A 55,775-nucleotide genomic window follows, 5' to 3' on the forward strand; every position below is an offset into this window, starting at 1 on the left:
CGTGGTGATCGCCGCCGTCAGGGTCGTCTTGCCGTGGTCCACGTGACCGATGGTGCCCACGTTGACGTGCGGCTTGGTCCGCTCGAATTTGCCTTTTGCCATTTTTTCGACTCCGAAAAAAGTAACGATCTAACGATTGACTGGTGCCCTTGGCGGGAATCGGACCCGCGACCTCTCCCTTACCAAGGGAGTGCTCTGCCACTGAGCCACAAGGGCGAATTCATTTCGCCGGCAAGACGGTTGACTGGAGCGGGTGGCGGGAATCGAACCCGCGTCATTAGCTTGGAAGGCTAAGGTTCTACCATTGAACTACACCCGCCTAGTGCTTGCTCACGAGACCCTGCGCGGACTTCCCGGCGCCAACCACTCAACCGTTTCACCAACGCCCAGGATTTTTCGAACGAACAAACCTGGTGGAGGAGGCTGGATTCGAACCAGCGTAGGCGTAAGCCAACAGATTTACAGTCTGCCCCCTTTAGCCACTCGGGCACCCCTCCGGCGAGCCTCAGACTATAGCACGATCGATCCGCCAAAGACGCCACCCCGCGGCGTGCAAACCGACGCGCCTGAGAGGAGCCTGACGCTCGCAGGGGTATCGCGGAAGTGGCGCACGGATGTTGCTATGGTGACCCATGCGCATGCTTAACCTGGCCCTTCAGGGCGGTGGTTCCCACGGCGCCTTCACCTGGGGCGTGCTCGACGCCTTGCTGGAGGACGGCCGCATCGGTATCGAAGGCCTCAGCGGCACCAGCGCGGGGGCGGTCAACGCCGTCGCGCTGGCCAGCGGCTGGGCCAAGGCGGAGGCGGCGGGCCGCGACCCGCGCGAAGGGGCGCGCGAGAAACTCGCAGGCATCTGGGACCGCGTCAGCGCACTGGGCAGCCTCGGAGCCTTGCAGCAGCAGTTCATGCGCATGCTGTGGGGCGGCCTGCCCCCCGAGCTGTCGCCGGGCAACATGATCGGCAATGCCTGGAGCCGGCTGCTGTCCCCCTACCAGAGCAATCCACTGGACATCAATCCGCTGCGGAACATGCTCGACGAGGAGATCGACTTCAAGGCGATCGCGGCGCACCGCGAGCTGAAGGTCTTCGTGTCGGCCACGCATGTCACGACGGGCAAGGCGGTCGTCTTCACCGGCAAGCAGCTCGATGCCCAGGCGGTGCTGGCGTCGGCGTGCCTGCCGATGCTGTTCCAGGCAGTCGAGATCGACGGCGAGGCTTACTGGGACGGCGGCTACTCGGTCAACCCCGCGCTTTCGCCGCTGGTGAGCGAATGCCGCACGGCCGACCTCATGCTGGTGCAGATCAATCCCCTGGCGCGGCAGCAAACGCCCAAGAAGCCGGCCGAAATCGTGGACCGCGTCAACGAGCTCACCTTCAACGCCAGCCTGCTGACCCAGATGCGCATGATCGACTTCGTCAACCGGCTGGTCGAGGAAGGCAGCGTGTCCCACGCCCGCTGCAAGAGCGTTCGCGTGCACCGCGTCGACGGAGGCGCCGCGCTCGAGTCGTTCCCGACGTCCAGCCGCGCATCCGCCGACGGCGCGATGATCACCCGCCTGTTCGAAGCCGGGCGCGTCTCCGGTCGGGGCTGGATGCAGCAGCATTTCGAAGCTGTGGGTCGCCATTCGACCGTGGACATCCGCCGGGACTACCTGGACGACACCCGCATGGAGTTGCCGCATCCGCCGCACGGCGGCATGCGCTCCATCGGCCGTGGCTTCCGCCCTTGGCTGGCCAGGCTGCTGCGGCAGCGTGGCGCCTAGCCCTACCAGCGGATCGGAGGATCCAGCAGGACCTGCAGCTGCGCAAGCTGCGTGGCGGCTTGCCCGGCGAACTCCTGCTTGAAGTCGTTGGACGGATGGCGCGCCCGCAGGACGCGGTCGGCCGGAAGCGCCAGGCCTTCGGCCATCGTGTCGAAGAACACCTGGGCGGGCCGGCCCCAGAGCCACGCGACCGGAACCGGCCGACCGGATGCGAGCCGATCGCGGTACAGAGCGCGCAGCACGCCCGTCGTCCACGCTTGCCAGCCAACGCCCAAGTGGCTGCCGATCTCGCCCAGCCGCACGGTCAGCGCGGTGTTCAGCAGCAGTACGCCCTGCGCCGCCCAGTGTTCCAGGTTGGCAACTTTCGGACGGGTGAAGCCGGGCAGGTGCGCCTCGAAGGCCTTGTAGACGTTGCGCATCGACGGCGGAATGCGCTGCAGCGACGAAAAGGCCAGCCCGCAAGCGTCCCCCGGGGTCGGATACGGATCCTGGCCGAGGATCAGCAGCCGCACGTCCTGCGGCTTGACCAGTTCGAAGGCAAGGAAGGGCCGCGCAGGACCCACCGCGGCGGTCCTGGCATCTTCATCGACGCGTTGCGCCACCGCCTGGGCCTGTGCTTCCAGACCCTCGCACAGGGCCAGCCATTCGGCCGGCAGGTCAGTCCAGGCCTCGGCCAGCGAGCGCGTGAGGGCTCCGACTTTCCCCCCTCCTGCATCGCTGCCGAACCCGAGCTCCTGCTGGCCCGCCACTTCACGCCTCGAACAATGCGGCCAGCGCCTCGCCGGGTTCCTTGGCCCGCATGAACGCCTCTCCGACCAGGAAGACGTGGACTCCGGCGGCGCGCATGCGCTGCACGTCCTCGCGGGCCTGGATGCCCGACTCGGTCACCAGCAGGCGGTCGCCCGGCACGTCCTTCAGCATCGCCAGCGTGGTCTCCAGGCTCACCTCGAAGGTGCGCAGGTTGCGGTTGTTCACACCGATGAGACGCGTCTTCAGCTTCAAGGCGCGCTGCAGCTCCGCCGCGTCGTGCACTTCCACCAGCACGGCCATGTCCAGGCTGCGCGCAACGCCCTCGAGCTCGGCCATCTGGGCGTCCGACAGGCAGGCGGCGATCAGCAGGATGCAGTCCGCGCCCATCGACCGCGACTCGTACACCTGGTAGGCGTCCACGATGAAGTCCTTGCGCAGCACCGGCAGGTCGCAGGAGGCGCGCGCCTGCTTGAGGAAGTCGCTGCTGCCCTGGAAGAACTGGCGGTCCGTCAGCACGGACAGGCAGGCAGCGCCATGTTCCGCATAACTCTGCGCGATGTCGGCCGGGATGAAGTCCTCGCGCAGCACACCCTTGCTGGGGCTGGCCTTCTTCACTTCCGCGATCACGGCGGGCCGGCCCGCGGCCACCTTGGCGCGCAGGGCCGCCTCGAAGTCGCGCGTGAGCACGCGGCTGAAGGCGTCCTCGCGCACGATCGCCAGCGGCCTCTTCTTCTTCGCCGCCGCGATCTCCTCGTGCTTGACCGCGACGATCTGGTCCAGGATGTCCGCCATGGTCACGTCGCCAGGCGCTTGGACACGCTCACCAGTTGCTCCAGCCTGGCATGCGCGGCGCCCGAAACGATGGCGGCCGTGGCCTTGGCGATGCCTTGCGGAATGTCGGGCGCCACGTTGGCGGCATAGAGCGCCGCTCCGGCGTTGAGGATGACGATGTCGCGGGCGGCGCCCGGCTGGTTGTCCAGCACCTGCCGCATCATGGCCAGCGACTCCTGCGGCGTCTCGACCTTGAAGGCACGGTTGCTCGCCATGGGCAGGCCGAAGTCCTCCGGGTGGATCTCGTACTCGCGGATCTCGCCGTTGCGCAGCTCGCCCACCATGGTCGCGGCGCCCAGGCTCACTTCGTCCATGCCATCGCGGCCGTACACCACCAGCGCGTGCTCGGCGCCGAGGCGTTGCAGCGCGCGGACCTGGATGCCGACCAGGTCGGGGTGGAAGACGCCCATCAGGATGTTCGGGGCGCTGGCGGGATTGGTGAGGGGACCGAGGATGTTGAAGATGGTGCGCACGCCCAGCTCCTTGCGCACCGGCGCCACGTTCTTCATCGCCGGATGGTGGTTGGGCGCGAACATGAAGCCGATGCCCGTTTCCTGGATGCACCTGGCGATCGCCTCCGGCGACAGGTGGATGTTCACGCCCATCGCTTCCAGCACGTCGGCGCTGCCGCTCTTGCTGGAGACGCTGCGCCCGCCATGCTTGCTGACCTTGGCGCCGGCCGCCGCCGCGACGAACATCGAGCAGGTCGAAATGTTGAAGGTGTGCGAACCGTCGCCTCCGGTGCCCACGATGTCCAGCAGGTGCGTCTTGTCCGCCACGTTCACCTTGGTGGAGAACTCGCGCATCACCTGCGCGGCGGCGGTGATCTCGCCGATCGTTTCCTTCTTCACGCGCAGTCCGGTGATGAGCGACGCGGTCATGACCGGCGACAGCTCGCCGCTCATGATCAGCCGCATCACGTGCAGCATCTCGTCGTGGAAGATCTCGCGGTGCTCGATGGTGCGCTGCAACGCTTCCTGGGGGGTGATCGACATGTCTGCTCCTCGGAACTTATCGGTTGGGATTGTCGGCCACCGCCAGCCGCAAGCCAAATGCGATGAACATGGCGCCTGCCGTGCGGTCAAGCCAGTGCATGCCGCGCTGCACGGCGCCATGGCGGGCCATCCAGCCCGCGCCGGCCGCCCATGCGGAGTTGACCGCCACGCTGTTGATGTTGAACAGGGTGCCGAGCAGCACGAAGGCCAGCGCCTTGTGCTCGGTCTCCGGCGCGATGAACTGCGGCACGAACGCCAGGAAAAAGATCGCGACCTTGGGGTTCAGCACATTGGTCAGGAAGCCGCCACGGAAGACCGCCCACAGGTCCGCCGGCTCGTAGGCCGGGTTTCGCAACGCGAACCCCGGCACCTGCGCCGGCGCCTTCGCAAACAACAACTTCACCCCCACCCACACCAGGTACCCCGCCCCGGCCCACTTCAATACCGTGAACGCCGTCGCCGACGCCGCCAGCAAGGCACTCACCCCGACCGCCGCGGCGAACACGTGCACGAAGCATCCGGCCGTGACGCCCAGGCCGGCGACGACGCCGGCGCGCGTGCCGCTGCGCAACGCGTTGCTGACGATGTAGAGCACGTCCGGCCCCGGCGTCAGGTTCAGCAGCAACCCGGCGGCGATGAACAAGGCAAGGTGCTGCGCGTCCGGCATGGCCCTGCCCTCAGCCCTGGAAGCAGGAGCGGACGGCCGCGACGGCGCGGTCGACACCCGCTGCGTCGACGTCCAGGTGCGTGACGAAGCGCAGGCGGTACAGGCCGGTGGCCAGCACACCTTCGCGCGCGAGGGCGTCGACCAGCCCGGCGGATTTTTCCCGCGCCGGCCCCGTCAGGTCGACGAACAGGATGTTGGTGTGGGGCGGCTCGACCCGCAGGCCTTCGATACCGGCCAGGCCTTCCGCCAGTCGCCGCGCCAGGGCGTGGTCCTGCGCCAGCCGCTCGATATGGTGGTCCAGCGCAAACGTCGCCGCGGCCGCCAGCATGCCGGACTGGCGCATGCCCCCGCCCGCCATCTTGCGGATGCGGCGCGCGCGGCCGATCAACTCCCGGCTGCCGCACAGGGCGGAGCCGATCGGTGCACCCAGGCCCTTGCTGAAGCACACCGAGACACTGTCGAACAGCCCCGCGATGCGGCGCGCCTCGGCCCGCGCATCGCTGCCGTTGGCGGCGGCCTGCGCCACGGCGGCGTTGAACAAGCGGGCGCCGTCGAGGTGGGTGGACAGGCCCTTCGACCGCGCGAAGGTCGTCGCTTCCTGCAGGTAGGCCAGCGGCAGCACCTTGCCGCCGAGCGTGTTCTCCAGGGAAAGCAGGCGGCTGCGGGCGAAGTGCGGATCGTCCGGCTTGATCGCCGCGGCGATGTCCGCCACGGCGAGCGTGCCGTCCGGCTGGTGGTCCAGCGGCTGGGGCTGCACGCTGCCGAACACCGCGGCCCCACCACCCTCCCACCGGTAGGCGTGCTGCATCTGGCCGACGATGTATTCATCGCCGCGCTGGCAGTGCGACAGCACCGCGCACAGGTTGCTCTGCGTCCCGGTGGGAACGAACAGCGCGGCCTCGAAGCCGAGCATGGCCGCGATCTTTTCCTGCAATGCGTTGACGCTGGGGTCGTCGCCGAACACGTCGTCGCCCAGCGGGGACGCCATCATGGCGGCGCGCATGTCCGCGGTGGGCTGGGTGACGGTGTCGCTGCGCAGGTCGATGGCTTTCATGTCACTTCTGCTCCAGGAAGTTCTTCAGCATCGCGTGGCCATGCTCGGTGAGGATGGACTCGGGGTGGAACTGGACGCCTTCGATGGCCAGCGTCTGGTGGCGCACGCCCATGATCTCGCCGTCGGGCGTCCAGGCCGTCACCTTCAGCTCGGGCGGACAGCTTTTGCGTTCGATCGCGAGCGAGTGGTAGCGGTTGACGGTGAAGCGCTCCGGCAGGCCGGCGAACACGCCTTCCCGGGTGGTGGTGATCTCGCTGGTCTTGCCGTGCATCAGTTGCTGCGCGCGCACGATCTTTCCGCCGAGCGCAGCGCCAATGGCCTGGTGACCGAGGCAGACGCCGAGGATGGGGAGCTTGCCGGCGAAGTAGCGGATGGCTTCGACCGAGATCCCCGCTTCCGCAGGGGAGCAGGGTCCGGGCGAGATGACGAGGCGGTCGGGCTTGCGGGCGGCGATCTCATCGATCGTGATTTCGTCGTTGCGGAACACTTCTACGTCGGCGCCCAGTTCACCGAAATACTGGACGATGTTGTAGGTGAAGCTGTCGTAGTTGTCGACCATGAGAAGCTTCATTGCGCCGCTCCCTTGAAAGCCAGACAGCCGGACGCAGAAGGCGCAGAAGTTACGCAGAAGGCGCAGAAGAAATCCATGAAGATTTTCATAGTTTGTTCACTACGCGGTGGATGGCTTTCACGACCGGGAAAACGTTGAAATTCAGGAGCAGGCCAAGCTTCAGACCCGAGAGTCGAAGGTAAGAAAGCACCTGGGCGCGGTGAATGTCGGCCAGTGCATCGACCGCCTTCACTTCCACAATGACCGACTGCTCCACGATGAAGTCGGCCCGGTACGTGAGCCCTATGTCCCGCCCCTTGTACCGGCCCGTCAGCTGGACCTCGCGCTGAAATCCGATCTCACGTTCCCCAAGCTCGATCGCAAGCGCGGCGGAATACGCGCTTTCCAGCAAGCCGACGCCGAGCACGCGCTGCACCTCCACCGCAGCCCCGATGATGGCGTGAGAGCAATCATTTTCAATCGGGTGTTCCTTCTGCGACTTCTGCGTAACTTCTGCGCCTTCTGCGTCCGGATGTTGGCTTTTCATTCCAGCCCCTCCTCCACCAGCTCAGACGCGCGAAGAAGGGCCCGGGCCTTCGCCTCCGTCTCCTTCCACTCCAGCTCCGGCACCGAATCAGCCACCACTCCCGCCGCCGCCTGCACGTAAAGCGTCTGGTCCTTGATGATCCCAGTGCGGATGGCGATCGCCACGTCCATGTCGCCTGCGTACGAGAGATACCCGCAGGCGCCGCCATAGATGCCGCGCTTGACCGGTTCCAGCTGGTCGATCAGCTCCATCGCGTGCACCTTCGGCGCGCCGGTCAACGTGCCGGCCGGGAAGGTGGCGCGCAGGACGTCCATGTTCGTCATGCCGTCATTGAGGATGCCCTCGACGTTGCTGACGATGTGCATCACGTGGCTGTAGCGCTCGATCACGAACGCGTCCGACACTTTCACCGACCCGGTCTTCGCGATGCGGCCGATGTCGTTGCGCGCCAGGTCGATCAGCATCACATGCTCGGCGCGCTCCTTCGCATCGGCCAGCAGTTCCAGCTCCACCGCCTTGTCCACTTCCGGCGTGGCGCCACGCGGCCGCGTGCCGGCCAGCGGCCGGATGGTGATCTTCTGGCCCTCCGGCGTGTTCTCCTGCCGCACCAGGATCTCCGGCGAGGCCCCGACGACATGGAAGTCGCCGCCACCCGCCGACGCGCCGGTGAAGTTGTAGAAATACATGTACGGGCTGGGATTGAGCGACCGCAGCGCGCGGTACAGCGTCAACGGCGCCTCGGTATAGCGCTTCTTGATCCGCTGCCCCACCTGCACCTGCATGAAGTCGCCGGCCGCGATCAGCTCCTTGGCGCGCTCCACGGCCTTCACATAGTCGGCTTTCGCGAACTCGCGCTCCGCCGGGAAGGTCTCGGTCTGCCGCACCGTCGGCGCGCTCACCGAATACTTCAACTGATCCTTCAGTTCGCGCAGGCGCTTCTTGCCGTTCGTGTACGCCTCGGTCTTGCCCGGATCGACATAAACGATCAGGTACAGCTTGCCCGACAGGTTGTCGATGACCGCCAGTTCCTCGCATTGCAGCAACAGGATGTCCGGCGTGCCGATCGTGTCGGGCGGGCAGCTCTTTTCCAGCTTCTTCTCGATGTAGCGCACGGTGTCGTAGCCGAAGTAGCCGGCCAGCCCGCCGCAAAAGCGCGGCAGCCCGGGGCGCAGCGCCACCTTGAAGCGCTGCTGGTACGCCTCGATGAAGTCCAGCGGATTGCCGCCGGCGGTTTCGACCACCTGGCCATCCGTGACCACCTCGGTGGCGGCCTCTTCGCCGAAGCCGCTCGCGCGCAGGAACGTGCGCGCCGGCAGGCCGATGAAGCTGTAGCGGCCGAAGCGTTCGCCGCCGACCACGGACTCCAGCAGGAAGCTGAGCTTGCCGCCTCCCTTGGCATGGGCCAGCTTCAGGTACAGCGACAACGGCGTTTCGAGATCCGCGAAAGCCTCCGCGATGAGCGGAATGCGGTTGTAGCCCTGCAACGCAAGGCTCTTGAATTCGAGTTCGGTGATCAAGGGGTGAGCCTCCACAAGCTCGGCGGCGCGGGATGCCGCAAAAAAACCGGGTTTGCCTCGAGTGAGGCCGCGGGGCACGGGCTGCCCCGTGCGGTCAGGAACGCACTGGAACAGGCTTGCGCCAGGGCCAGGCTCCCCGGTCGCTGCAACCTGTGATCACCGTGCGGTGGATGAACATGCGAACAGTGTAGCAAAGGGATTTCGGCGCTCGCGTCAATTGCAAAAGCGCCACCCTTTACCGAGCAAACCCCTGTTGTGCCAACGCCGGGCGGCCTGCGACAATTTGTAAAAAGCACGAACGTTCAGTTTTTCCAGGGACTTCCCATGAACCTCCGCCACTCCTCGCACGCCACCATGCTCGCCGCATTGCTGGCTCTCCCATTGGCCGTCGCTGCGGACATCACCGTCTCCGGCGTCCGGTATGAAGACTCGGCGCACATCGCCGGCAGCCGCTTGCAGCTCAACGGCGCGGGCACCCGCTACAAGGGACCTTTCAAGGTCTACACGGCCGGCCTGTATCTGGGCAAGAAGTCCGCCACGACCGAGGAAGCACTGGCGCTGCCCGGCGCCAAGCGGATGCAGGTCGTCATGCTGCGCGACATCGATGCCAGCGAGCTCGGCAAGCTGTTCGTGCGCGGCGTGGAGGACAACATGGATCGCGCTTCGATGTCGCGCCTGATTCCCGGCCTCATGCGCATGAGCCAGATCTTCACCGACCACAAGAAGCTGCAGCAGGGCGAGAACTTCAGCATCGACTGGGTGCCGGGCACCGGCACCATCGTGTACGTGCGCGGGGTGCAGCAAGGCGAACCGTTCCGGGAGCCGGAGTTCTTCAACGCACTGCTGCGCATCTGGCTGGGCCCGGCGCCGGCGGACTGGCGCCTCAAGGAGAGCCTGCTGGGCAAGTCGGCCTGACGCTCGCCAGCCAGCCGCCAAGTTCCGCCAGCGAGTCAAGGTAGCCGTCGGCGTCCACCACGCCGCGCACCGGCTCGCCGTGGTTGTAGCCGTACGTCACCAGGACCACCGGGCAGCCCGCGGCGCGCGCCGCGGCGGCGTCGTTGCGCGAATCGCCGATCATCAACGTGCAAGCAGGCGCTGTGCCCAGGGCCTCGCAGGTCTTCAGCAAAGGCAGCGGATCGGGCTTCTTCCGTGCGAAGGCATCGCCGCCGAACACCCTGTCGAAGGATCCCGCCAGCCCCTTGGCCGCCAGCAGATCACGGGCGAACTCCCCGGGCTTGTTGGTCAGGCAGGCCAGCCGCAGGCCGGCAGCCTGCAGCGCCGCGATGCCTTGTTCCACGCCGGGATACACCGTGGCCCAACGACCATTGCATGCGCGGTAGGCGGCCTGGTAGGCATCCCAGGCCCGCGGATCACTGGCATCCGGGGCGCCCACATGCTGCAGCACACGTTGGATCAGGTGTTCGGAACCCTTGCCGATGTGGCGTTCGACCACGCCCGCGTCGACCTCCGGCAGGTGCAGCGATCGCAGCATCGCGTTCGCTGCATAGGTGAAATCGCCGAGGGTGTCGACCAGGGTGCCGTCCAGGTCGATGATCGCCGCGCGCAGCGGCGAGGAGGAAGAGCGCATGGCGCCAGCATAGCGGCGCCCAACAAAAAGCCAGGCCGGAGCCTGGCTCGTTGGGGGCCGGTGCGCTTAACGTGCGCGGCGAACGCTGCCACCCTCGTCGCCGGGGTCGCGCGGGGCGGAAAAACAGCCCGGAGGCACGTGCCGGCGGCTGCGTCCGGACGGAGACTCGTCGCGCATGGAGGAAAGCGTCCGGTACCCCGGCACGATTTCAGGCTGCCGCTCCGGATCCACCACGGCGAAACCGCGCCCACAGCCGAGGATGCGCGACTGGATGACCTGTTTCTCGTAGTTGCTGCTGGCTTTCACGCTCGATCTCCTGCACTCGCGGCCGGAAAACCGGCCAAGGCAGCCATTGAGCCGTCAGTCGCCGTCCGACACCGTCAGATCATCTGACATTGATGCGTAGGACGTTCCCTACACCATGACGCGCAACTCAGGCAGGGACCTGTTCGACGAGCGCCCGGCCCCAATGCCTGTGCCTGGCCATCGCCGCGATGAAATCCTGCGCCATCTGCAGGCGCGTGGTGGGTTCGTTGGTGCCGATCAAGACCCCGGCAGGGGCCGGAGCGTCCGGCGCTCCCAGCCCGGCGTTGCGCAGGATCTCCGCGGACTCGCCGATCAGGCACAGCGGCTTGCAATGCTTGTAGGCCTCCAGCACGAAGTGGACGGCATCGCCATCCTTCATCAGCGCCTGCGCGCTGGCGGCGCCACCGGGGACCAGCACCGCGTCGAACATCACCGAAGGCATGGTCTGGAAGGTGTGGTCGATGGGCACGTGCTGCCCGGATGACGAATTGATCACGCCAAGGTGGGCGGCCACCACCCGCGTGGTGGCGCCGACGTCGTGCAGCGCCTGCTGGATCACCTTGTACGCGCCCAGTTCCACCCCGGCCGCCATCACCACCGCCACCCGGCGGGTGTGGATGGGGCCGCCCTGTGACTCCATGCTGAGGGAGGGCGCGCTTTCCATCAGCGGCTTGGCGCGCTGCTCGCGAAAGCCAGCGCGTCCGGCAGCCGACTTGGCGTCCGGCGGACCGATCCCCAGGGGCTCGGCGACCTTGCGTGCGAGCCGGGCATCGACATGCGCGAGGTTGTCCACGATGCGCTGGCGGATGGCCGGCACCTCCACCCGCGACAGCTCGAACTGGAAGGCGGCGGTGATGTGTTCTTTCTCCCACGCGCTCTGGCTGTTCCAGAACAGCGTGGCCTGGCTGTAGTGGTCGTCGAAGCTGGGGCTGCGCCGCCGGATCTTCGGTGACTCGATCTCCTCGGCATGGCTCTGGAAGCCCTGCTCCCCGCCATCCGCCCGGAATTCCGACCCGTTGGCGAGCGTGTTCGGTTCATACGACACGCGGCCCTTCGGGATGGTCACCCGGTTCATGCCCCCGCGCTGGAAGTTGTGCATCGGGCAGACCGCGCGGTTGATGGGCAGCTCATGGGAATTGGGTCCGCCCAACCGCGTCAGCTGCGCATCGGTATACGAGAACAGGCGTCCCTGCAGCAGCGGGTCGTTGGTGAGGTCGATGCCGGGCACCACGTGGCCGGGGTTGAACGCCACCTGTTCCACCTCGTTGAAGTGGTTGTCGGGATTGCGGTTCAGCACCAGCTTGCCCACCGTGAGGATCGGCACCAGCTCTTCGGGGACCAGCTTGGTGGCGTCGAGCAGGTCGACGCCGAGTTTCGCCGCGCGTTCCTCGTCGATCAGCTGCAGGCCGAGCTCCCATTCGGGGAAATCGCCGCGGTCGATCGCATCCCACAGGTCGCGACGGTGGAAGTCCGGGTCCTTGCCCGCGATCTTCTGCGCCTCGTCCCATGCCAGGGCATGCTTGCCCAGCTTCGGCCGCCAGTGGAACTTGACGTAATGACAGACGCTGCGCGCGTTGACGAGGCGAAAGGTATGGACGCCGAAGCCCTCCATCATCCGGTAGCTGCGCGGGATCGCCCGGTCCGACATCAGCCACATCAGCATGTGCGAGCTCTCGGGCATCAGCGACACGAAGTCCCAGAAGGTGTCATGGGCGCTGGAGGCCTGGGGCATGTCGTGGTGCGGTTCCGGCTTGATCGCGTGCACCAGGTCCGGGAACTTCATCGCATCCTGGACGAAGAACACCGGGATGTTGTTGCCCACCAGGTCGTAGTTGCCTTCGCGCGTGTAGAACTTCACTGCGAAGCCGCGGACGTCGCGCACCGTGTCGGCCGAACCGCGCGAACCGATGACGCTGGAAAAGCGCACGAACACCGGCGTGCGGCTGCCCACCTCCTGCAGGAAGTCGGCCTTGGTGTACTCCACCAGGGGCCGCGTCAGCTCGAAGTAGCCGTGCGCCGCCGCGCCGCGCGCGTACACCACGCGTTCCGGAATGCGCTCGTGGGCGAAGTGGCTGAGCTTTTCCCGCAGGACGAAGTCTTCCAGCAGGCTCGGCCCGCGCACCCCGGCCTTGAGCGAATTGTGGTTGTCGGGAAGCACCACGCCCTGGTTCGTGGTGAGCAGGTTTTCAGGCCCCTGGGTAAAGGACTCCAGTTGCTTCTGGCGGCTGGCGACAGCGTCGCCGGGTTTGGATTTGCGTGAGCCCTCCGTGCGGGAAGAGGCCATGTATGACTCCTGGGGTGACCGGCTTGCAACGCCGCGCGGTGCGTCCCGCATTGGAACAAGCCTCAGCGGGACCGACCGTAGCCCTTCAGCGGGCGCGTTTGTACGGCAACGCCGCCATGCGCCGTAGGAGCGGTCCCACGGCCGCATGGGAAGCCGGCTGGCGTGCAAACACCCGGTTCGCGCGGTTGCGTCCTACCGGCGGGACGGCGCCGCCCGGCCACCATGTTCCCCAAGGAGATTCGCATGACCCGCATGAAGGAAGAACGTCATTCGCCGCCGCCGCCCTCGCGCGGCAACACCGAGTCGGCGCAGGGCGAGGACCAGGCGCCCAAGGCACGCACGCCGAACGAGCGCGACGAATCCGCGGACAGCCAGGCGGCCGACAACCAGAGTGCGCGCCGCATGGGCCAGATCGCGCACGACGACGTCGAAGCGGGAAAGACGGACACCACCAAGGGTGCCGAACTGGACGCCACTTACCAGCGCGTCCGCAAGGGCCGCTAGCCGCGCAGCTGCGCGCGCATGGCGTCGATGACGCCGCGATAGTCCGGCTTGCCGAAAATCGCGCTGCCGGCCACGAAGGTGTCCGCACCGGCGGCGGCAACCCGGGCGATGTTGTCCACCTTGATGCCGCCGTCCACCTCGAGCCGGATGTCGCGGCCGCTGGACTCGATGCGCTTGCGCGCATGTTCCACCTTGCGCAGCGCCGAGTCGATGAAGCCCTGGCCGCCGAATCCGGGGTTCACGCTCATCACCAGCACCAGGTCGATGTCGTCGATCACCCAGTCCAGCACGTCCAGGGACGCCGCCGGATTGAACACCAGCCCCGCCTTGCAGCCCGCCGCCTTGATCGCCTGCACGCTGCGGTGCACATGCGCCGATGCGTCCGGGTGGAAGCTGATGTAGTCGGCGCCGGCCTGCGCGAACGCCTGCGCCAGCGCATCGACCGGCTGCACCATCAGGTGGACGTCGATCGGGACCGGCGCGCCGGCGGCCGTCTTCGCATGCGGCTTGAGCGCGGAGCAGATCATCGGCCCGAAGGTGAGGTTGGGCACGTAATGGTTGTCCATCACGTCGAAATGGATCCAGTCGGCGCCGCCGGCGATGACGTTGCGGACCTCGTCTCCCAGGCGCGTGAAGTCCGCGGAGAGGATGGACGGTGCGATGCGGAAAGTGCGCGGGTTCATGCCCCCTATTGTCGCCCACGCTGCAGGGGCCCCGCCGGGGTTAGCATTCGCCTCCATGGCCCGTTATGCATTCGAGATCGAAGTCGATCCCCGTTACCTGCCGGAGCAGTCCGCCCCTGACCAGGGGGTGTGGAGCTTCGCGTACACCATCACCATCCGCAACTCCGGCGAGGTGCCGGCGCAGCTGATCTCGCGCCACTGGGTCATCACGGACGAAATGGCCCGGGTGGAGGAGGTGAAGGGCCTGGGCGTCATCGGGCAGCAGCCGCTGCTCAAGCCCGGCGAAGCGTTCGAGTACACCAGCGGCTGCCGCCTGCGCACCGCCAGCGGCACCATGCAGGGCACCTACTTCTGCGTGGCCGAGGACGGCGAGCGCTTCGAGGTGGAGATCCCCGCTTTCGCGCTCAACGACGGCAGCCGCCGTGTGCTGCATTGAGCGCGCCGGGGTCCGCACGTGGATGAGGTGATGGCGATCTGGGCCGAGTGGGTCAAGCCGTCGGCCGGATTGCCCACCGTGCAGTGGTCCTTGCTGCTGGCGCTGGCGGCGGCCGCCGGCCACCTGCTGCAACGGTACACGGGCCTGCCCAAGGTGGTCGGCTATTCCATCGTCGGCACGCTGGCCGGCCTGCTGGGTTTTGCCGGCGCGGCCTGGCCCCTGCAAGGCGTGACGCTGTTCCTGCTGGAACTCGGCGTGGCCGTCGTGCTGTTCGAAGCGGGAGGCCGCATCGCGCTGCGCTGGTTCCGGCACAACCCGATGGTGCTGTTGCAAAGCCTGCTGGAGTCCCTGCTGACCGCCATCGTCGTCTACTACGTGATGCGCTGGCTGAACGTGCGCGCGCCGGTGGCCGAGGGCGTGGCGCTGATCGCGATGGCCGCGTCGCCCGCGGTGCTCAGCCGCGTGATCGCCGACACGCGCGCAGCCGGCCCGGTGACCGAACGGGCCATGGTGCTGTCGACGCTCAGCACCTTCTATGCCCTGACGCTGGTCAGCGCCCGCGCCGGCACGCTGCACCGCGAGGAAACCAGCTTCTTCTCCGCGCTCTACCCGGTCCTGGTGGTGCTCGGCGTCTCGTTCATCGTCGGCGCGCTGCTGGCGCTGGCGCTGCGCACGGCCTTGCGCGTGATGAGCCCCACCAGCGAGAACACGTCCATCCTGCTGATTTCGCTGGTGGCGGCGGGCACGGCGCTGGCCGCGCACTTCGGCGGTTCGGCGCCGCTGGCGGCGCTGATCGGCGGACTGATGCTCAAGCAGCTGCATCCGCGCCCCTGGGCCTGGCCGCGCCAGTTGGGGACCGCCTCGTCGCTGCTGACGATGCTGATGTTCGTGCTGGTGTCGGTGGTGGCGGCAAAGGCGGAATGGAATCCGGCGGTGGCCGGCCTGGTGGCCGCATTCGTGGTCGCCCGCGGACTGGCCAAGATCGCCGGCGTGTCGCTGGCCAACCGTGGCAGCGGCACGAGCTGGCGGCAGGCGATCTGGACCGCCGCGGCCATGTCCCCGATGTCGTCCATCGCGCTGCTGCTGGTGTCGCAGTTCGTCGCCTCGTCGATGACGATCGGGCCGCGCATCGCCACCATCGCGCTGCCCGCGATCCTGATGATGGAAGTCCTCGGCGCCATCATCGCCACCTTCGCGATCTACCGCGCCGGGGAAAGCCTCAAGCCCTGGGAGGCGCCTGGCGGCCTGGCGTCTGGAGAAGTGCGTGGATAGCCAGGTCGCACCCGCACTGGAAAGCTTTGCCCATTCAGCCGCGCTGACGATCGGCGTCGAGCTGGAACTGCAGCTCGTGAACACCCACGACTACGACCTGGCGCCGTACTCGGACGAGATGCTGCGGCTGATGGCGAAGATCCCGTTGCCCGGATCCGTCGTCCCGGAGATGACCTCCAGCATGATCGAGATCTCCACCGGCATCTGCCGCTCCTGCTCGGAGGTGCTGGGCGAGCTTTCGCAGCTGCGCGACGCGCTGGTGCGCTGCGCCGACAAGCTGAACATCGCCTGCACCGGGGGCGGCACGCACCCGTTCCAGCAATGGCACGAGCAGCGCATCTACGACCGTCCGCGCTTCCGGCAGCTGTCGGAACTGTACGGCTACCTCACCAAGCAGTTCACCATCTTCGGCCAGCACGTGCACGTCGGCTGCCCGGATGCGGACAGCGCGCTGCTCATGCTGCACCGCATGTCGCGCTACATCCCGCACTTCATCGCGCTGTCGGCGAGCTCGCCCTTCGTGCAGGGACAGGACACGCAGTTCGATTCGGCCCGCCTGAACTCCGTGTTTGCGTTCCCCATGTCCGGCCGCGCTCCCTTCACCTTGAGCTGGGACGAGTTCGGCCACTGGTTCGCCAAGACCACGCGCACCGGCGTGGTCAAGAGCATGAAGGACTTCTACTGGGACATCCGGCCCAAGCCGGAATACGGCACGATCGAGATCCGGGTGTTCGACACGCCGCTCACCATCGAGCGGGCCGCTGCCCTCGCGGGTTTCGTGCAGTCGCTGGCGGCCTGGTTCATCGCCGAGCAGCCCTTCGCACCCCAGGAAGACGACTACATGGTCTACACCTACAACCGCTTCCAGGCCTGCCGCTTCGGGCTGGAGGCGGTGTACGTCGAGCCCGAAAGCGGCCAGCACCTGCCCTTGCGCGAGCACATCCTGCAAACGCTGGACAAGGTGGCGCCGCACGCCCGCACGCTCGGCGCCGATGCCGCGGTGGAGTCGCTGCGCGAGTCCGCGCGGAACAGCGTGAACGACGCGCGCTGGCTGCGCGAGACCCAGGGCCGCGAGCGCTTGCTGGCCGAGATGGTGCGGCAGGGTGCGGAGCGTTTTCGCGGCCGGGCCCGGGGGTGATGATGGGCGAGTTCGACCTGATCGCGCGTTACTTCACCCGCCCAGCGCGGCGCAGTCCGCTGGGCGTAGGCGACGACTGCGCGTTGCTGCAGCCGCGCGCCGGCATGCAACTCGCCGTCTCCACCGACCTGCTGATCGAAGGCCGGCATTTCCTGTCGACGGTGGATCCGGCGCGCCTGGGCCACAAGGCGCTGGCCGTCAACCTCAGCGACCTGGCCGCCTGCGGCGCCGAGCCGCTTGCCTTCACCCTGTCACTCGCCCTGCCGCGGGTGGACGAGCCCTGGCTCGCGGCGTTTTCCGCCGGCCTGCTGGCGCTGGCGGACGCGCACGCCTGCGAACTGGTGGGCGGCGACACCACGCGCGGGCCGCTGGCGATCAACATCACCGTGTTCGGCGAAGTGCCGGCGGGTCAGGCGCTGCTGCGCTCCGGTGCGCGCGCCGGCGACGACCTGTGGATCAGTGGCACGCTCGGTGATGCCCGGCTGGCGCTGGACGCTTTCCGCGGACTCGTGTCGTTGCCGCAAGACGTCTTCGACCCCGCGCGCCTGCGCCTGGAGACCCCGCAGCCGCGCGTCGCCCTCGGGCTGGCCTTGCGGGGCATTGCGACATCCGCCATCGACATCAGCGACGGATTGCTCGGCGACCTGCGGCACGTGCTGCAACAGTCCGGCGTCGGCGCAACGGTGGACAGCGCGCCCGCGTGCACCCTGCTCGCCGCCGCGCGCGGGGCCTGGGCCATCGAGCGCGAGCGCATCGAGGAGCTGGTGTTCGCCGGCGGCGACGACTATGAGCTCGCCTTCACCGCGCCCCCGGATCGGCAAGAAGCGGTGCAGGCCGCCTCGGCACGATCGGGCACACCGGTCACCCGCATCGGCGTGATCGAGTCGCAGCCCGGGCTGCGCGTGATCGGCGCCGACGGGCGCACGCTGGCCCGCCGCTTTGCCGGCTTCGACCACTTCGGCCCATGAGCCGCCGGGCCGCCCCAAGGCGAATCCCGCAGCGCGTGGCGCGGAAGGTGGTCCCATGAACCTGCGCACCTGGCTGCTCCTGCTTGCCTGCTGTGGCGCCGCGGCGGCCCACGCCGCCGTTTTTCGCGGCACCGTCACCCACGTCACCGACGGCGACACGCTGTGGGTGCGCCCCGCCGCGGGGGGCGCGCCGGTGGAGATCCGGCTGCTCGACCTCGACGCGCCGGAGGGTTGCCAGCGTTTCGGCGCGGAATCCAAGCAGGCCCTGGCCCGCCGCGTGCTCAACGAACCGGTGCGCGTGCGCACCCGCGGCACCGACGATTACGACCGCGTCCTCGCCCGCGTCGAACTGCGCCAGCAGGATGTCGGGGGCTGGATGGTCCGGCACGGCTATGCGTGGTCCGTGGGTTTTCGCGACAAGCCCGGCCCGTACGCCAAGCAAGAGCAGCAGGCCCGGGCGGAACGCGCCGGCCTGTGGTCGACCCCGGGCGCGCTGGAGCCGCGCAATTTCCGCAAGCGCTTCGGCCGCTGCCAGTGAGGGACGCCCCGCTACCATCGCGGGTGATGCCAGACGCCGCCCTCGCCGAGCCTGCCTTGTCGCCCCCACGGCGGCCCTCGGTGCGCTTCATGTTCTCGCATCCGGCGCACCTGGTCGCCCTGGGGTTCGGCTCGGGCCTGGCGCCGTTCGCACCGGGCACCAGCGGCACGCTCTGGGCCTGGGTGGCCTATGTCGCGATGCAGCACTGGTTGAGCCCCTGGCTGTTGGGCACCATCGTGGCGCTGTCGGTGCCGGTGGGCTGGTGGGCCTGCACCATCACGGCCCGCAACATGCGTATCGCCGATCCCGGGGCCATCGTCTGGGACGAAGTCGCCTGCTTCTGGATCGTGCTGTGGGTGCTGATGCCGGCCGCGTGGCCGGCGCAGGCGGCGGCCTTCGTGCTGTTCCGGGTGCTCGACATGGCCAAGCCGGGCCCGGTGGGCTGGGCCGACCGGCACTTCAAGGGCCACGGTTGGGCGGGCGGTTTCGGCATCATGATGGACGACCTGGTGGCTGCGTTCTGCACGCTGCTGGCGCTGGCGTTCTGGAGGCATTGGGGATGAGCGACGCGACGACTTCGCAGCTGTGCGCACAACTGGCGCAGGCCCTGCTGGCACGCGGCTGGAAGCTGGCCACCGCGGAAAGCTGCACCGGCGGCATGATCTCTGCCGCCTGCACCGACCTGGCCGGCTCCAGCAACTGGTTCGAGCGCGGCTTCGTGACCTATTCGAACGAGGCCAAGGTGGATTCGCTGGGGGTGGACGCCGCCTTGATCGCGCAGCACGGCGCGGTGAGCGAAGTGGTGGCGCGCGCCATGGCGTTCGGCGCCATCCGCCACTCGCTGGCGCAGGCCAGCGTCGCAGTCACCGGCGTCGCGGGCCCGTCGGGCGGCAGCCCGGACAAGCCGGTGGGCACGGTGTGGTTCGGGTTCCAGGTGGACGGCCGGCTGACCAGCGAAACGCGCCGGTTCGCCGGGGATCGGGCCGCGGTGCGGACGGCGACAGTGCAGCACGCCTTGCGGCGGCTGCTGGAGCTGCTCAACCCTGCGAGCTGACGCGGGGCCGGTGGCCGCTGCGGTTGCGGCGGTTCACCAACCGCGGCAACAGGAAGGTGCGCCGCAGGCCTTCGGCCGCGCAGGCCGCCGTGGACTTCATGTCGTGACCCAGGGTGCCCAGTTCCTGGTCGATCTCCTCGATGCGATCGCTCCAGCGCCCGGTCTGCATCTGGTCCATCGCCAACACCATGCGCAGGGCGAGCAGGTTGCGAACCAGTCGGGCCTTGCGATCTTCGAGGGTGTCGTCGTGGGTCACGTGGATGTTCCTTGGATGAATGGAGCATCTCCCGTGCCAGGGCGCGGCCCTGTCGGAGGCGGGCGGGACACGCGCTGCCTTCTTCCTACCTGCGCTGTAGTACGCCGGCTCGCCGCCGGGCATTTCCGGTGCCTACGAAGGCAGCAGGGCCGCCGCGGTCACATGCAACCCGGCCAGGCGCTTGCGCATCCGCAGCACTTCGTCGTCCTTGCTCAGCAGGAGACAGCGGTGCGCCACCGCGAGGTCGATGAATTTCTGGTCGTCGGGGTCGCCGCAGGTCACCCCGGCCTTGGGCGGCGCCTCGACCAGTTGCGCGTGGCGGTCGAAGTCCCGCAGCACGCTGTCGGCACTGCCGCGGTGAAAGGCGACCCGGGGAGCGAGCTTGGGATAGGCGAGGACGCGCGCCAGCTCCTCGCGCATGGCGGCGGTGGCCAGCCAGCGCAGGGCACCGGACTGCAGGCCTTGTTGCAGCTGACTCGCACCGGGATCGCCGAACACCAGCAGGTCCAGCACCACGTTGGTGTCAATCACCAACTGCATCTGGACCACCCCGGGCGGCGCGGGCGGAACCCGCCACCATGTCGAACCGGAACAGCCGGCACTCGATCGGCCCGTTCCACATCGGGATGCGACGCGATTCTTTCAGCCGCATGCGGCCGGGCAGCTTGGCGTCGGGCGACAGCACCCACGCGGTCCACCCGGCATAGTTCTTCTTCCAGTGCGAGGCCAGTTGCGTGAAGAAGTCGCCTGCATTTTCCATCTGCGCCTGCTCGCGGCCGCCGCGGCCGCGCCCGGCGACCCCCGCGGCCTCGATCCGCTCGCCGTAGGGCGGATTCAGCAGCATGACGCCCGGAGTTTCGCTCGGCGGCATCCGTTGCAGTGCATCGCCGCCGCGCAATTGCACGGCGTCGCCGACACCGGCGCGCTCGGCGTTGCGCTGCGCGAAGTCGACCATCCGGAACGCCACGTCGCTGCCGAACACCGGCGCCGTCGGCGCGCGGCGGGCCGCCTGGGCTTCGGCCTTCAACGCACCCCAACCTGTTGCCGAATAGGCCCGCAGGCGCTCGAACCCGAAGCGCCGCATCAGGCCGGGCGCGATGTTGCAGGCGATCTGCGCGGCCTCGATGGCGATGGTGCCGCTGCCGCAGCACGGGTCGTACAGCGGCGTGGCCGCGTCCCATCCGCTGGCGGCGATCACGGCCGCGGCCAGCGTTTCCTTCAGCGGCGCCTCGCCCTTGTCCTCGCGCCAGCCGCGCTTGAACAGGGGTTCGCCCGACGTGTCCATGTAGAGCGTCACCTCGTCGGCCGACAGGTGGGCGAACACGCGCGCGGCGGGCCACTGGGTGTCGACGTCGGGGCGCACCCCGCCGCGTTCGCGAAAGCGGTCCGCCACCGCATCCTTGATCTTCAGCGCCGCGAAGTTCAGGCTCTTGAGCGGGCTCTGGTGGGCGGTGAGCTCGATCTTGAAGGTCTCGCGAGGCGTGAACCACTCCTCCCAGGGCACGCCCGCAGCGGCCGCGTAGAGGTCGTCTTCCGCGCGGTAGGGCTGGTGGCCGACCTGCACGAGCACGCGCTGGGCCAGGCGGGAGTGCAGGTTCAGCCGCTGCATCGCCTCCCAGTCGGCGCGCACGCGCACGCCACCGCGCAGCGTCTCGGCGGCCGTGCCGGTGATGCGCTGCACCTCGTCGGCGAGCCACGCCTCGACGCCGGCGGCGCAGGGCAGGAAAAGGGGGAGAGTGTTCACAGTTCCTTGCGCAGGTTGGCGGGGGCGATGCGCAGGGCGTCGCGGTACTTGGCCACGGTGCGCCGCGCGCATTCGATGCCCTGCTCCTTGAGCATCTCGGAAATCTGGCTGTCCGACAACGGCTTCTTGTTGCTTTCGGCGGCGACGAACTGCTTGATCAGCGCGCGCACGGCCGTGCTCGACGCATTGCCGCCGGTCTCGGTGCCCAGGGCCGAGCCGAAGAAGTATTTCAGCTCGAAGGTGCCGAACGGCGTCGACATGTACTTGGCCGTCGTCACCCGGGAGATCGTCGACTCGTGCAGGCCCAGTTCGTCCGCGATCTCGCGCAGGACCAGGGGCCGCATCGCCAGCTCGCCGTGCACGAAGAAGTTGCGCTGGCGCTCGACGATGGCGGAGGACACGCGAAGGATGGTGTCGAACCGCTGCTGGATGTTCTTGATGAACCAGCGCGCCTCCTGCAGGCGCTGCTGCAGCGCCTGGTGGCCTTCGCCCTTGTGCGCCTTCAGCGCGCCGGCGTAGACGTCGTGCACGCGCAGGCGCGGCATGACGTCCGGATTGAGCATCACCCGGAAGTGGACCCGGGCGCCGCGGCCGACCTGCGTCACCAGCACGTCGGGCACGACGATGTTGCGCTCGACGTCGATGAAGCGGCGGCCCGGCTTGGGCTCCAGCCGCGTGATCAGGCCGATCGCCGCCTTCACGTTGGGCTCCACTTCGCCGGTCAGCGCTGCCAGCCGCTTGACGTCGCGCTTGGCCAGCAGGTCCATCGGGTGCTGGCACACCTTGATCGCCGCGCAGCACGCCGTGTCGTCCGGAGTTTCCTCCGCCATGGCCCGCAGCTGCAGCAGCAGGCACTCGGCCAGGCTGCGCGCGCCGACGCCGGGCGGGTCCATCCGCTGCAGCAGGCGCAGCGCCATCGTGAAGCGGTGCTGCAGCTCCTCCTGCTGCGCCAGGTCGCCGGGCGCCAGGCTCGCAGCGAGCGCATCCAGCGAGTCCTCCAGATAGCCGTCGTCGTTCAGCGACTCGATCAGGAAGCGCAGCGCGGCGCGGTCCACTTCGTCCAGGCGCAGTGACAGCGCCTGCCGGTGCAGCCAGGAAGGCAGGGACTCGTTGCCGCGCGCCAGCTCCGTCGCATCGACCTCGCCGTCGCCGTTGTCGTTGCGGCGCGCCGCCGGCGCTTCGCCGCCCCACTCGCCGTCGTCCGGCACGGTCTCGGTGTTGCCGTCGCTCTCCCAATTGGGCGCGGCGTCGTCGCCATAGTCAGCCGGGTCCGCGGACGGCTCGGCCTCGCTGGCGGATGCAGGCGCGGCGTCGTGCCCGTTGGCCAGCGGCTCGAAGCCGGGTTCCGCTTCCGACGCCGGCCCCGGCGCGTCCGATGCCGCCGGCCCGAACTCCTCCGCGTGGTCGTCGCCCAGCACGTCGAGGAACGGGTTTTCGTCCAGCATCTGCTGGATCTCCTGGCCCAGCTCGAGGGTGGACAACTGCAACAGCCGGATCGACTGCTGCAGTTGGGGAGTCAGCGCGAGGTGCTGGGAAACGCGAAGGGAGAGCCCCTGTTTCATACTGCCGGCGGACGTCCTACATGCGGAAGTGCTCGCCGAGATAGACCCGGCGCACGTCGGCGTTGTTCACGATGTCGGCAGGGGTGCCCTGCGCCAGCACCGAACCTTCGCTGATGATGTATGCGTGGTCACAGATGCCGAGCGTCTCGCGCACGTTGTGGTCGGTGATGAGCACGCCGATGCCGCGCGACTTGAGGAAGCTGATGATGCGCTGGATCTCGATGACGGCGATCGGGTCGATGCCGGCGAAGGGCTCGTCCAGCAGGATGAAGCGCGGCTGGGTCGCGAGGGCGCGCGCGATCTCGACCCGGCGGCGTTCACCTCCGGAAAGCGCCACCGCCGGCGAATCGCGCAGGTGCTCCACCCGCAGGTCCTGCAGCAGCGCGGTCAGGCGCCGCTCGATCTCGGGCCGCGCCAGCGACGAGCCATCCGCGTTGCGCTGCAGTTCCAGCACCGCGCGCACGTTGTCCTGCACGTTCAGCTTGCGGAAGATCGAAGCTTCCTGCGGCAGGTACGACAGGCCCAGGCGCGAGCGGCGATGGATCGGCATGTGCTCCACCGGCCGGCCGTCGATGGAGATCTCGCCGCCGTCCGCGCGCACCAGGCCCACGATCATGTAGAAGGACGTCGTCTTGCCTGCCCCGTTGGGCCCGAGCAGTCCGACCACCTCGCCATTGGCGACGGCCAGCGAGACGTCCTGCACCACCTTGCGGCCGCCGTACGACTTGCGCAGGTGGCGCACTTCCAGCCGGCTGGCCGACGCGGCCACCGGCGGTTGCGCGTGCAAGGTCTCGGCGTCACCCATCAACGGCTCTCCGGCGGCAGCGTGGTGGAGGACCGCAGGCGCGGTGTCGGGCCGGACGGCGCCGGTGCCGCCGGTGCGGAGGCCGAGCTGCGCGGCGCGATGGTGGCGCGCACGCGGCCACCCGCGTTGGCCGGCGAGCCGCCCGCGGCGGCGCTGCCGTCCACGCTGAACTGGTCGTTGCTGTTGTCATAGGTGATGACGGAGCCACTGGTCTCGTCATTCACCGTCTCGCCGCGCAGCCGGCGCATCTCGGCGCGCCCGACGAACTTCACGCGGTCGGCGCGGCCGTCGTATTCGATGGTTTCGGCCTCGCCCTCGATGAATTCATCCGCGCCGTCGCGCTTTTGCCGGAAGAAGGCGCGCTTGCCGGGCTCGGCCGTCACGGTGCCGAACTGGAACCCCTCGGGGTCCTGCCGCACCGCGACGCGGGCGCCGCGGATGATGATGGACCCCTTGGTGACCACCACCTTGCCGCTGAACACGCTGGTCTGGCGCAGGTCGTCATACTTCAGCGAGTCGGCTTCCACGTTCATCGGCTTGGTGCGGTCGGCCTTTTCGGCGCCGGCCGGCGTGCCGGCCAGGGCAAGGGCCAGCAGCAGCGAAATGGAAGGGAGGATGTGGTTCATAAAGGCACGAATCTTGCTGTGATTGTAGCGACCCCCAATCGAAAAGCCCGCTCGCGCGGGCTTTTTCCCTTCGATCCCCCGCGTCGGATGTCGGGGTTTCGCTCCAGCTACTTCGACTTGCGCGCTTCGGCGACGAGGTGGTCGACGACCTGCAGGGCACGGTCCATGTTGCCGGCCAGGTCGCCGTCGACGTAGTAACGGCCCGCCACGCCCATCGCGGGAACCCCGTCCACCATGTAGGCGTCCTGCAGCTGCTTGGCGCGGCGCGCCTTGGTGGACACGGCGAAGGAGTTGTACTGCTCCTGGAACTTCGCCTTGTCCACCCCGTTCTTTTCGACGAAGGCGAGGATCTGGTCCTCCTTGGCGGTCGGCTGGCGGTTCACGTGGATCTCGGCGAACACCTTGCCATGCAGTTCTTCGACCTTGCCCATGGCCTCCAGCGCGTAGTACAGGCGCTGCTGCGGCACGAATTCGTCGCGGAAGGCCACCGGCACGCGGCGGAACGCCACGTCCGCCGGCGCCTTCTTCACCCAGGCGTTGAGCTTGGGCTCGAAGGCATTGCAGTGCGGGCAGCTGTACCAGAAGAATTCGACCACCTCGATCTTGCCGGCCGGCGCCTCGACGAGCGCCCGCTTCTCGAGCGCCCGGAAGTCCTTGCCTTCCTGGGGCGTGCGGACCTGCGCCAGCATCAGTCCCGGAAAGCCCAGGGCCGTGGTGCCCAGGACGGCCGCCGTGGCCGCCGGAAAGTCGCGTCGCTTCATTGCTCTGGTTCTCCTAGATTCGTTTCTGAGCGCGGCGCCGGCGCAATGGTTCCGCCAGCGGGTCAGCCTGCCGTCAGCGTTGCACCCGCACCAGCGCGGTTTCGAAGCCGCCGGCGTCGAGCTTTTCCTTCTGCCGATCGGCGTCGTCCTTGCTGGTGAACGGGCCCACCCGCACCCGGTAGACCTGGCGGCCGGCCTGGTCGCGTTCGGTCACCCTGGCTTCGATGCCCATGAGCGACAGCTTGGCCCGCTGCGCCTCCGCATCCTCGGACGTGCGGAAGGCGCCCGCCTGCACGAAATACATGAAGGGGTCGCTGCCTCCGGCGGCGCGCGCCGCGGCCAGGTCGCCCAGCGGATCTGCCGGCGCCGGCCGGCCCGCGACGGCGGGCGGCTCCGCGCCCTTCGGCTTGGCGGCGTCCTGCCGGCCGGGAAGGACGCTCTCCGAGGCCCGGGCCGCCGGCGGCGCGGCGGGCGGTGTGGCCACGCCCGGCGCGGGGGGCAGCGGCTTGGCCGGATTCTTGCCGTACAGCGGCGCGTTCGGGTCCCAGTTCTGGTTCTTGCGGGTTTCCGCCGCGTCCTGTTCCGCGGAGCGGCTCGGCCCCTTGTTCAGGAAGGGGATCGGCACCTTGGTGACGTAGACCGCCACCGCAAGGGCGGCAGCCAGCCCCAGCACGATGCCGATGATGATGCCGATGATGACGTTGCCGCGTTGCTTGTATTCCATGCTCACATCTTGTGGGGGGCACTCACCCCCAGCACAGCCAGTCCATTGTGCAATACCTGCGCACAGGCGGCCACCAGCGCAAGGCGCGCGGCCTTCAATTTCTCGTCTTCCACCAGGATTCGCTCGCTGTCGTAGTAGCTGTGATACGCCGCCGCGAGGTCACGCAGGTAGAAAGTGATGTCGTGCGGCGCGAAATCGGCCGCAGCCGCCGACAGCACCTCGGGATAGCGCGCCACCTGCACCATCAGGTTCAACGCGGCCGGGTGCTCCAGCGAGGACAGGTCCGCATCCGCAAGCCTTGCCGCATCACCGCCCCACGCGGCCAGCACCGAGCAGATGCGCGCATGGGCGTACTGCACGTAGTACACCGGGTTGTCATTGTTCTTCGCGATCGCCAGGTCGATGTCGAACGTGTACTCGGTGTCCGCCTTGCGCGAGACCAGGAAAAAGCGCACCGCGTCCTTGCTGGTCCACTCCACCAGGTCGCGCAGCGTCACGTAGCTGCCCGCGCGCTTGGAGATCTTGACCTCTTCGCCACCGCGCATGACGCGCACCATGGTGTGCAGCAGGTAGTCGGGATAGCCTTGCGGGATGCCCACGCCCGCCGCCTGCAGGCCGGCGCGCACGCGGGCGATGGTGCCGTGGTGGTCGGTTCCCTGGATGTTGACCACCTTGGTGAAGCCGCGCTCCCACTTGGTGACGTGGTACGCGACGTCCGGCACGAAGTAGGTATAGCCGCCGTCGGACTTGCGCATCACGCGGTCCTTGTCGTCGCCGTAGTCGGTGGACTTCAGCCAGAGCGCGCCGTCCTGCTCGTAGGTCTTGCCGGCAGCTTTCAGGCGCTGCACCGTCTCGTCGACCTTGCCGCTGGTGTACAGGCTGGACTCGAGGAAGTAGTTGTCGAACCGCACGGCGAAGGAGCGCAGGTCCAGGTCCTGTTCGCGGCGCAGGTAGGCGACGGCGAACTGGCGGATGCCATCGAGGTCCTCGACGTTGCCGCTGGCGGTGAACTCGCGGTCGTCGGCCTTCACCGTCTTCTTCGCCAGGAAGTCGTCGGCGATGTCCTGGATGTAGTCGCCGTTGTACGCGGCCTCCGGCCAGCCCGCGTCGCCGGGTTTGACGCCTTTGGCGCGCAACTGGGTCGAGCGCGCCAGCGTCTCGATCTGCACGCCGGCGTCGTTGTAATAGAACTCGCGCCAGACCGTCCAGCCCTGCGTTTCGTACAGGTTGCACAGCGCGTCGCCCAGCGCCGCCTGGCGGCCGTGGCCGACGTGCAGCGGCCCGGTCGGATTGGCCGAAACGAATTCGACCAGGATGCGCTGGCCATTGGACGGTTGCGTGCCGAAAGCACCGGCGCTGGCGAGCACTTCGCGAACGACTTGCTGCTTGGCGGCGGGCTTCAGGCGGATGTTGAGGAAGCCGGGGCCGGCGATCTCGACGGCATCGACCCACCTGGCGAACGCGGGCGTGGCCAGCAGGCTGTCACGCAGGGCTTCGGCCACCTGCCGGGGATTGCGCTTGAGGGGTTTGGCCAGTTGCATGGCCGCGGTGGAAGCCAGGTCGCCGTGCGCGGCCGCCTTGGGCAGCTCGAAAACCGCTTTCTCGCCGGCGCCGGGGGAAAGCGCATCCAGCCCGGCCGCCAGCGCGGCGAGCAACTCTTGTTTTGCTTGAAGCATTCGGGGGATTGTAGAGGGGGGTATTCGCGACGGCGGGGTGCGCTGCGCGCAACCCGGCCTACACGGGACGCTCGCCCGTACCCCGTAGGTCGGGTTCGCGCAGCGACCCCGACAACCCTCTACGCCCCGTACCCCCGCGCCAGGAACACCGCCGCCAGCGGAATCAACGGGATGATGTGGGCCTGCAGCATCACCAGCTTGCGCACCTTGCGGACCTCCTCGTCCGGCGGCAACGCGCCCGAGGCGCGCAGTTCACGCCGCCACCGGGAAAATCGCAAGGTGGGCTGGATCGAAATCAGCCCCACCGCCACGAACGCGGCGAGCTTGACGTACAGCAGCCAGTTGCCCCCGTACCACTCCGCGCCCTTGGCGCCCAGAAAAACGCGCGCCAGCCCCGTGGCGAACAGCACGCCCGCTGTGATGCCGTAGATGCGGTCCACCGTCACCAGCCGTTCCACGACTTTGGCGTTCATCCATTCGGGCCGGCACAGCGCAGCCTCGCTCGAGATGAAGACCACCAGCGCGAGGATGGCCAGCAAGTGGGCATAGGCCAGCAGGGATTCGAGGATCATGGTTGGTGCGCGGCCATCCAGAACTGCGGCTGCGCGTAGTGATGTTTGAGGAAGTCGATCCACAGCCGCACCCGCAACGGCAGGTGCTTGCGCTGCGGGAAGACGGCGTAGATCCCATTCGGCGGCGCGGCGAACGAGGCCAGCACTTCGACCAGGCGGCCGTCGGCGATCTCCTGCTCCACCTCCCAGGTGCTGCGCCAGGCGATGCCCCAGCCCTGCACGCACCAGTCGTGCAGCACCTGGCCGTCGGAACAATCCAGCGGGCCGGCGGGCTTGAAGTGCGCGATCTCGCCGGCGCCGTCCTTGCCGGGCAGCAGGAACGCCCAGCCGCGCGTCTGCGATGCATCGCTGGACAAGGTCAGGCAGTCGAACTTGACCAGGTCATTCGGGTGCTGCGGCATGCCATGCCGCTGCAGGTACTTCGGCGTCGCCACGCACAAGCGGCGGTTGTCGCCCAGGCGCACGCTGACCAGGGACGAGTCGGGAAAGTCGCCGACCCGCACGGCGCAGTCGAAGCCTTCCCCCGCGACGTCGACGACGCGATCGCTCAGGTTCAGCGAGATGGTGACGTCGGAGTGCAGTTCGCGGAACCGGGGCACCAGCGGTGCGACGTGGCGACGGCCGAAGCCGGCGGGCGCGGTGATGCGCAAGTGGCCGCTGGCCTTGACGCCGCCGGCGCTGACGCTCGCCTCCGCATTGCCGATGTCCGCCAGCAGCCGCTGGCAGTCCTCGAGGAAGGCGCTGCCCTCGTGCGTGAGCGTGATGCGGCGCGTGGTGCGCACCAGCAGCTTGACGCCCAGCCGCTCCTCCAGCGCGTCGAGGCGCCGGCCCATGATGGCGGGGGCCACGCCCTCGGCGCGCGCGGCGGCCGTCAGGCTGCCCTTGGTGGCAACCGAAACAAAGGATTCCAGCTGCTTGAGCTTGTCCATGCGGCGCCGATTATGCGCGCCACGGTCACGAATGCATGCGGCAACGACCGCTATTGCGGCGCCGAAGGCGGCATCAAGCGCTCGATCGCCTGTTCGTCGTATCCAAGCTCGCGCAACAACGCCGGCCCATGTTCGTTGAACTTCGGCGGGTCGAGGCGCACGCCGGGGCGGTGTCCATCCAGCTTCAGCGGCAGCAACGGCACCTTGGTGAGGCGGCCGTCCGGCAACGTCATCGGCGCCAGTCCGCCCGTCGCATTGAGGTGCGGATCGTCGAACAGGTCCTGCGGCCTGGTGATCGGCGCGAACGGCAGGCCGTGCTTTTCGAAGAGGCCGCTCAGTTCCTCCACGTCGTGGCTCGCAAGCCGCTCGCGCAGCATCGGGATCAGCCAGTCGCGCGCATGGACGCGGTCGTTGTTGGTCTTCAGCCGCGGGTCCGCGAACAGGTCCGCGTAGCCGAGCGCCTCGCAGAACACCTTCCACTGCGAGTCGCTCACCGCCGCCAGGAACACCTGCTTCCCATCCCGGACGGTGAACACGTCGTAGACAGCCCAGGCCGAGATGCGGCCCGGCATCGGCGCGGCCGGCTGCCCGGTGACGGCGAACTGCATCATGTGCTGCGCCACCAGGAACACGTTGTTCTCGAACAGCGCGCTCTGCACCTCCTGCCCGCGGCCGGTGTGCTCGCGCTGCGCCAGCGCCGCCATCGCGCCGATCGCGCCGAACATGCCGCCCATGATGTCGTTGACGCTGGCGCCGGCGCGCAACGGGTCGCCGGGCCGGCCCGTCATGTACGCCAGGCCGCCCATCATCTGCACCACTTCGTCCAGCGCGGTGCGGTGGTCGTACGGCCCCGGGAGGAAGCCCTTGTGGCTGACGAAGATGACGCGCGGGTTCACCTTGGAGAGGGACGCGTAGTCCAGCCCCAGCTTCGCCATCGTGCCGGGCTTGAAGTTCTCGCTGACGATGTCGGCGGTGGCCGCAAGCTTCAATGCGGCCGCGCGGCCTTGCGGCGTCTGCAGATCCAGCGCGATGCTCTTCTTGTTGCGGTTGAACAGCGGGAAGAAGCCGGCGCCGGAGCCGAGCAGCCGCCGCGTGTTGTCGCCTTGCGGCGGCTCCACCTTGATCACCTCCGCGCCCAGGTCGGCCAGCACCATGCCGCAGGTGGGTCCCATCACCATATGGGTGAATTCGACGACGCGGATGCCGGCATAAGGCAGGTCGGGCTCAGCCACGTTGAAGCTCCTGCGCGAAGCCCTTGGGCAAGCCCGCTTCCGGCGTCATGCCGTACAGCGGCTCGCCCGGCAAACCCTGCTGCAGTGGCGCGCGTGCCGCCAGCAGACGCGCGAGGTCCACCCCCGTCGACACACCCATCGCCTCGAACATGAACACCAGGTCTTCGGTCACCACGTTGCCCGACGCGCCCGGCGCGTACGGACAACCCCCCAGGCCGCCGAGCGAGCTGTCGAAAGTGCGCACGCCGACATCGTAGGCGGCCAGGCAATTGGCCAGGCCGAGACCGCGCGTGTTGTGCATGTGGGCGGCGCCGGTGCGATCGCCGATCTGCGCGAACAGCCGCTGGAACAGACGCCGCACCTGGGCGGGGTTCGCCATCCCGGTGGTGTCGGACAGGCCGACATCATCGACGCCGGCTTCGGCCAGGGCAGCGGCCAGGCGCACCACGTCGTCCTCCGGCACCGCGCCTTGCAGCGTGCAGCCGAAGGCGGTGGACACGCCGGCTTCCACCTTCGCTTGCGGCGCGATCGCGTCGCGCAGCGACAGCACCGCGCGCACTTCGTCCAGCATTTCCAGCGGCGTCTTGCGCACGTTGGCCAGCGAATGGGCCTGGCTGGCGGAGACCGGCAGCGTGAGCTTCTGGACGCCGGCGCGCAAGGCGGCTTCAGCCCCTTTGCGGTTCGGCACCAGCGCCATCACCGTCCAACCGGGCAGCGAGAGCGCGTGGCGCACGACTTCCGCCGCATCGGCCATCTGCGGCAGCAGTTTCGCCGGAACGAAGGACGCCACCTCGATCTCGCGCAGGCCGGCCGCATGCAGTGCGTCGATCCAGCGCAACTTGGCCGCGGTCGGCATGGTCGCCTGCACGGATTGCAGGCCGTCGCGCGGGCCCACTTCGCTGATCAGGACTTCAGGTGGCATGGCCGGATTGTCCCGCATCGATGGCAGCACTTTCGACCTGCTATCTTGCGGCCATGGCCCAGCAATTCACCCTTTACTCGGGTCCCCTCAGCATGTTCGGCGCCAAGGCCGAGATCGCCGCGCGCGAGAAGGGGCTCGACTTCGAACTGGTGATGGTGCCGTTCGACTTCGACAAGCTCTACACGCCGAAGCACCCCGAGGTACTGCGCGTCAACCCCAAACGGCAGGTGCCCGTGCTCGTCGACGGCGACCTCGCGCTGTTCGACTCCACCCAGATCTTCGAGTACCTGGAGGACCTGCAGCCGCGGCCCGCGCTGTGGCCGCGCGACCTGCGCGAGCGGGCCCGCGCCAGGCAGCTGGAACTGAAGTCCGACGAGGTGTACTTCCCGCACGTGGTGCGGCTGATGGGACTGCAGTCCAGCCTGCAGGACGCGCCGGCGCTGGCAGCCATCGCAGCCGCGCGGGCGTACTGCCTGGAGATGGACGCCTTGCTGGCGCAGCGCGAATGGCTCGCGGGCAGCTACAGCTACGCGGACATCGCGTTCTACATGGCCGCGCTGTTCGGCGAACGGCAAGGCGCGCCGCTCACGGCCGACATGCCGCGGCTGCTGGCCTGGCGCGAGCGCATGGGCGGGCGCCCCGCCGTGCGCCAGGTGGCCGGCACCATGGGGCGCTGGCTGGCCTCGGTCGGCCGGCCTGTGCCCGCCTTCCTGCGCGCGCTCGGCTGATCACTCCGGCTTGAACCCCGACGCCTTGATCGGCGTTTCCCAGCGCTTGAGGTGCGACACCTGCGTGGCCGCCAGGTCGGCTGCGGGCGCATGGCTGGGCACCAGGCCGAAGCCGAAGATCTTCTCCTGCACCACCGGGTCACGCAGCGCGTCGGCGACAGCGCGGTCGATGCGGCCCACCACGTCCGCCGGCATGCCGGGCGGGCCGTACAGGCCGAAGAAAGCATCCGCGGCCATGTTGATGCCCTGCTCCTTGAGCGTCGGCACCTCGGGCAGCGCCTTGGAGCGCTGCTCGCCGGTGACCGCGAGGATGCGCACCTTGCCCGCCTTGTGGTGCTCGATGGTTTCCGAAGCGGTGTCCACCATCAGCGGGATCTGGCCGCCGATCAGGTCCTGCGCCGCGGGAGCGCCGCCGCGATAGGCCACATGGGTGATCGGGACGCCCGAGGCCTGGCCGAGCATCAGGCCGGCGAAGTGCGGCACGGTGCCCGCACCGGAGGTTGCGTAGTTGGCCTTGGCCGGGTTGGCCTTCATCCAGGCCAGCACGGCCTTCAGGTCGCCTTGCGGCGCGCCGGGCCCGGCGGTGACCGCGAAGTCGAAGGTGACGATGCGCGAGACGGGCGTGAAGTCCTTGACGGGGTCGTAGCCGATGTTGCTGTAAAGCCAGGGCGCGATCACCATCGCGCCGCTGGGCGACAGCACCAGCGTCTGGCCGTCCGGCGCCGCGCGCTTGAGCTCGCCCAGCACCAGCCGGCCGGCCGCGCCGGGCTTGTTCTCGACGATCACGTTCTGGTTGAGCGACACGGCCAGTTTCTGCGCCAGCAGGCGGGCGATGACGTCGGCCGAGCCGCCCGGCGGGAAGCCGACCCAGATCCTCAGGGTGCGGTCCTGCGCGAGGACGGCGGGGGCGGCAAGCGCGGCGCCGGCAAGTGCGGCGAAGTGGCGGCGTTTCATCATGGAGTCTCCTGCGGTCCGGTCGGTCGAAGGCCGGAAGGTTAGCAAGCTACCATTCCAGCCGCCATCCGGTCGCACCCTCAGACGACCCCACCAGCGAGAAAAGGAAGTACGCCATGACCGTCATCGACGTCCACACCCACATGTTCACCACCAGGTGGCTCGAACTGCTGAAGAACGAAAGCCGCATCTACAACATCAAGACCCGGCCGGACGGCCAGCAGGAGATCTTTCGCGGCGACACGCCGGTGGTGATCCCGCAGAAGGGCCACTTCGACTGGGAGCTGCGCATCCAGCACATGGACCAGGCGAAGATCGACATCAGCGTGGTGTCGCTGACCTGCCCCAACGTGTACTGGGGCGGCGAGGAGGTGAGCGTGCGCGCCGCGCGCGAGGCCAACGACAACGTTGCCGATGCGCAATCGCGCTATCCGGACCGCATCCGCTGGTTCGCTTCGCTGCCGTGGGAGTACCCGCAGCGCGCGGTGGAGGAGCTGGAGCGCAGCTGCGCCAAGGGCGCGGTCGGCGTGATGGTGCTGGCCAACGTCTCCGGCAAGAGCCTGACCGACCCGATGTTCGCCCCCGTCTGGGCCGAGATCAACCGGCGCAAGCTGCCGGTGCTGGTGCACCCCACCGACCCGCCGGGCGTGGACTTCATGGACATGACCAAGTTCGACCTGAGCTGGTCGGTCGGCTTCATGTTCGACACCACCCTGGCCATCACGCGGATGATCTTCGAGGGCTTCTTCGACCAGTACCCGGACCTGAAGATCATCGCCTCGCATGGCGGCGGCACCCTGCCTTACCTGGTGGGCCGCTTCGAGAAGGGCGACGAGGTCGAGCTGCCGTCGCGCCGCCAGATGAAGCGCAAGCCCACCGACTACCTGCGCCATATCTACTACGACAGCATCACCTACAACCTCGGCGCGTTGCAGTACCTGGTCTCGGTCGTGGGGCACGAGCACGTGATGTTCGGCACCGACTGGCCGCACTGGGTGCACGACACCAAGGGCGCCTTCGCCAACACGGCGGCGTTGCCGGAGCAGCAGATGAACGCGATCCGATCTCGCAATGCGGAACGCATTTTCAGCTTCTGAGGCCGATTAGGCTCATTGAAATCACGGATTCCAAGCCTTTGGTTGGATTAATGGCGGCCGAAGTGCGTAATACAGTACTGCCATGGATCAACCCAAGGCGGTGCTGTTCGATGCGTACGGCACCCTTTTCGACGTCTACAGCGTAGGGCTCCTCGCGGAGCAGCTGTTTCCGGGCCGCGGCGAAGCCCTGGCCGTGCTGTGGCGCGACAAGCAGATCGAGTACACCCGGCTGGTCACCACCAGCAACGACGGCGCGCACTACCAGCCGTTCTGGGACCTCACGCGGGCGGGCCTGCGCTATGCATGCAAGCGGCTCGGCCTGGACCTCACGGCCGAACGCGAGCTGCAGCTGATGAACCAGTACCGCCACCTCTCGGCCTTTCCGGAAAACCGGGAAGTGCTGGAGCGCCTGAAGGAGCGCGGCGTGGTCACCGGCATCCTGAGCAACGGCGACCCGCAGATGCTGGGCATCGCGCTGCGCAGCGCGGGGCTCGAAGGCCTGCTCGATCACGTGCTCAGCGTCGACAAGGTCCGCAAGTACAAGACGCACCCCGACGCCTACCGGCTGGGCACGCAGGCGACGAAGTTCGCCGCGCGCGACATCCTCTTCGTCAGCTGCAACGCCTGGGATGCGCTGGGCGCCACCTGGTTCGGCTACCGCACCCTGTGGGTCAATCGCTACCAGCTCCCGTTCGAGGAGCTGGGCACGCAGCCCACCCGCACCGGCGCCACGCTGCGCGACGTGCTGCCCTTTTTCGATTGAACCTCCGGAGAACACCATGACCAGCCGCACGACCGTCCTCGGTCTCGAAGTGGACACCGCGCTGAAGCGCTTCATCGACGAACAGGTGCTGCCCGCCGTCGGCGTCCCTGCCGACCGGTTCTGGCAAGGCTTCGACGCGATCGTCAAGGACCTCGGGCCGAAGAACGCGGCGCTGCTGGCGGAGCGGGATCGGCTGAAAGCGGAGATGGACGCGTGGCACCGCAAGAACCCGGGCCCGATCCGCGACATGGCGGCCTACCGCGCCTTCCTGGAGAAGATCGGCTATCTCGTGCCGGTGCCCAAAGGTGCCAAGGCGACGACGTCCAACGTGGACGCGGAGCTCGCGCTGCAGGCGGGCCCCCAGCTGGTCGTGCCGATCCTCAACGCGCGCTACGCACTGAATGCGGCGAACGCACGGTGGGGCTCCCTGTACGACGCGCTGTACGGCACCGACGTGATCCCCGAGGACGGCGGCGCGGACAAGGGTCCGGGCTACAACGAGGTGCGCGGCGCGCGCGTGATCGCCCGGGCGCGCCAGGTGCTGGACCAGGCAGTGCCGCTGGCCAGCGGCTCGCACGCCGACGCCACTGGCTACACGGTCGAAGGCGGGCAGCTGGTCGTGCAGCTCAAAGGCGGCAAGCGCTCCGGACTGAAGGACGCCGCCAGGTTCGTCGGCTACCAGGGCGACCCGAAGTCGCCGTCCTCGGTGCTGTTGAAGAACAACGGACTGCACCTGGACGTCATCATGGACCGCAAGACCCCGATCGGCGCCAGCGATGCGGCCGGCGTGAGCGACGTGGTGGTGGAAGCGGCGCTGTCCACCATCCTCGACCTGGAAGATTCCGTCGCGGCGGTGGATGCGCAGGACAAGCTGCTGGCCTACCGCAACTGGCTCGGCATCCTGCAAGGCACGCTGACCGAGCAGGTCAGCAAGGGCGGCAGGAGCTTCACGCGCGGGCTGAACAAGGACCGCATCTACACCAGCGCCAAGGGCGACGGCGAAGTGCGCCTGCACGGGCGCTCGCTGCTGTTCCTGCGCAATGTCGGCCACCTCATGACCAACCCGGCCATCCTGTGGGACGGCGGCAAGGAGATCCACGAAGGGATCATGGATGCGGTCATCACCACCGCGATCGCGATGGTGGACCTGCAGGGAAAGGGCAAGGACGGTATCCGCAACTCGCGCACCGGCTCCATCTACATCGTCAAGCCGAAGATGCACGGCCCGGCGGAAGCGGCCTTCGCCTCCGAGCTGTTCGGCCGGGTCGAACAATTGCTCGGGCTGCCGGAGAACACGGTGAAGCTGGGCATCATGGACGAGGAGCGCCGCACCAGCGTCAACCTGCAGGCCTGCATCGCCGCTGCGGCGGCGCGCGTGGCCTTCATCAACACCGGTTTCCTGGACCGCACCGGCGACGAGATGCACACCGCCATGTACGCGGGTCCGATGATCCGCAAGGGCGACATGAAGTCGAGCGCCTGGATCCAGGCCTACGAGAAGAGCAACGTGCTGGTCGGCCTGGCCTGCGGGCTGCGCGGGCGCGCGCAGATCGGCAAGGGCATGTGGGCCATGCCGGACCTGATGGCCGCGATGCTGGAGCAGAAGATCGTGCACCCGAAGGCGGGCGCCAACACGGCGTGGGTGCCCTCCCCCACCGCGGCCACGCTGCACGCGCTGCACTATCACCAGGTGGACGTGTCCGCCGTGCAGCAGGAACTGGAAAAGACCGACCTGGATGCCGAGCGCGACAAGTTGCTGGCAGGCCTGCTCACCGTGCCCGTCGCCGCGCAGGCGAACTGGAGCGCCGCCGAACGCCAGCAGGAGCTGGACAACAACGTGCAGGGCATCCTGGGCTACGTGGTGCGCTGGGTGGACCAGGGCGTGGGTTGCTCCAAGGTGCCCGACATCCACAACGTCGGCCTGATGGAAGACCGCGCCACCCTGCGCATCTCCAGCCAGCACATCGCGAACTGGCTCGAGCACGGCGTGGTCACGAAGGAGCAGGTGCTGGAGACCTTCCAGCGCATGGCCGCCGTCGTCGACAAGCAGAACGCCGGCGACCCGCAGTACCAGCCCATGGCCGGCAACTGGGACAGCTCGTACGCTTATCGCGCCGCGCTGGACCTGGTGCTCAAAGGCAAGGAGCAGCCGAGCGGCTACACCGAGCCGCTGTTGCATGCGTGGCGGCTGAAGGTCAAGGCGGCTGCGTGATCGTGGACGCCGGGGTTCGCTGACGCGAAACCCGGCCTGCGAGAGACGGCTTCGCAGGCCGAGTTCGGCAAGGCGACCCCCACCCCGCGAGAGACGGGCTTCGTAGGTCGGGTTCGGCGACGCCGACCCCGACATTGCGCAAGCGGTGTTACGTCTCGCAACGCGGAAGCACATCGCGTTGCCAACACTTGCCAGACCCCTTTCCGCTCGGCCCGGAGAACTCCACGCCGGTCTGGCGCCCTGTTCGCAACCCGGGGCATCGCCGCTCTAATCTCGCGACAACAAGGAGTCGTCCGGGATGTCCGCAGTCAGCCCCACGGTCGCGCGCAGCATCGGCGCGGCTTGCGCCGTCGCCGGCGCGCTCGTCGACCAGTGCGTGGACCATGCGGTGGCCGAACTGCAGGCGGCGGAGGCGCGCGCCATGTCCCCGCAGCGGCAGCAGCTGTCCGACGCCTGGCGCGAACTGCTGGCGCGCCGCAAGGGCTGGAAGGAACAGTTTCCCCGCTTGCTGGCAAGCGCCTGCGAACGGGACGCCAGGGACGACGGTTCCGGCGCGCACGCCGGATTCACTTCCAGCTTCGCCGACCTCAGCCTGGTCGATGACAACGTGATCGCCAGCAAGATCGAGTCCTCGCGGCTGGCGCAGCAGCTCACGTCCGCACTCGAGCGTCCGTTGTCCGAACTCGACGCTCTCATGAGCAGCGCGCTCGGCCTCGAAGTCATCCACCCGGAACGCAACCCCCTGCGGCCCGCCGTGTACGCGAGGGTGCTGCGCAGGATGATGGGCGAGGGCGTGACGGACACCGCTTGGACCGGGCTGTGGCTGCGGTCCATGGCCAAGCCGCTGGCCGAACAACTGGACCTGCTGTACGTCGACCAGGTGAAGATGCTGTCGCAAGCGCAAGTGCATGCAGCGCACTACCGGCTGGTCACCACGGCTTCGCCATCGGCGCCTTCCCGGACGGCCGGCATGCCAAGCGTCGACGACACCGGGCATGCCGGCGCCACGGGCGAAGCCCCGTCTGCCCCGCAGGCGCTCGCGTCCTCCTCCGGCTTCGCCGACCTCGCGCCACAACAGGCCATCGACGGCGCGCGTCTGCAGCGGTTCCTGCTGCGCGGGGAGACTCAGACGCATCGGCCGCTGGCCCCCAGCTTCCATGCGCAGGCGCGAGCCGAACTGCTGGAGCTCGAATCCGACCGGGGCGAACAACAAGCCTACGACGCGGGCGCCGCACGGCAGCACATGCACCTGCCGGCGGTGGACCGGCCGCCGCGCCGGGTGGCCACGGACAGTCCGCTGCCCCAGGACGTGTGGGGCGGCATGGCGGCGCCGCGCGAGCGCGCGCTGGTCCGCGGCCGCCTCAAGACCGAGGCCCGCGAGGCGGGGCAGGTGTTCGGGCTCGAAGTGGTGCGGCGGCTGGTGGACCGCGTCGCCGAGGACCCGCGGCTGCTGGCGCCCGTGCGGGAGGCCATCGTCGGCCTGGAGCCTTCGCTCGCGCGCCTGGCCATGGTGGCGCCGCGCTTCTTCAGCGACGAAGCGCATCCGGGCCGCCTGCTGGTGGAAAAGGTGGCGGAGCGCAGCTTCAAGTTCAACGACGAATTCAGCGTCGAATTCCAGGGCTTCTTCAACGCCGTGGCGCAGAGCTTCAGCCGCCTCAACCAGGTCGACCCGGTGGAGAGCCCGGAGCCCTTCCGCTTGGCCCTCGACACGCTGCAGGCCGGCTGGTCGGCGCAGGATGCGATGGACGACGAGGCGCAGCACAAGGTGCTGGAGGCGGTGCAGCTGGTGGAAAAGCGGCAGCACGAAGCCGAGCGCATCGCCTCCGAACTGTGGCAGCGCGCGGACCTGGCCGACGCGCCGCAGCCCGTGCAGGAGTTCCTCCTGGGACCCTGGGCGCTGGTGGTGGCGCATGCCCGCCTGGCGCAGCCGCAGGGCGGCATCGATCCCGGCGGCCATCTCGGCGTGGTGACCGAGCTGCTGTGGAGCGTCAACAGCGAGCTGATCCTGCGTGAGCCGGCGCGCGCCTTCGAGGTCATCCCGCGCGTGCTGCAAAAAGTTCGCGCCGGCCTGGAAAGCCTGGGCCAGCGGCCGGGCGAAGCCAACAGCTTCTTCCAGCACCTGGAGCAGCTGCACCGGCCGGTGATGAAGCTGCGCGCGCGGCACCGGCACCGCGACGTCGCCCCGGTCGAGCCGGTGCGGCTTCCGGGCGATGCCTCGGACATCGTCGAGCAGGGCGACCAGCTCTGGATGGCGCCGAGCGAATTGCGCGCGGCCGGCTTCGAAGACACCGTGCCGTCAGAGGTTGCCCAGTTGCGTCCCGCGCGTGCCTTGCACGCCCCGCTGCCGGTGCTGGACCAGGGCGAGGCCGACCACGTGGTCGCGGCGCTGGCGCTCGGCGCGTGGGTGGATCTCTTCTCGCGGCAGCAGTGGCGCCGTGCCAAGCTGGTGTGGGCTTCCGCCAAGGGCAGCCTGTTCATGTTCGTCAGCCACGGCGGCCAGCCGCACTCCATGACACGCCGCAGCCTGCAGCGCCTGGTGAAGAAAAGATTGTTGCGGCCCGTGGAGCGCGACGGCGTGGTGCCGCGCGCGCTGGAGAAACTCGGCGAGCCGAGCGCGCCCATGCCACTGGCAGCGTGACCCCGCCCGCGGCGTGGGCGCGCTACGATGGCATTCGTGCCGCCTGCCCTGCCTGATCCCGTGCTCTGTCCCCTGTGCGGCCAGCCCAACCGCTGCGCCATGGAGGTGCAGCGGGCCACCGGCGAGGCGCAGCCGCCGTGCTGGTGCACGCAACTCGATTTCACCGCCGATCTGCTGGCCCGCGTGCCCGCACAGGCCCAGCGCCTGGCGTGCATCTGCGCCGCCTGCGCCCGCGAAGGCGCGGCGTGAGCGCCGACGGCTCGATCGAGGCGCTGCGCGCGCGCCATGGGCCGCGCTATCGCTGGCTGTTGCTGATGTCGGTGATGGTGGGCACGATGGCCTCGATCATGTCGTCCACCGTCGTGAACGTCGCCATCCCGGACATGAGCCACTACTTCGCGCTCAGCCAGGAGCGGGCGCAGTGGGTCAGCTCCGGCTTCATGGTGGCCATGACCATCTCGATGCTGACCACGCCCTGGCTGCTGTCACGCTATGGCTACCGGCGCACCTACGTGGGGACCATGGTGCTGCTGATGACCGGTGGCATCGTCGGCGGCCTGTCGACGCTGTTCCCCCTGGTGCTGGCCGCCCGCGTGACCGAAGGGCTCGCCGCGGGCGTGGTGCAGCCGATTCCCGCCATCGTCATGCTGCGGGCCTTCGAGCCGCACGAACAAGGCCGCGCCAGCGGCCTGTTCGGCATGGGCGTGGTGCTGGCGCCGGCGCTCGGTCCCAGCATCGGCGGCGTGCTGGTGGACTGGTTCGGCTGGCGTTCGATCTTCTTCATGGTCGTGCCGTTCTGCCTGCTGTCGCTCTGGCTGGCCTACCGCTACGTTCCCGTGACATCGCCGGGCGGGGCCCACGCCGGCGCGGGCGGACCGCGACTGGACTGGCGAGGGTTGGCGATGGGAAGCATCGGCACGCTGTGCCTGCTCAATGGCCTGGTGGAACTGCGCGGCGGAAACCCGCCGTTGGCGGGCGCGCTGTTGACGGCGGCGCTGGTGGCGCTGGCCGCGATGATCACCTGGCTGCGGCGCGCACGGCGCACGGGCCGCGAGCCGCTGATGAACCTGGACCTGTTCGGCTACCGGACCTACGCCTTCGGCAGCCTGGTGGCCTTCATTTATGGCATCGCGCTGTTCGGCTCCACCTACCTTCTGCCGGTCTACATGCAACTCGGGTTGCAGATGCCGGCATCGCGCGTGGGCACGATCCTGCTGCCTTCGGGGATCGTGCTGGCCATCACCATCGGCATTGCCGGGCGCCTGACCAACCGGCTGCCGACCTACGTCATGGTGAGCAGCGGCTTGTTGCTGCTGGCGCTTTCGTTCGCGCTGATGCCGCTCATCCACCTCACCACGTTCCTCTGGATGCTGATGGGCTTTGTCATCCTGGGCCGGATCGGCCTGGGCTTCATCCTGCCCTCGCTCAACCTTGGCGCGATGCGGCCCCTCGACAAGGCGTTGATCCCGCAGGGAGCCAGCGCGATCAATTTCCTGCGCATGCTGGGAGGCGCCGTGGGGGTGAGCCTGTGCGCCATCGTGCTGGAGTGGCGGCTGGCGGTGCACGGCGACGCGCTGGGCAACCCGGGCACCAGTGTCGCGCGGCTTGCCGCATTCAACGAGTCGTTTCTCCTGCTGGCGGCGATCATCGGCCTGGCCATCCTGGCCGCGTGGCAGTTGCGCGATGCGCCGGCGGCGCCCGGCGCCGCCGCGCCTGGCCAATAATCACCCCATGTGCCAGCTGCTCGGGATGAACTGCAACACGCCGACCGACGTGACGTTCAGCTTCGCCGGTTTCGCGCAGCGCGGCGGCCGCACGGACCATCATTCCGACGGCTGGGGCATCGCCTTCTTCGAGGGCCTCGGGCTGCGGCATTTCGTGGACCACCAGCCGGCCTGCGACTCGCCAGTGGCCGAACTGATCCGGCGCTACCCGATCAAGAGCCGCAATGTCGTCGCGCACATCCGCAAGGCGACGCAGGGCGAGATCGCGCTGCAGAACTGTCACCCGTTCGTGCGCGAGCTCTGGGGGCGCTACTGGGTGTTCGCGCACAACGGCGATCTGCAGGATTTCCACCCGCGCCTGCATGCCAGTTTCCGGCCGGTCGGCACCACCGACAGCGAGCGCGCGTTCTGCTGGCTGCTGCAGGAGCTGTGGAAGTCGCACGCCGACGTGCCCAGCGTGGAGGAGCTGACGCTCACGTTGCGCGAGCTGGCGCCGCGCATCGCCAGGCATGGCCGCTTCAATTTCCTGCTGTCCAACGGCGAGGCGACGTGGGCGCATTGCTCCACGCATCTCTGGTACGTGGAGCGCAAGCATCCTTTCACGCATGCGCACCTGGCGGACGAGGACCTGAGCGTCGACTTCGCGCAGCACACCTCCCCCGACGACCGCGTGGCCGTGATCGTCACCGCGCCGCTGACGGTGAACGAAACCTGGACGCAGTTTCAGCCGGGGGAGTTGAAGGTCTTCGTGGATGGTCAGGTGCGGTAGGGAGCGGGTGCGGGTGCGGAAGCGGGAGCGGACAGCCGGACGCAGAAGGCGCAAAAGTTACGCAGAAGACGCAAAAGGACATCCAAAACCCTTTGAATTGTTTTGCGACTTCTGCGTGCCGAAGGCTTCTGCGTCTTCTGCGTCCGGTACCCGATCCCTCTTCATCAGAGGACCGTCTTGTCCTCTTCGACCGCTCGCTCCAGTGCATCGACGAACATCGCCGGCACGTCGAAGCCGGTCTGCTGCGTGATTTCCTGGAAGCAGGTCGGGCTGGTCAGGTGGTCAGGTGCGGTAGGGAGCGGGTGCGGGTGCGGGAGCGGACAGCCGGACGCAGAAGGCGCAAAAGTTACGCGGAAGACGCAAAAGGACATCCAAAACCCTTTGAATTGTTTTGCGACTTCTGCGTGCCGAAGGCTTCTGCGTCTTCTGCGTCCGGTACCCGATCCCTCTTCATCAGAGGACCGTCGTGTCCTCTTCTTCTGCGTCCGGTACCCGATCCCTCTTCATCAGAGGACCGTCGTGTCCTCTTCCACCGCATGCTCCAACGCATCGACGAACATCGCCGGCACGTCGAAGCCGGTCTGCTGCGTGATTTCCTGGAAGCAGGTCGGGCTGGTCACGTTGATCTCGGTGAGGCAGTCACCGATCACGTCCAGGCCGATCAACAACAGGCCGCGCGCCGACAGCAACGGCCCGATGGTCTCGGCGATCTCGCGGTCGCGCTCCGTGATGGGCTGCGCCACGCCCAGCCCGCCGGCGGCCAGGTTGCCCCGCACCTCGCTGCCCTGCGGAATGCGCGCCAGCGAAAACGGCACCACCTTGCCGCCGATGACCAGCACGCGCTTGTCGCCCTGCGAGATCTCGGGCACGAAACGCTGCACCATCAACGTGGTGGCCCCGTGGTGGTTCAGCGTCTCGGTGATGGAACCCAGGTTCATGCCATCCGGCCCGACGCGGAAGATGCCCATGCCCCCCATGCCGTCCAGCGGCTTGAGGATGATGTCGGCGTGCTCGGCATGGAAGCGCCGCACCTCGTCGGCCGAGCGGGTGACCAGCGTGGGGCTGACGAACTGCGGGAACTCCATGATCGCCAGCTTCTCCGGGTGGTCGCGCAGCGCGGCCGGCCGGTTGAACACCCTGGCGCCCTCGCGTTGCGCCTGCTCCAGCAGGTGCGTGGCATAGAAGTACTCGTCGTCGAACGGCGGGTCCTTGCGCATGATGACCGCGTCGTAGTCCTTCAGCGGACGGGTGACGGTCGCGTCCACCCGGAACCAGTCCTCGGTGCCCGTCAGCGTGACCTGGCGGATGACGGCGTGCACCACCTCGCCTGAACGCCAGGTCAGGTGGCGCGGCTCGCAGGCCGCGATGCGGTGGCCGCGGCGCTGCGCCTCGCGCATCATCGAAAAGGTGGTGTCCTTGTAGATCTGGAAGACCTCGAGCGGGTCGGCGACGAAGAGGATGTTCATGGTTTCACGTCAAGCTAGGGCCGCACTTTTGCACAGATCGCCGTGCGCCGCCCGCGCGCATTCCTCCAGCCATGCCGCCGTCCCGGTTGCCTCGGTCACCAGGATCATGTGCCCGCCAGGGATGACCTTCAGCCGCGCCTGCGGCACCTTGTCACGCAAGGCCTCGCCATGCGCGCGCCAGTCCAGCACCCGGTCGCCTTCGCCGTAGAGGATGTCGACCGGCATGCGCAACTCGCCGTAGCGCTCCTGCTGCGCCGGCAGGTCCGCCTCCACCAGGACCATGTCGGTCGCGGCGCCGTAGAACGCAGCCGGCCGCAGGCCGTACAGGCCGCCACCGCGCAGGGCAAAGTCCGCGGGCGCGGCATGCGGGGCGAACAGCGCCTCCAGCACGGCGCGCGTGTTCAGGATGGCCAGCGGCGTGGCAACGGTGTGCGCGATGAAGCTGCGCAGCCGGGGCGTGCGGATCGCCATGCCCCGGAACGGCGCCGGCACGTGCGGGTTGAAGTGCGTCAGCGGCGCGATGAGGGCCAGGCCCGCGATGCAAGCGGGGTCCTGCAACCCGACGCTCAGCGCGATGGCACCGCCCAGGGAATGGCCGACCAGCAGCGGCGGCGACTCCAGGCGCAGCGCGCGGATGAAGGCCGCCACCAGCCGCGCCTGCGCTGCGATGTTGGCCTTGGTGTCATCGCGCCGCGGCGAATAGCCCGAGCCGGGGCGGTCGGGCAGCACCAGCGTCCAGCGCTGCGCCAGCTCCTGCAGCGGCAGGAAGTTGAAATTGCCGGACTGGCCGCCCAGGCCGTGCACCAGCACGATGGCCGGGCCCCGCCCCATGCGCCGGTAATGGATCCGCTCCCCCTCCACCTCGATCCACTCGCCTGTGGGTGGGAAGGACTTCTCCACCTTGCGGGCCACGAAGCGGGTGAACAGCGCGGCGGCGGCCAGCAGCACCAGCAGCACGAAGACAAGGGTCAGCAGGAGATACATGGTCAGCGGGGCGTCTCGCCGCGGCGCGCGAAGCGCAGCGCCCCGTCGCGCAGCGGCGCCAGGTTCAGCGAAAACAGGTCGAGGAGATAGTTCTGGTAGATGCGCCACGGCTTGCGCGATCCCTGCCGGGGCAGCTCGCCGGAGGCACGCTGGATGTAGCCGGAGCTCAGGTCGAGCGCCGGCCGCGTCTGCCCGGCGTCCGTATCCAGAACCGGCACGCAGACGTCGAGCCCCTGGCGGCGAATGTGGTTCAGCATGCGGCAGACCTGGCGTGCGATGAGCTCGCACTTGAGCGTCCACGACGCGTTGGTGTAGCCCATGGCCATGGCCAGGTTCGGCAGGCCGCTGAGCATCATGCCCTTGTACGACAGGGCATCGGTCACCTGCAGCGGCTGTCCGTCGATGGTGATGCGCGCGCCGCCCAGCAACTTGAGCTTCAGGCCCGTGGCCGTGACCACCAGGTCGGCGGGCAGCACCCGGCCGGACGCCAGCTCCACGCCCTGCGGAACGAAGCGGGCGACCTGCTCCGTGACGATCGATGCGCGTCCGGAATGCACGGCGCGAAAGACGTCCGCGTCCGGCGCGATGCACAGGCGCTGGTCCCACGGGTCATAGCGGGGCTGCAGGTCGCGCTGCTGCACCGTCGGCCCGAAACGCGCCTGCGCCTGTCGCACCAGCCAGTTGCGCATGGCTGCCGGACGCCGGCGCGAGAACTGGAACAGCGCGGAGGACAGCAGGATGTTCTTCCAGCGGATCAGCCGATAGGCCGCCTTGCGCGGCAGCACCGCCTGCAGCGCGCGGCCGATCGCGTCGCGTGCCGGCAGCGCGATGATGTAGCTGGGCGATCGCTGCAGCATCGTGACGTGCGCCGCCTTGGCAGCCAGCGATGGCAGCAGCGTGATCGCGGTGGCGCCGCTGCCGATCACCACCACCTGCTGGTTCGCGTAGTCCAGGTCCGCGGGCCAATGCTGCGGGTGGACGATCCGGCCGGCAAAGCTCTCGCGCCCCGGCCACGCGGGGTCGTAGCCCTGCTCGTAGTCGTAGTAGCCGCTGCAGAAAAACAGGAAGCGGCAGGTAAGGCGCAGCGCCTGCCCTTCGCGTTCGGCCTCGACATTCCAACGCGCCGTGGCGGGGTCCCAATTGGCGCTGGTCACGCGGTGCCCGAAGCGGATCTGCGGCAGCACGCCCTCTTCCCGCGCGGTAGCGCGGATGTAGTCGCGGATGGCGGCGCCGTCGGCGATGGCCGCATCGCTGGTCCACGGGCGGAAGGTGTAGCCGAGCGTGAACATGTCGGAGTCCGAGCGGATGCCGGGATAGCGGAACAGGTCCCAGGTGCCGCCGATCGCGTCGCGGCCTTCGAGGATGACGAAGCGCTCCTGCGGGCATTCGCTGCGGAGGTAGTGCGCGGCCGCGATGCCCGAGAGCCCCGCGCCGACCACCACCACGTCGAAGTCTTCCGGGCTCAGATCTCCACCTTGCTGCCCAGCTCCACGACGGAGTTGTTCGGCAGGCTCAGGAAATCAGCCGCGCCGCTGGCGTTGTGGTGCATCTGCGCGAAAAGCTTCTCCCGCCAGGCCGCCATGCCGCCGCCGATCGTGGGAACGACCATGTCGCGGGACAGGAAATAGCTGGTGGTCATCGGCTCGATCTCGCAGCCCCGCGAGCGGATCTGCTCCAGCGCGCGCGGCACGTCGGGATCGTTCTTGAATCCGTAGTGGATGGCGACCTGCCAGCAATCATGGCCCAGGGGCACGATCTCGACCCGGCGGTCCAGGCCGATCCACGGCACCTCGTGGCTGCGAACGCTGACGAACAGGTTGTGCTCGTGCAGCACCTTGTTGTGCTTCAGGTTGTGCAGCAGTGCGTTCGGCACGGTGCCGGGTTCGGCCGTGAGGAACACCGCGGTCCCCGGCACGCGCAGCGGGGGGGCCTGGAACACCGACTCCAGGAAACTCCCGAGGTCGATGGCGTCCGAGCGCAGCTTCTCGTTGAGGATTTCGCGGCCGCGTTTCCAGGTCATCATCAAGGTGAAGATGAGGCCGCCGATCATCAGCGGGAACCAGCCGCCGTCCAGCAGCTTCAGCAGGTTGGACGCAAAGAACGCGAGGTCCACGACGAAGAACCAGCCGGTTGCGGCCACGCACAGCGCGAGCGGGTAGCCCCACCCGTAGCGGATCACGAAGAAGGTGAGGATGGTGGTGATCAGCATGTCCAGCGTCACGGCAATGCCGTAAGCGGCCGCCAGGTTGCTGGAGGAGCGGAACATCACCACGGCGATCACGATCGCCACGAACAGCCCCCAGTTCACCGCCGGCACGTAGATCTGCCCCGTGTCGTGCACGCTGGTGTGCTGCACGTTCAGCCGCGGCAGGTAGCCGAGCTGCACCACCTGCTTGGTCACGCTGAAGGCGCCCGTGATCAGCGCCTGCGACGCGATCACGGTGGCCATCGTCGCCAGCACCACGAGCGGGACCAGCGCCCAGTCCGGCGCCATCATGTAGAACGGGTTCTTCACCGCTTCCGGCCGCGCCAGCAGCAGTGCACCCTGGCCGAAGTAGTTCAACGTCAGCGCCGGCATGACCACGCTGAACCACGCCAGCCGGATCGGCTTCTTTCCGAAGTGCCCCAGGTCCGCATACAGGGCTTCCGCCCCGGTGACGCACAGCACCACGGCGCCCAGGATGATGAAGCTGGTCCCGGGGTTGTTCCACATGAACTGCAGCGCGTAATACGGACTCAGCGCTTTCAGGATCTCCGGATGGTGGACGATGTGCGAGACCCCCAGCACGGCGATGGAGACGAACCACACCAGCGTGATCGGGCCGAAGAACTTGCCGATGCCGCTGGTCCCGCTCTTCTGCACGGCGAACAGGCAGAACAGCACCACCAGCGTGAGCGGAATCACCCAGTCCTTCATCGCGGGCGACACGATCTCGAGGCCCTCGACCGCGGAAAGCACCGAGATCGCCGGGGTGATGACTCCGTCGCCGTAGAACAGCGCAGTGCCGAAGATGCCGACGCCCAGCAGCACCTGCCGCAGCCTCGGCTTGTCCTTCACCGCTTGCGACGCCAGCGCCAGCATGGCGATCAGGCCCCCCTCGCCGTTGTTGTCGGCGCGCAGGACCAGCACCACGTACTTGATCGAGACAATGACCGTCAGGGTCCAGAAGAAGATGGACAGAACGCCATAGACGTTCTGGGGCGTGAAAGGGACGTGGCCCGACCCGAACACTTCCTTGACGGCGTACAGGACGCTGGTTCCGATGTCGCCGTAGACGACCCCGACGGCGCCGATGGTGAGCGCCGCTAGCGATGATTTCGAATTCTTCACGGACAGCCCCGTCCCCGGCTGACGATGCCGGCGGGGTCTTGGACCTTGGGAGCGCTATTGTGCGCTTCGGTGCCGGGCGCGGGCGGGCGTTTGTTGCAGTGCAGCAACCGCCCGTCCCGATTAGTCGTAGCTCTCGGCGTCGGGGTCCGTGCCTTCCAGCTCGTAGCTGGCCGCCAGCATGGCCAGGCGGCCGATCACCCCGTACATGTAGAAGCGGTTCGGCGCGCTGGCGCCCGGCTTCTGGCCTGGCTGAGGTAAGCGCGTACTCTCGGCAAACGCCAATGGCACGAAGCTGGCCCCGGGGATGTTCAGGTTCTCGTCGATGCCGCGCTCCGCGTGCACGCGGTAGAAGCCGCCCACCACGTACCGGTCCATCGTGTAGACGACGGGCTCGGCCACGGCGTCGTGGATCCGCTCGGCCGTCAACACGCCTTCCTGGATGATCACCTCGGTGACCTGCTGGCCGCCCTTGGTGGTGGCCATGCGTTCCCGGGTGCGCTCCTGGATCTGGTCGAGCTCCTTGACGTCGCGCACGGTCATGATGCCCATGCCGTAGCTGCCGTTGTCGGCCTTGACGATGGTGAAGGGCTTCTCGTTGATGCCGTATTCCTTGTACTTCTTGCGCACCTTGGTGAGCACGGCGTCGACGTTGGTGCGCAGGCAGTCCATGCCCTCTTCCTTGGCGAAGTCGACCTCGCCGCACTTGGCGAAGAGCGGATTGACCAGCCACGGGTCGATGCCCAGCATCTTGCCGAAGCGCTTGGCGACCTCCTCGTAGCTCTGGAAGTGGCGGCTCTTGCGCCGCACCGACCAGCCGGCATGCAGCGGCGGCAGCAGGTACTGTTCGTGCAGGTCTTCCAGGATGCCGGGCGGGCCGGCCGTCAGGTCGTTGTTCAGCAGGATCGTGCAGGGGTCGAAGTTCTTCAGCCCCAGCCGGCGCTTGGTGCGCACCACCGGCTCCAGCGTCACGGTGTCACCGTGCGGCAGCTCGATGGTGGTCGGCTTCTTGATGTCGGCATCGATCGAGCCGATGCGCACGTTCAGCCCCGCCATGCGGAAGATCCGCTGCAGTTGCACGATATTGGCCAGGTAGAACGAGTTGCGCGTGTTCTCGGGAACGACCAGGAGGTTCTTGGCCTCGGGGCAGATCTTCTCGATGGCGGCCATCGCGGCCTGCACCGCCAGCGGCAGCATCTCCGGCGTGAGGTTGTGCCAGCCGCCCGGATACAGGTTGGTGTCCACCGGCGCGAGCTTGAAGCCGGCGTTGCGGATGTCCACCGAGCAGTAGAACGGCGGCGTGTGCTCCATCCATTCCAGGCGGAACCAGCGTTCCACTGCGGGCATGGATTCGAGGATGCGTTGTTCGAGCTCGTTGATCGGGCCCGTCAGCGCCGTGGTGAGGTGCGGAACCATTCGGTCTTCTTCTAGTGGGGGTCGGGGATCAGGTCCGCACTTCGCCGTTGCCCAGGACGATCCATTTCAGCGACGTGAGGCCTTCGATCCCGACCGGCCCGCGCGCATGGAACTTGTCGGTGCTGATGCCGATCTCGGCGCCCAGCCCGTACTCGAAGCCGTCGGCAAAGCGGGTGCTGGCGTTCACCATCACGCTGGCCGAGTCCACCTCGCGCAGGAAGCGCTGGGCGTGCATATGGTCGCGCGTGACGATGGCGTCGGTGTGATGGGACGAATAGCGGTTGATGTGCGCGATGGCCTCGTCGATGCCGGCGACGACCTTCACGCTGATGATGGCCGCCAGGTATTCCTCGGACCAGTCCTGCTCGGTGGCTTGCTTGACGTCGCCGCCCTTCACCTTGGCCAGGATCGCGCGGGCTTCGGGATCGCAGCGCATTTCCACGCCCTTGGCGGCGAAGATCGCGCCTATGCGCGGCAGGAAATCCGGCGCCACCGCGCGGGCGACGAGCAGGCCTTCGATCGCGTTGCATGGGCTGTATTTCTGCGTCTTCGCGTTGTCCGCCACCGCGACCGCCATGTCCATCTCGCAGGGGTCGTCCACGTAGACGTGGCAGTTGCCGTCCAGGTGCTTGATGACGGGGACCTTGGCCTCGCGGCTGATGCGCTCGATCAGGCCCTTGCCGCCGCGCGGAATGATCACGTCCACGTACTCGGGCATGGCGATCAGGCGACCCACGGCTTCGCGGTCCGTCGTCTGCACCAGCTGCACCGCCTCGGGCGGCAGGCCGGCCTGCACCAGCGCCTGCTGCACCAGCCGCGCCAGCGCCTTGTTGGATTCGATCGCTTCGGAGCCGCCGCGCAGGATGCAGGCGTTGCCGCTCTTGATCGACAGGCTGGCGGCCTCGATGGTCACGTTGGGGCGGCTTTCGAACACCATGCCGAACACGCCGAGCGGCACGCGCATCTGGCCCACGCGGATGCCGCTGGGCTGCTGCTTCATGCCGATCACCTCGCCGATGATGTCCGGCATCACCGCCAGCTGTTCGCAGCCGATCGCCAGCGTCTCGATGATCTTGGGCGTGAGCTTGAGCCGGTCGACCATGGGTGCGGCCAGGCCGGCGGCCGTGGCACGCTCGATGTCCCTGGCGTTGTCGGCCTGCAAGGCCTGCACGCTGGCGCGCAGCAGCGCCGCCATGGCGCTCAATGCCCGGCTCTTCTGCGCCGCCGTCGCCGAAGCCATGCGCGCGGACGCCTCCCGGGCCTGCAGGCCCAGGGAAGCCATGTGTTCGGCGATGTTCAGCGCGTTCATCGCCCGTATTATCCCCTGCCCCTCTGAGCGGCGGATTAGGCCGGGGGCGCGCCGGGAGAGCGCCCAGCGCCCCCACCCCGTCCTCCCCCGGAGGGAGAGGGAGTGACGGCCAGGCACAGGTCCATCGCCAGGCGGTGCAGCGCCTGCCAGCCGTCGGTGGGCCAGCCCGGAGCCTTGAGACCTTTCACGATGCCGTCCACCATGTGCGCGGCGTGCAGCAGGTTGTCCAGCGTCGTGGCGCCCAGCCTCGGCAGCACGCGCTCGTACAGCTTTTCCTTCACGCCCCAGACCCGCTGCTCGCGCAGCGCCATGGGCAGCGGCCGGCCGGCGGCCATCGCGTCCTTCACGCGCTTGAGCGCCCGGATGTCCTCCGACAACGTGTAGTGCACCAGCACCTCGGCCTCGCCTTCGGCCTGCAGCCCGTCCAGCATGCGCTGCACCCGCGTCGGCTGGCCGGCCAGCACCGCCTCGGAGAGCTTGAACACGTCGTAGCGCGCGACATTCAGCACGGCGCTTTCCACCTGCTCGAAGCGCAGCTCGCCGGCGGGATACAGCAAGGCGAGTTTCTGGATCTCCTGGTGGGCGGCCAGCAGGTTGCCCTCGACGCGATCGGCAAAGAACTGCAGCGTCCGCTGGCCTTCGTCGCCGCCGGCCACGCGCTGGCCGTTCTGCGCCAGCCGCTGGCTGATCCACTGCGGCAGCGCGCCACGCTCCACCGGCTGCACCTCGAGGGCGACACCGCCGCCTTCCAGCGCCGCGAACCAGGCCGTCTTCTTCGTCTGGAAGTCGAGCTTGGGCAACAGCACCAGCGTCAGCGTGCTGTCGTTGCCCGCCGCGCTTTCAGCCAGCTGCTGCAAGGCGGTACTGCCGTCCTTGCCCGGCTTGCCCGAGGGGATGCGGACCTCGACGATCTGCTTGTCGGAAAAGAGGCTGAGCGAGCCGCCCGCCGCCAGCACCGCGCTCCAGTCGAAGTGCGCGCCGGCCACCGTATGCACCGTGCGCTCGGTATAGCCCTGCGTCCGCGCCGCGGCGCGGATCGCATCGGCGGCCTCCTGCACCAGCAGCGGCTCGTCGCCGTACAGCATGTAGAGCGGCCGCAAGCCGCGCTGCAGGTGCTGGGAGAGCTGGGCGGGGGCGAGCTGCATGTCTCGAGTGTACCGACGCACGTTCGCGTTGGTCCCCCTCCCCGTAGGTCGGGTTTCGCGCAGCGAACCCCGACGTTGCCGCGGCGCGTCGATTACGCCGGGGTGCCCTGGCGGGCAACCCGGCCTGCGAGTTCCGCGTGCTTCTCGCGCGCCACCCGCCGGAAGATTTCAACCGCCCGGTCCATCAACTCGAACGTGATGGTCAGCGGCGGCGCGAAGCGGATCACGGTTTCGTGCGTCTCCTTCGACAACAAGCCATGCGCCGCAAGCCGTTCGACCAGGTCCCGCGCGGTGGTGCAGGACGGCTCGATGTCCACGCCGATCCACAAGCCGCGTCCGCGCACGTCGCGGATCAGCGGGCGCACTTCGTCCTGCACCTCGCGCAGCCGGCGCATCAGGTAGTCGCCCTTCTCGGCGCAGTGGTCCACCAGGCCTTCCTCCTCCAGCACCTTCAAGCCCTCCAGCGCCACGGCGGCCGCCAGCGCGTTGCCGCCGAACGTGGAGCCGTGGCTGTTGGGGCTGAACACCTGCATCACCTTGTCGTCGGCGCAGAAGGCGCTGACCGGCAACAGGCCGGCGCCCAGCGCCTTGCCCAGGATCAGCGCGTCGGGCCGGATGCCCTCATGCTGGAACGCGAACCACTTGCCGGTGCGTCCCAGCCCCGCCTGCACCTCGTCGTCGATCAACAGGACCTGGTGGGCCGTGCACCAGGCCCGCAGCTCCTGGAAAAAGCCCGGCGGGGGCACGATCACGCCGGCCTCGCCCTGGATCGGCTCGATCAGCACGGCGCAGGTGTCCGGGGTAGCGGCCGCCTTCACGCTTTGCATGTCGCCGTAGTCGAAGTGCTGGAAGCCGCCGTCGAAGGGGCCGAAGCCGTTGCGATACTCCGGCTCGCTGGAAAAACCGATGATGGTGCTGGTGCGGCCGTGGAAGTTGCCGCGCGCCACCAGGATGCGCTGGCGGCCGTCGGGGACGCCCTTGATGCGGTGGCCCCAGCGGCGCGCGCACTTGATGGCGGTTTCCACCGCCTCGGCGCCGGTGTTCATCGGCAGCGCGCGCTCGAAGCCGGTCACCTCGCTGAGCTTTTCCAGCAGCGGGCCGAGCGTGGTGCCGTAATAGGCGCGGGACGTCACGGCCACCTTCTCGAGCTGGCGCTGCGCCGCGGCCACGATGCGCGGATGCAGGTGCCCGTGGCTCACCGACGAGTACGCGCTCATCATGTCGATGTACTCGCGGCCATCGACGTCCCACACCAGGCAGTCCTTCGCGTGGTCGACCACCACCTGCACCGGCGCATAGTTGCGCGCGCCGTAGCGCGCTTCCTTGGCGATGAAGCTGTCGGTCGTGTCGCGCTTGGCATCCATGGCTGGGCCTTCGGAGTGAAACCCGAGCGTGCCACCCGGCGCGTGGCGCGGCTGTAGGACGCGCGCCGAAAGGTCGCCGCGGCTGGCGGGACGGCCGCGGCGGGTTGCTTTGTTACAGCGCTTTCAGCGCGCCCAGGCGGCGCATGAGCTGCTGCACCAGGTCGTTCTGCATGTCGCGGTACAGCAGGACCTCTTCCGATTCCTTGGCGAGCACGGCCGTTTCGTTGAAGCTGATGTCGCGCTGCTGCAGCAGCTCGGTGTCGGGAATCAGCTCGCGCGACAGCGGCGTGCGCACGCGAAAGTGGATGCGCGAACGCAACTGGTATTCCCGCACCTGGCCGCTGGCATTGAGGCCGACGACCACTTTTTCGCGCTGCTCCTGCAGCAGGTCGAAAATCACCTGCCCGGGCACCGCCACCGGCGCCGAGGCTGCACCCGCCGGAGCCGGAGCCGCTGCCGGCGCCAGCGTGCCGGTGATCACGCGCACCTTGCCGTCCTGCCGGAAAGCCTTGCGCAGCTCCGCCGCCAGCGGCGACGTCTGCGGCGCATTGATCACGATGGTGTCGAACGCGAACTCCGGCGCCTGCCGCAGCTGGAAGCCGCAGCCGGCGAGCAGGGTGGCAAAGGCGGCGGCGAAGACGGAGCGTCGCTGCATCTTCAGATCACCACGTTGACCAGCCGGCCGGGCACCACGATCACCTTCTTCGGCGCCGCCCCGGCCGCGAACCTGGTGAAGGCTTCGCTGGCCACCGCGATCTTCTCGATCTCGTCCTTGTCGGCGCCGGCCGGCACCAGGATCGCACCGCGATGCTTGCCGTTGACCTGCAGCACCAGCTCGACCTCGTCCCGTTGCAGCGCAGCCTCGTCCACCCTGGGCCAGGGCGCGTCGAGCAGGTCGCCGTGCGCGGCCACATAGCCCAGTTGCTGCCAGAGCGTGTGCGCGATATGGGGCGTGGCCGGGTACAGCGAGCGCAGCAGGATGCCGAAGCCTTCGCGCAGCGCCGCCTGGGCGCCGGGTTCGCCGGTCGCCTTGAAGTCCTCCAGCGCGTTGAGCATCTTCATCGCCCCGGACACCACGGTGTTGTACTGCATGCGCTGGTAGTCGTAGTCCACCTGGCGCAGCACGGTGTGGATCTCGCGGCGCAGCGCCTGCGCGCCCTTGCCGTAGCTGCCCGGCTTCGCGTCGCTGCCGGCGCCCAGCTTCACGCCGAAGTTCCACACGCGGCGCAGGAAGCGATGGCTGCCTTCCAGCGCGGCGTCGTTCCACTCCAGCGTGGCCTCGGGCGGCGCGGTGAACATGGTGTACAGGCGCGCGGTGTCGGCGCCGTACTTCTCGATCAGGTCCTGCGGGTCGACGCCGTTGTTCTTGGACTTGGACATGGTGGTCCAGCCCTCGTACACCACCGGCTGGCCGTCCGACCTGGCCTTGGCGGAAATCACCTTGGCATGTTCATCACGCTCGATGTCGAGCTCGTGCACCCAGAAGAACTGCTTGCCCGTGGTGGTGCGCGAGAACGCCTCGTTCAGCACCATGCCCTGCGTCAGCAGCCTGGTGAACGGCTCGTCGATCTTCACCAGGCCCAGGTCGCGCATCACGCGGGTCCAGAAGCGCGCGTACAGCAGGTGCAGGATGGCGTGCTCGATGCCGCCGATGTACTGGTCCATCGGCATCCAGTACTGCGTGCCCGCGCCGACCATCGCCAGGTCGTTCTTCGGGTCGCAATAGCGCATGAAGTACCACGACGAGTCCACGAAGGTGTCCATGGTGTCCGTCTCGCGGCGCGCCGGCTTGCCGCACACCGGGCAGTTGCAGGCCAGGAAGTCCTCGCGCTTGTTCAGCGGATTGCCGCTGCCGTCCGGCACGCAGTCCTGCGGCAGCACCACCGGCAGGTCCTTCTCCGGCACCGGCACCGCGCCGTGCACGTCGCAGTGGATGATCGGGATCGGCGTGCCCCAGTAGCGCTGGCGGCTCACGCCCCAGTCGCGCAGCCGCCAGGTGGTCTTCTTCTCGCCCAGGCCCTTGAGCTGCAGCTGGTGGGCCACCGCCTTCACCGCTTCCTGGTACTTGAAGCCGCTGAAGATGTCGGAGTTGATCACGACCCCGTTCTCCTTGTCGGCGTACCAGTCCTGCCACTGGTGGTAGTCGTAGGTCTTGCCGTCCACGTGCACCACCTGCACGATGGGCAGGCCGTACTTCAGCGCGAAGGCGAAGTCGCGTTCGTCATGGCCCGGCACGCCCATCACGGCGCCGTCGCCATAGCCCATGAGCACGTAGTTGCCGACCCAGACTTCCACCGGTTCATCGCTGAAGGGATGCAGCACCCGGATGCCGGTGCGCATGCCTTCCTTCTCCTTGACGGCGAGCTCCGCTTCGGTGGTGCCACCGCGCTTGCACTCCTCGATGAAAGCCGCCAGCTTGGGATTGCCCTGCGCCGCGTGCTGCGCCAGCGGATGTTCGGGCGCCACGGCGCAGAACGTCACGCCCATGATGGTGTCGGCGCGCGTCGTGAAGACGTACAGCCGCCCATCGCCGATCAGCTTGCCGTCCCTGCCGCGAATGCTGTGCGGGAAGGCGAAGCGCACGCCCTCGCTGCGGCCGATCCAGTTTTCCTGCATCACCTTCA

Annotated in this window: 55 protein-coding genes, 3 tRNA genes and 1 pseudogene (1 of these 59 running past the window's edge); 18 read left to right on the forward strand and 41 right to left on the reverse strand. The window is 68.2% G+C overall.

The window, feature by feature from the left end; all coding sequences use genetic code 11:
• From WG902_RS18320 to WG902_RS18335, 4 genes are all read right to left on the reverse strand, one after another.
• A partial coding sequence (locus WG902_RS18320; RefSeq protein WP_033456734.1) for a GTP-binding protein occupies positions 1-102 on the reverse strand: 102 nt, incomplete at its 3' end.
• A 39-nt stretch (positions 103-141) separates the two neighbouring features.
• Positions 142-216, reverse strand: a tRNA-Thr gene (locus WG902_RS18325).
• A gap of 29 nt (positions 217-245) precedes the next feature.
• A tRNA-Gly gene (locus tag WG902_RS18330) sits at positions 246-319 on the reverse strand.
• A 92-nt stretch (positions 320-411) separates the two neighbouring features.
• A tRNA-Tyr gene (locus WG902_RS18335) sits at positions 412-497 on the reverse strand.
• Positions 498-632: 135 nt separating this feature from the next.
• On the opposite strand from WG902_RS18335, the gene WG902_RS18340 reads away from it, so the two are divergent.
• Positions 633-1,763, forward strand: a complete 1,131-nt coding sequence (locus WG902_RS18340) for a patatin-like phospholipase family protein (RefSeq protein ID WP_340061632.1) — start codon at positions 633-635, stop codon at positions 1,761-1,763.
• A gap of 2 nt (positions 1,764-1,765) precedes the next feature.
• Here the strand turns inward: WG902_RS18340 and WG902_RS18345 are convergent, their stop codons facing one another.
• From WG902_RS18345 to trpE, 8 genes are all read right to left on the reverse strand, one after another.
• Positions 1,766-2,512, reverse strand: a complete 747-nt coding sequence (locus tag WG902_RS18345) for a uracil-DNA glycosylase (protein ID WP_340061634.1) — start codon at positions 2,510-2,512, stop codon at positions 1,766-1,768.
• A 1-nt stretch (position 2,513) separates the two neighbouring features.
• A complete protein-coding gene (trpC, locus tag WG902_RS18350; RefSeq protein ID WP_340061635.1) occupies positions 2,514-3,305 on the reverse strand; it encodes an indole-3-glycerol phosphate synthase TrpC in 792 nt (263 codons plus the stop codon).
• A gap of 2 nt (positions 3,306-3,307) precedes the next feature.
• Positions 3,308-4,339 (reverse strand): anthranilate phosphoribosyltransferase, encoded by a 1,032-nt coding sequence (gene trpD, locus WG902_RS18355; RefSeq protein ID WP_340061636.1) that lies wholly within the window; start codon positions 4,337-4,339, stop codon positions 3,308-3,310.
• Positions 4,340-4,355: 16 nt separating this feature from the next.
• The gene (locus WG902_RS18360) at positions 4,356-5,006 is read right to left on the reverse strand and encodes a LysE family translocator (protein WP_340061637.1); all 651 of its coding nucleotides are present in this window, start codon (positions 5,004-5,006) and stop codon (positions 4,356-4,358) included.
• Positions 5,007-5,016: 10 nt separating this feature from the next.
• Positions 5,017-6,060, reverse strand: a complete 1,044-nt coding sequence (gene ltaE, locus WG902_RS18365) for a low-specificity L-threonine aldolase (protein ID WP_340061639.1) — start codon at positions 6,058-6,060, stop codon at positions 5,017-5,019.
• A gap of 1 nt (position 6,061) precedes the next feature.
• The gene (locus WG902_RS18370; RefSeq protein ID WP_340061641.1) at positions 6,062-6,631 is read right to left on the reverse strand and encodes an anthranilate synthase component II; all 570 of its coding nucleotides are present in this window, start codon (positions 6,629-6,631) and stop codon (positions 6,062-6,064) included.
• A gap of 85 nt (positions 6,632-6,716) precedes the next feature.
• Positions 6,717-7,157, reverse strand: coding sequence for a GxxExxY protein (locus WG902_RS18375; RefSeq protein ID WP_340061643.1), 441 nt, complete (start codon positions 7,155-7,157; stop codon positions 6,717-6,719).
• Positions 7,154-8,674 (reverse strand): anthranilate synthase component I, encoded by a 1,521-nt coding sequence (gene trpE / locus WG902_RS18380; protein ID WP_340061644.1) that lies wholly within the window; start codon positions 8,672-8,674, stop codon positions 7,154-7,156. Before trpE ends, WG902_RS18375 begins: the two co-directional genes overlap by 4 nt.
• A gap of 324 nt (positions 8,675-8,998) precedes the next feature.
• Between trpE and WG902_RS18385 the strand changes: the two genes are divergently transcribed.
• On the forward strand, positions 8,999-9,589 hold the full coding sequence (locus WG902_RS18385) for a chalcone isomerase family protein (RefSeq protein ID WP_340061646.1): 591 nt from the start codon (positions 8,999-9,001) through the stop codon (positions 9,587-9,589).
• On the opposite strand, the gene gph is transcribed toward WG902_RS18385, so the two are convergent.
• The 3 genes from gph to WG902_RS18400 form a co-directional block, all read right to left on the reverse strand.
• Complete coding sequence (gene gph / locus WG902_RS18390) at positions 9,558-10,262, reverse strand: phosphoglycolate phosphatase (RefSeq protein WP_340061647.1); 705 nt, start codon at positions 10,260-10,262, stop codon at positions 9,558-9,560. The two genes, WG902_RS18385 and gph, sit on opposite strands and share 32 nt — an antisense overlap.
• A 66-nt stretch (positions 10,263-10,328) precedes the next feature.
• Positions 10,329-10,568 carry a hypothetical protein gene (locus tag WG902_RS18395; RefSeq protein ID WP_340061648.1) on the reverse strand — a complete coding sequence of 80 codons (240 nt, stop codon included), beginning with the start codon at positions 10,566-10,568 and terminating at the stop codon, positions 10,329-10,331.
• Positions 10,569-10,695: 127 nt separating this feature from the next.
• Entirely contained in the window at positions 10,696-12,852 is a 2,157-nt protein-coding gene (locus WG902_RS18400; protein ID WP_340061650.1) for a catalase, read from the reverse strand.
• Between the two features lie 243 nt (positions 12,853-13,095).
• On the opposite strand from WG902_RS18400, the gene WG902_RS18405 reads away from it, so the two are divergent.
• A complete protein-coding gene (locus tag WG902_RS18405) occupies positions 13,096-13,356 on the forward strand; it encodes a hypothetical protein (RefSeq protein WP_340061651.1) in 261 nt (86 codons plus the stop codon).
• On the opposite strand, the gene rpe is transcribed toward WG902_RS18405, so the two are convergent.
• Complete coding sequence (gene rpe, locus WG902_RS18410; protein WP_340061653.1) at positions 13,353-14,039, reverse strand: ribulose-phosphate 3-epimerase; 687 nt, start codon at positions 14,037-14,039, stop codon at positions 13,353-13,355. The genes WG902_RS18405 and rpe overlap by 4 nt on opposite strands.
• Before the next feature lie 55 nt (positions 14,040-14,094).
• On the opposite strand from rpe, the gene apaG reads away from it, so the two are divergent.
• The 7 genes from apaG to WG902_RS18445 are packed head-to-tail and all read left to right on the forward strand — an operon-like array spanning position 14,095 to position 19,445.
• Positions 14,095-14,475, forward strand: a complete 381-nt coding sequence (gene apaG / locus WG902_RS18415) for a Co2+/Mg2+ efflux protein ApaG (RefSeq protein WP_340061654.1) — start codon at positions 14,095-14,097, stop codon at positions 14,473-14,475.
• 18 nt (positions 14,476-14,493) lie between these two features.
• The gene (locus tag WG902_RS18420; RefSeq protein WP_340061655.1) at positions 14,494-15,747 is read left to right on the forward strand and encodes a cation:proton antiporter; all 1,254 of its coding nucleotides are present in this window, start codon (positions 14,494-14,496) and stop codon (positions 15,745-15,747) included.
• Complete coding sequence (locus WG902_RS18425; protein WP_340061657.1) at positions 15,740-16,885, forward strand: YbdK family carboxylate-amine ligase; 1,146 nt, start codon at positions 15,740-15,742, stop codon at positions 16,883-16,885. The genes WG902_RS18420 and WG902_RS18425 overlap by 8 nt, the downstream gene beginning before the upstream one ends.
• 2 nt (positions 16,886-16,887) lie before the next feature.
• Complete coding sequence (gene thiL / locus WG902_RS18430) at positions 16,888-17,853, forward strand: thiamine-phosphate kinase (RefSeq protein ID WP_340061658.1); 966 nt, start codon at positions 16,888-16,890, stop codon at positions 17,851-17,853.
• A 55-nt stretch (positions 17,854-17,908) separates the two neighbouring features.
• The gene (locus tag WG902_RS18435) at positions 17,909-18,391 is read left to right on the forward strand and encodes a thermonuclease family protein (RefSeq protein ID WP_340061659.1); all 483 of its coding nucleotides are present in this window, start codon (positions 17,909-17,911) and stop codon (positions 18,389-18,391) included.
• A gap of 26 nt (positions 18,392-18,417) precedes the next feature.
• On the forward strand, positions 18,418-18,954 hold the full coding sequence (locus tag WG902_RS18440; protein WP_340061660.1) for a phosphatidylglycerophosphatase A family protein: 537 nt from the start codon (positions 18,418-18,420) through the stop codon (positions 18,952-18,954).
• On the forward strand, positions 18,951-19,445 hold the full coding sequence (locus WG902_RS18445; protein WP_340061661.1) for a CinA family protein: 495 nt from the start codon (positions 18,951-18,953) through the stop codon (positions 19,443-19,445). Before WG902_RS18440 ends, WG902_RS18445 begins: the two co-directional genes overlap by 4 nt.
• Here the strand turns inward: WG902_RS18445 and WG902_RS18450 are convergent.
• From WG902_RS18450 to WG902_RS18510, 13 genes are all read right to left on the reverse strand, one after another.
• On the reverse strand, positions 19,429-19,701 hold the full coding sequence (locus WG902_RS18450) for a hypothetical protein (protein WP_340061662.1): 273 nt from the start codon (positions 19,699-19,701) through the stop codon (positions 19,429-19,431). The genes WG902_RS18445 and WG902_RS18450 overlap by 17 nt on opposite strands.
• A gap of 132 nt (positions 19,702-19,833) precedes the next feature.
• Positions 19,834-20,241 (reverse strand): putative toxin-antitoxin system toxin component, PIN family, encoded by a 408-nt coding sequence (locus WG902_RS18455; protein ID WP_340061663.1) that lies wholly within the window; start codon positions 20,239-20,241, stop codon positions 19,834-19,836.
• The gene (locus WG902_RS18460) at positions 20,225-21,445 is read right to left on the reverse strand and encodes a THUMP domain-containing class I SAM-dependent RNA methyltransferase (protein WP_340061665.1); all 1,221 of its coding nucleotides are present in this window, start codon (positions 21,443-21,445) and stop codon (positions 20,225-20,227) included. Before WG902_RS18460 ends, WG902_RS18455 begins: the two co-directional genes overlap by 17 nt.
• Positions 21,442-23,007, reverse strand: coding sequence for an RNA polymerase factor sigma-54 (gene rpoN / locus WG902_RS18465; RefSeq protein ID WP_340061666.1), 1,566 nt, complete (start codon positions 23,005-23,007; stop codon positions 21,442-21,444). Before rpoN ends, WG902_RS18460 begins: the two co-directional genes overlap by 4 nt.
• Positions 23,008-23,023: 16 nt before the next feature.
• A complete protein-coding gene (gene lptB / locus WG902_RS18470; protein WP_340061667.1) occupies positions 23,024-23,812 on the reverse strand; it encodes an LPS export ABC transporter ATP-binding protein in 789 nt (262 codons plus the stop codon).
• A complete protein-coding gene (gene lptA / locus WG902_RS18475) occupies positions 23,812-24,438 on the reverse strand; it encodes a lipopolysaccharide transport periplasmic protein LptA (protein WP_340061668.1) in 627 nt (208 codons plus the stop codon). The genes lptB and lptA overlap by 1 nt, the downstream gene beginning before the upstream one ends.
• A 107-nt stretch (positions 24,439-24,545) precedes the next feature.
• Positions 24,546-25,199: a thiol:disulfide interchange protein DsbA/DsbL gene (locus tag WG902_RS18480; RefSeq protein WP_340061669.1), complete on the reverse strand. Its 654-nt coding sequence runs from the start codon at positions 25,197-25,199 to the stop codon at positions 24,546-24,548.
• Between the two features lie 73 nt (positions 25,200-25,272).
• On the reverse strand, positions 25,273-25,923 hold the full coding sequence (locus WG902_RS18485; protein ID WP_340061671.1) for an SPOR domain-containing protein: 651 nt from the start codon (positions 25,921-25,923) through the stop codon (positions 25,273-25,275).
• Positions 25,924-25,925: 2 nt separating this feature from the next.
• Positions 25,926-27,599 carry an arginine--tRNA ligase gene (argS, locus tag WG902_RS18490; protein ID WP_340061672.1) on the reverse strand — a complete coding sequence of 558 codons (1,674 nt, stop codon included), beginning with the start codon at positions 27,597-27,599 and terminating at the stop codon, positions 25,926-25,928.
• A 119-nt stretch (positions 27,600-27,718) separates the two neighbouring features.
• Positions 27,719-28,171, reverse strand: coding sequence for a DUF2214 family protein (locus WG902_RS18495; RefSeq protein ID WP_340061673.1), 453 nt, complete (start codon positions 28,169-28,171; stop codon positions 27,719-27,721).
• A complete protein-coding gene (locus tag WG902_RS18500; protein ID WP_340061674.1) occupies positions 28,168-29,100 on the reverse strand; it encodes a LysR family transcriptional regulator in 933 nt (310 codons plus the stop codon). The genes WG902_RS18495 and WG902_RS18500 overlap by 4 nt, the downstream gene beginning before the upstream one ends.
• Positions 29,101-29,150: 50 nt before the next feature.
• On the reverse strand, positions 29,151-30,278 hold the full coding sequence (locus tag WG902_RS18505) for a CaiB/BaiF CoA transferase family protein (RefSeq protein ID WP_340061933.1): 1,128 nt from the start codon (positions 30,276-30,278) through the stop codon (positions 29,151-29,153).
• A 46-nt stretch (positions 30,279-30,324) separates the two neighbouring features.
• On the reverse strand, positions 30,325-31,254 hold the full coding sequence (locus tag WG902_RS18510; RefSeq protein ID WP_340061675.1) for a hydroxymethylglutaryl-CoA lyase: 930 nt from the start codon (positions 31,252-31,254) through the stop codon (positions 30,325-30,327).
• Between the two features lie 53 nt (positions 31,255-31,307).
• Here WG902_RS18510 and WG902_RS18515 point away from each other — a divergent pair, with 53 nt between their 5' ends.
• Positions 31,308-31,982, forward strand: a complete 675-nt coding sequence (locus tag WG902_RS18515; protein ID WP_340061676.1) for a glutathione S-transferase family protein — start codon at positions 31,308-31,310, stop codon at positions 31,980-31,982.
• On the opposite strand, the gene WG902_RS18520 is transcribed toward WG902_RS18515, so the two are convergent.
• Positions 31,983-32,939, reverse strand: a complete 957-nt coding sequence (locus WG902_RS18520; RefSeq protein WP_340061677.1) for a Bug family tripartite tricarboxylate transporter substrate binding protein — start codon at positions 32,937-32,939, stop codon at positions 31,983-31,985.
• Between the two features lie 113 nt (positions 32,940-33,052).
• On the opposite strand from WG902_RS18520, the gene WG902_RS18525 reads away from it, so the two are divergent.
• The 7 genes from WG902_RS18525 (at position 33,053) to WG902_RS18555 (ending at position 42,139) form a co-directional block, all read left to right on the forward strand.
• Positions 33,053-34,033 carry an amidohydrolase family protein gene (locus WG902_RS18525; RefSeq protein ID WP_340061678.1) on the forward strand — a complete coding sequence of 327 codons (981 nt, stop codon included), beginning with the start codon at positions 33,053-33,055 and terminating at the stop codon, positions 34,031-34,033.
• An 82-nt stretch (positions 34,034-34,115) separates the two neighbouring features.
• Complete coding sequence (locus WG902_RS18530) at positions 34,116-34,796, forward strand: haloacid dehalogenase type II (protein WP_340061679.1); 681 nt, start codon at positions 34,116-34,118, stop codon at positions 34,794-34,796.
• 16 nt (positions 34,797-34,812) lie between these two features.
• Positions 34,813-37,008 (forward strand): malate synthase G, encoded by a 2,196-nt coding sequence (locus tag WG902_RS18535; RefSeq protein ID WP_340061680.1) that lies wholly within the window; start codon positions 34,813-34,815, stop codon positions 37,006-37,008.
• A 298-nt stretch (positions 37,009-37,306) separates the two neighbouring features.
• Entirely contained in the window at positions 37,307-39,646 is a 2,340-nt protein-coding gene (locus tag WG902_RS18540) for a DUF1631 family protein (RefSeq protein ID WP_340061681.1), read from the forward strand.
• A gap of 27 nt (positions 39,647-39,673) precedes the next feature.
• A complete protein-coding gene (locus tag WG902_RS18545; RefSeq protein ID WP_340061682.1) occupies positions 39,674-39,895 on the forward strand; it encodes a cysteine-rich CWC family protein in 222 nt (73 codons plus the stop codon).
• The gene (locus tag WG902_RS18550) at positions 39,892-41,370 is read left to right on the forward strand and encodes an MFS transporter (protein ID WP_340061683.1); all 1,479 of its coding nucleotides are present in this window, start codon (positions 39,892-39,894) and stop codon (positions 41,368-41,370) included. The genes WG902_RS18545 and WG902_RS18550 overlap by 4 nt, the downstream gene beginning before the upstream one ends.
• A gap of 7 nt (positions 41,371-41,377) precedes the next feature.
• On the forward strand, positions 41,378-42,139 hold the full coding sequence (locus WG902_RS18555) for a class II glutamine amidotransferase (RefSeq protein ID WP_340061684.1): 762 nt from the start codon (positions 41,378-41,380) through the stop codon (positions 42,137-42,139).
• A 164-nt stretch (positions 42,140-42,303) separates the two neighbouring features.
• Here the strand turns inward: WG902_RS18555 and WG902_RS18560 are convergent.
• The 11 genes and pseudogenes from WG902_RS18560 to leuS form a co-directional block, all read right to left on the reverse strand.
• Positions 42,304-42,420 (reverse strand): annotated as a pseudogene (locus WG902_RS18560) (glutathione synthase); the annotation flags it as partial.
• Positions 42,421-42,645: 225 nt separating this feature from the next.
• Entirely contained in the window at positions 42,646-43,605 is a 960-nt protein-coding gene (gene gshB / locus WG902_RS18565; protein ID WP_340061685.1) for a glutathione synthase, read from the reverse strand.
• Between the two features lie 9 nt (positions 43,606-43,614).
• Positions 43,615-44,589, reverse strand: a complete 975-nt coding sequence (locus WG902_RS18570; RefSeq protein ID WP_340061686.1) for an alpha/beta fold hydrolase — start codon at positions 44,587-44,589, stop codon at positions 43,615-43,617.
• A 2-nt stretch (positions 44,590-44,591) separates the two neighbouring features.
• Complete coding sequence (locus WG902_RS18575; RefSeq protein WP_340061687.1) at positions 44,592-46,034, reverse strand: flavin-containing monooxygenase; 1,443 nt, start codon at positions 46,032-46,034, stop codon at positions 44,592-44,594.
• Positions 46,035-46,051: 17 nt separating this feature from the next.
• Positions 46,052-47,920, reverse strand: coding sequence for a potassium transporter Kup (locus WG902_RS18580; RefSeq protein WP_340061688.1), 1,869 nt, complete (start codon positions 47,918-47,920; stop codon positions 46,052-46,054).
• A gap of 120 nt (positions 47,921-48,040) precedes the next feature.
• Positions 48,041-49,333 carry a glutamate--cysteine ligase gene (gene gshA / locus WG902_RS18585; RefSeq protein WP_340061689.1) on the reverse strand — a complete coding sequence of 431 codons (1,293 nt, stop codon included), beginning with the start codon at positions 49,331-49,333 and terminating at the stop codon, positions 48,041-48,043.
• Positions 49,334-49,361: 28 nt separating this feature from the next.
• A complete protein-coding gene (locus tag WG902_RS18590; protein ID WP_340061690.1) occupies positions 49,362-50,642 on the reverse strand; it encodes a glutamate-5-semialdehyde dehydrogenase in 1,281 nt (426 codons plus the stop codon).
• Between the two features lie 35 nt (positions 50,643-50,677).
• On the reverse strand, positions 50,678-51,787 hold the full coding sequence (gene holA / locus WG902_RS18595) for a DNA polymerase III subunit delta (protein WP_340061691.1): 1,110 nt from the start codon (positions 51,785-51,787) through the stop codon (positions 50,678-50,680).
• Positions 51,788-51,879: 92 nt separating this feature from the next.
• Entirely contained in the window at positions 51,880-53,151 is a 1,272-nt protein-coding gene (rocD, locus tag WG902_RS18600) for an ornithine--oxo-acid transaminase (RefSeq protein WP_340061692.1), read from the reverse strand.
• 112 nt (positions 53,152-53,263) lie between these two features.
• Positions 53,264-53,806: an LPS-assembly lipoprotein LptE gene (locus WG902_RS18605; protein WP_340061693.1), complete on the reverse strand. Its 543-nt coding sequence runs from the start codon at positions 53,804-53,806 to the stop codon at positions 53,264-53,266.
• Between the two features lie 2 nt (positions 53,807-53,808).
• Positions 53,809-55,775, reverse strand: the 3' portion of a protein-coding gene (gene leuS, locus WG902_RS18610; RefSeq protein WP_340061694.1) for a leucine--tRNA ligase. 649 nt of this gene lie beyond the right edge of the window; only the last 1,967 of its 2,616 coding nucleotides appear in the window; the start codon falls outside the window, past its right edge; its stop codon occupies positions 53,809-53,811.

Origin of the sequence: Ramlibacter sp. PS3R-8 (assembly GCF_037572435.1) — a bacterium.
Classification (GTDB): Bacteria; Pseudomonadota; Gammaproteobacteria; order Burkholderiales; family Burkholderiaceae_C; genus Ramlibacter.

Excerpts from the sequence above, each read along its gene's own strand:
- WG902_RS18500 (WP_340061674.1), bottom strand. The coding sequence starts at position 29,100 with ATGGACAAGCTCAAGCAGCTGGAATCCTTTGTTTCGGTTGCCACCAAG.
- WG902_RS18545 (WP_340061682.1), top strand. The coding sequence starts at position 39,674 with ATGGCATTCGTGCCGCCTGCCCTGCCTGATCCCGTGCTCTGTCCCCTG.
- WG902_RS18555 (WP_340061684.1), top strand. The coding sequence starts at position 41,378 with ATGTGCCAGCTGCTCGGGATGAACTGCAACACGCCGACCGACGTGACG.
- trpC (WP_340061635.1), bottom strand. The coding sequence starts at position 3,305 with ATGGCGGACATCCTGGACCAGATCGTCGCGGTCAAGCACGAGGAGATC.
- WG902_RS18480 (WP_340061669.1), bottom strand. The coding sequence starts at position 25,199 with ATGAAGCGACGCGACTTTCCGGCGGCCACGGCGGCCGTCCTGGGCACC.
- WG902_RS18400 (WP_340061650.1), bottom strand. The coding sequence starts at position 12,852 with ATGGCCTCTTCCCGCACGGAGGGCTCACGCAAATCCAAACCCGGCGAC.
- WG902_RS18440 (WP_340061660.1), top strand. The coding sequence starts at position 18,418 with ATGCCAGACGCCGCCCTCGCCGAGCCTGCCTTGTCGCCCCCACGGCGG.
- lptB (WP_340061667.1), bottom strand. The coding sequence starts at position 23,812 with ATGGGTGACGCCGAGACCTTGCACGCGCAACCGCCGGTGGCCGCGTCG.
- WG902_RS18340 (WP_340061632.1), top strand. The coding sequence starts at position 633 with ATGCGCATGCTTAACCTGGCCCTTCAGGGCGGTGGTTCCCACGGCGCC.
- WG902_RS18505 (WP_340061933.1), bottom strand. The coding sequence starts at position 30,278 with ATGGTGATGGGACCCACCTGCGGCATGGTGCTGGCCGACCTGGGCGCG.
- WG902_RS18375 (WP_340061643.1), bottom strand. The coding sequence starts at position 7,157 with ATGAAAAGCCAACATCCGGACGCAGAAGGCGCAGAAGTTACGCAGAAG.
- WG902_RS18360 (WP_340061637.1), bottom strand. The coding sequence starts at position 5,006 with ATGCCGGACGCGCAGCACCTTGCCTTGTTCATCGCCGCCGGGTTGCTG.
- WG902_RS18445 (WP_340061661.1), top strand. The coding sequence starts at position 18,951 with ATGAGCGACGCGACGACTTCGCAGCTGTGCGCACAACTGGCGCAGGCC.
- gshB (WP_340061685.1), bottom strand. The coding sequence starts at position 43,605 with ATGAACATCCTCTTCGTCGCCGACCCGCTCGAGGTCTTCCAGATCTAC.
- WG902_RS18485 (WP_340061671.1), bottom strand. The coding sequence starts at position 25,923 with ATGGAATACAAGCAACGCGGCAACGTCATCATCGGCATCATCATCGGC.
- thiL (WP_340061658.1), top strand. The coding sequence starts at position 16,888 with ATGGGCGAGTTCGACCTGATCGCGCGTTACTTCACCCGCCCAGCGCGG.
- WG902_RS18570 (WP_340061686.1), bottom strand. The coding sequence starts at position 44,589 with ATGTATCTCCTGCTGACCCTTGTCTTCGTGCTGCTGGTGCTGCTGGCC.
- WG902_RS18370 (WP_340061641.1), bottom strand. The coding sequence starts at position 6,631 with ATGAAGCTTCTCATGGTCGACAACTACGACAGCTTCACCTACAACATC.
- WG902_RS18605 (WP_340061693.1), bottom strand. The coding sequence starts at position 53,806 with ATGCAGCGACGCTCCGTCTTCGCCGCCGCCTTTGCCACCCTGCTCGCC.
- rpe (WP_340061653.1), bottom strand. The coding sequence starts at position 14,039 with ATGAACCCGCGCACTTTCCGCATCGCACCGTCCATCCTCTCCGCGGAC.
- holA (WP_340061691.1), bottom strand. The coding sequence starts at position 51,787 with ATGCAGCTCGCCCCCGCCCAGCTCTCCCAGCACCTGCAGCGCGGCTTG.
- WG902_RS18405 (WP_340061651.1), top strand. The coding sequence starts at position 13,096 with ATGACCCGCATGAAGGAAGAACGTCATTCGCCGCCGCCGCCCTCGCGC.
- lptA (WP_340061668.1), bottom strand. The coding sequence starts at position 24,438 with ATGAACCACATCCTCCCTTCCATTTCGCTGCTGCTGGCCCTTGCCCTG.
- gshA (WP_340061689.1), bottom strand. The coding sequence starts at position 49,333 with ATGGTTCCGCACCTCACCACGGCGCTGACGGGCCCGATCAACGAGCTC.
- WG902_RS18590 (WP_340061690.1), bottom strand. The coding sequence starts at position 50,642 with ATGAACGCGCTGAACATCGCCGAACACATGGCTTCCCTGGGCCTGCAG.
- apaG (WP_340061654.1), top strand. The coding sequence starts at position 14,095 with ATGGCCCGTTATGCATTCGAGATCGAAGTCGATCCCCGTTACCTGCCG.
- gph (WP_340061647.1), bottom strand. The coding sequence starts at position 10,262 with ATGCGCTCTTCCTCCTCGCCGCTGCGCGCGGCGATCATCGACCTGGAC.
- WG902_RS18385 (WP_340061646.1), top strand. The coding sequence starts at position 8,999 with ATGAACCTCCGCCACTCCTCGCACGCCACCATGCTCGCCGCATTGCTG.
- WG902_RS18510 (WP_340061675.1), bottom strand. The coding sequence starts at position 31,254 with ATGCCACCTGAAGTCCTGATCAGCGAAGTGGGCCCGCGCGACGGCCTG.
- WG902_RS18435 (WP_340061659.1), top strand. The coding sequence starts at position 17,909 with ATGAACCTGCGCACCTGGCTGCTCCTGCTTGCCTGCTGTGGCGCCGCG.
- trpD (WP_340061636.1), bottom strand. The coding sequence starts at position 4,339 with ATGTCGATCACCCCCCAGGAAGCGTTGCAGCGCACCATCGAGCACCGC.
- WG902_RS18495 (WP_340061673.1), bottom strand. The coding sequence starts at position 28,171 with ATGATCCTCGAATCCCTGCTGGCCTATGCCCACTTGCTGGCCATCCTC.
- WG902_RS18530 (WP_340061679.1), top strand. The coding sequence starts at position 34,116 with ATGGATCAACCCAAGGCGGTGCTGTTCGATGCGTACGGCACCCTTTTC.
- WG902_RS18520 (WP_340061677.1), bottom strand. The coding sequence starts at position 32,939 with ATGATGAAACGCCGCCACTTCGCCGCACTTGCCGGCGCCGCGCTTGCC.
- rpoN (WP_340061666.1), bottom strand. The coding sequence starts at position 23,007 with ATGAAACAGGGGCTCTCCCTTCGCGTTTCCCAGCACCTCGCGCTGACT.
- WG902_RS18525 (WP_340061678.1), top strand. The coding sequence starts at position 33,053 with ATGACCGTCATCGACGTCCACACCCACATGTTCACCACCAGGTGGCTC.
- WG902_RS18540 (WP_340061681.1), top strand. The coding sequence starts at position 37,307 with ATGTCCGCAGTCAGCCCCACGGTCGCGCGCAGCATCGGCGCGGCTTGC.
- rocD (WP_340061692.1), bottom strand. The coding sequence starts at position 53,151 with ATGGATGCCAAGCGCGACACGACCGACAGCTTCATCGCCAAGGAAGCG.
- WG902_RS18515 (WP_340061676.1), top strand. The coding sequence starts at position 31,308 with ATGGCCCAGCAATTCACCCTTTACTCGGGTCCCCTCAGCATGTTCGGC.
- WG902_RS18535 (WP_340061680.1), top strand. The coding sequence starts at position 34,813 with ATGACCAGCCGCACGACCGTCCTCGGTCTCGAAGTGGACACCGCGCTG.
- argS (WP_340061672.1), bottom strand. The coding sequence starts at position 27,599 with ATGCTTCAAGCAAAACAAGAGTTGCTCGCCGCGCTGGCGGCCGGGCTG.
- ltaE (WP_340061639.1), bottom strand. The coding sequence starts at position 6,060 with ATGAAAGCCATCGACCTGCGCAGCGACACCGTCACCCAGCCCACCGCG.
- WG902_RS18455 (WP_340061663.1), bottom strand. The coding sequence starts at position 20,241 with ATGCAGTTGGTGATTGACACCAACGTGGTGCTGGACCTGCTGGTGTTC.